We start from the raw sequence: 43,945 nt of genomic DNA, 5'->3' as shown, positions 1-43,945 counted from the left end.
ACGAGGGCGAGGGTAGAGACGGAAGATCCACTACTTCAACGAAACCAACGCACCCCGCGGTGGCCGATCGCACCGCCCAATCCGGAAGCCGGCGCGATCTCGCTGGTGAGGCTTGGTCAGTGGTCGAGACCGTCGCGGTGCGGTGAAGCAACCAACGCCGCGGCGGGGTTCTCGGGGGTCAGCTCTGCGGGTAGCCCTGCTGCTGTTGCTGCTGGTACTGCGGCTGGCCTTGGGGTTGCTGCTGCGGAGCGTGCTGGGCCTGCTGCTGGCCGGGCTGCTGCGGCGCGCCGTCGGGGACCACGTAGACGGCGGTGCCGTAGGCGGCGATCTCGCTGGCGGTCTGGGCGATCTCGTTGCAGTCGAAGCGCAGCGCGAGCACGGCGTTGGCCCCGTGCGCCATGGCTTCCTGCGAAAGGCGGCCCAGCGCCTCGTAGCGGGAGTCGGACAGCAGCTTGGACAGGCCCTTGAGCTCACCGCCCGCCATGGCCTTGAAGCCGGCACCGAGGTTGGAGAACATGTTGCGGCTGCGCACGGTGAGGCCGAAAACCTCGCCGAACACGCGAACGACGCGATAGCCGGGCAGATCGTTCATCGTGGACAGCATGATCGGGAACTGCATGGGGGGTGCGGGTTGGGTCATGCGCCGGATCGTAGCCACCGGCGGCGCCGCGCACTCGCGAATCAGCCTGTGATTCGCTCGTTCCAGTCGATGTGGTGGTGGTACAGCCAGCCGGGCTTCTCGCCGACGTCGTGACCCGCGCTCGTCGCCACCAGTTTCTCCACGCGGGTGCGCCGCAGCTTCTCGTAGGCGGCGAACGCGGACGGCGCGTCGGGCAGGTCGCGCAGGCACAGCGCGAGCACCACGCTGTCCTCCAGCGCCATCGACGCGCCCTGCCCGGCGGCCGGGGAAGCCGCGTGGGCCGCGTCGCCGACGAGCACCATCGTGCCGGTGGACCAGACACGGGTGGTGGGCACGTCGTAGGAGTGGCCGCCGAAGACGTCTTCGCCGGTCGCGGCCACGATGTCGGCGCACGGCAGCGGGTCGCCGTCGAAGGCCGCGTGCGCGAACTCGCGCCAGCCGGCCGGGGTCACCGCCGCGATCTCGTCGCGCGGGCGTTCGGTGTCGGGGATGCGGGCGAACCAGAAGGTGGCGCCGTCGGGCGCGGTGGTGAAGCCGAAGGCGGCACGGGTGCCGCGGATCATGCGGTAGACGCCGGGCGCGGCGGGCAGGCCCTCGGCGCGGGTGTAGCCGTAGACCACGGTGAGGCCGGTGAAGCGGGGGCGGTCGGCGTCCGGGTCGATGAGGGTGCGGACCTCGGAGCGCACGCCGTCGGCGCCCACGAGCACGTCGCCGGTCGCGGTGGAGCCGTCGGCGAAGGTGGCGACGACGCCTTGAGCAGTGGTTTCGGCGGAGACGAGGCGGCGGCCGTGCTCCACGGTGATCCCGCGGCGGCCGGCTTCCTCCTGCAGCGCGCGGTAGAGCGCGGCGCGGGTGAGCGTGCGCGGCCCGGCGAGCTCACCGGTGTCGAACTCGCGCGTGCCCATCGACGTGCCGTCCGGCCCGACCAGCTCGACACCGAGGGCGGCGAACGACACGTCGTTCACGGGGCCGTCGGCGTCGATCGCCTTCAGCGCGTCCATGCCGTTGTGCATCACCGTGAGGAACGCGCCGGCGTCGGCTCCTCCGGAGGGATAGGCCTCGAAGACCACGGGCTCGTGGCCGGCGCGCTGCAGCGCCATCGCCGTGACCGTGCCCGCGACGCCACCGCCGGCGATGAGAACGCGCATCGAAATCCCCCCAGTGCCCGAGTCCGTGCCACCGCCGACCGTACCGGGCGGCGGTGGCACAGAACGGCTCAGGCGGTCTGGGCGACGGCCAGGCGCAGGCAGACGACGAGCGCGCGCACGGCTTCCTCGACCTCTTCGAGAACCGGGAAGGTCGGCGCGATGCGGATGGTCGCGTCCTTCGGGTCGTCGCCGTACGGGTGCGTGGCCCCGGCCGGGGTCAGGGCGACGCCGGCCTCCTTGGCCAGGCGCACGATCTCCTTGGCGGTGCCCTCGGGCACGGTCAGCGAGATGAAGTACCCGCCGGTCGGCTTGGTCCAGGTGGCCAGGCCCGAGCCGCCCAGCTCCTCGGTGAGGATGCGGTCGACGGCCGCGAACTTCGGCGCGATGATCTCCGCGTGCTTGCGCATGTGGGCGCGCACGCCGTCGGCGTCCTTGAGGAACATCGCGTGCCGCAGCTGGTTGACCTTGTCCGGGCCGATCGTGCGCTTGGCCAGCACACCCGACCACCACGCGATGTTGGCCGCCGACGACCCGAAGAACCCGACGCCGGAGCCGGCGAGCGTGATCTTCGAGGTGGAGCCGAACACGAACGCGCGGTCGGCGTTGCCGGCCTCGGCGCACAGCGCCAGGATGTCGGCGACCTCGACCTCGGTGTCCGTGAGGTGGTGCACGGCGTAGGCGTTGTCCCAGAAGATGCGGAAGTCCGGCGCGGCCGTGGGCATCGCGGCCAGGCGGCGGGCGACCTCGTCGGAGAAGGTGACGCCGGTCGGGTTCGAGTACTTGGGCACGCACCAGATGCCCTTGATGCCGGCGTCCTCGGCCACGAGACGCTCGACCACGTCCATGTCCGGGCCCTCGTCGGTCATCGGGACCTGGATCAGCTCGATGCCGAAGCGCTCGGCGAGCGCGAAGTGGCGGTCGTAGCCCGGCACCGGGCACAGCATCGCGACGCGCGGCTCGTCTGCCCAGCGGCGCTCACCGCCCGGCAGGGTGCTCAGCAGCGCCTGCACCACGGCGTCGTGCATCAGCTCGAGGCTCGAGTTGCCGGCCGCGAGCAGCTGGTCGACGGGGACCTGCAGCGCGCCGGCGAAGATCCGGCGCAGCTCGGTCAGGCCCTTGAGGCCGCCGTAGTTGCGCGTGTCGGTGCCGTCTTCGGCCTTGTACTCGCCGTTCGGCAGCGTGAGCAGGTCCGCGGAGAGGTCGAGCTGCCGGGGGGACGGCTTGCCGCGGGTGATGTCCAGGGAGAGGCCGCGCTCGACGAGCGCCGCGTAGTCGCGACGGGCGGTGTCGACGTCGACGGGAGCAGTGGTCATGGGCTCAACGCTAAACCGCGCGTCGATACCATTTCGGGTGACCCCCTGTCCAGGGTCTACGGTGGGGTCTCGTGCGTCTCGTGATCCATGCCGATCAGCGTCAGTTCTCGTTGCGGGACAACACCGCCTGGGTCCCCGGCGACGGCGGGTGGTCCGACGAGGCGGTGACCTCGCACCGGATCGCGGTGGAGCCGTCGTCGCTCGCGGTCGCCACCGCGCGTTCCGATCTGGTCGAGGTCGACGTCGCCCTGCACGCCGCCGCGCCCGCCATTCCGGCCGACGCGGAGCACGCGGTCGAGGCCGACCTCGCCGTGCCGGGCGGGACGGTGACGCTCGCCGGTCCGGCCGACTACCCGGGCCAGGAACACGAGCTGGTGCTCGCTCCCGGCCGCTACCGCGTGCGTGTGTCCTATGTGGAGAGCGGGCCGCCGGCCGTGACGTGGAACGAGCACGAGTACGGCGAGCACTTCCGCTACGTCGTGGACCTGTGGCCGGTTGCCGAGCCGGCGCCCGTCGCCGTGGTGCGCCAGGGCGCCGCGGTCTGGGACGGCTGACCGGAAGCGGCCATCCGGGACCCCTCCCGCTCCTGCGCTCTTACCGTCTTCGCAGAGCAACGCGGAAAGCGGGGAGAGGCAGTGCGGGACAGCCAGAAAGCCGAGATCGTCCGGATCTCCGAGGCGGTGGCGCGGTCGATGTTCGGCCAGGCCGCGATGTACTGGGGCATCGACCGCGAGGTGCACGCGCGGCTGCCCGAGACGATCCGCCGCCACGCCGAGGGCCTGCTGCCGCCGCTCGCGCAGGCAGCCGTCGCGGACGCGACGCCGGACCTGGCCGAGGCGCAGGCGTCGGTGGAGCTCGCCCTGCGGGACACGCTGCGCGCGTCGGCAGCGGAAGCCGTGGAGTCCACCTCGGCGCGGCTGCTGCCGGACCTGGCCGAACGGGCGGTGCGGGCGGCGACGCCGGACGTCGAGTCCCTTCGCGCGAAGCTGGTGTCGGCGGCCACGCCGGAGGTGGCCGAGGCCGTGCGCGAGCAGACGGCCCAGACCGTGGCCGGAGCCGTGCAAGAGGCCACCGCCGAGGTGCGGTCCACGCTCGCCGAGCAGCTCCGGCGCACGGTGCTGCCGGATCTCGCCCGCGAGGCCGTCACGAAGGCGACGCCCGATCCCGAAGAGCTGCGCGAGCACCTGCTGCACGAAGCGACGGCCGCGTTGTCCGGCAAGATCGAGAAGGCCGTGGCCGAGGTGGCGCGGCAAGCCAAACCCGACCTGGTCGAGCGGGTGTCGGCCGTGGCGGTGGCGCGCGTCCGCTCTGCCGTGCAGGCGGCGGCGGAGAAGGAGCTCGCGAAGTATTCGCCGACCGTGGTGTCGGTGGTGCTGCCGCAGGGCAAGCCGATCGAGCTGGCCGAGGACACGCACGCCGTGCTGCCGGAGGTGCTGGTGGCCCTGCACGCGCGCTGCCACGTGCTGCTGGTCGGTCCCGCGGGCACGGGCAAGTCGATGCTGGCCAAGCACGCGGCGCAGGCGCTGGGGCTGCAGTTCCAGGCGTTGTCGCTGGGCCCGACCACGCCGATGAGCAAGGTGTTCGGCTACTACGACGCCAACGGCCACTACCACGACACCCCGTTCCGGCGGGCGTTCGAGCACGGCGGCGTGATGCTGCTCGACGAGCTTGACAACGGCCACCCCGGCCTGCTGGCCGAGCTCAACCAGGCGCTCGCGCTCGGCGTGTGCGCCTTCGCCGACCGCATGGTGACCGCGCACGCCGACTTCCGGCTCGTGGCCACCGGCAACACCTACGGCACCGGCGGCGACCGCCAGTACGTCGGCCGCCAGACGCTGGACTCGGCCACGCTGGACCGGTTCGTGGTGCTCGACGTGCCCATCGACGAGGGACTGGAGGAACGCGTCGCGCTGCGGCACGCGCCTTCGCACCCGGACGCGGTGGAGGAGCTGGTGGCGTCGATCCGGGAGCTGCGCGCGACGGCGCTGGCCAAGAAGCTCCCGGTGATCCTCTCGCCGCGCGCCAGCATCGACGGCGCGAAGCTGCTGGAAGCCGGCGCGACCGTGGAGCAGGTCATGCAGTGGCGCGTGATCCGCGGGCTGTCGGACGCCCACCGCGCGGCGCTCGGGCTGGACTGATGCTGCCCGTTCACCTGCCCCCGATGCTGTCGTGGCACGAGTTCGTGGAGAAGGCCACCGCGCCGCCGACCGTCGTCGGCGCGGAGAGCCGCCGGTCCAAGGGCGGCTGGCACGGCGCGACCTGGGAAGAGGCGCTCACGCTCGCCGTCGACGGGTGGCCGCTGGCGCTGGAGGAAGCCGACGTCACCGTGGCCGAGCTACGGGCGGGCGCCGGCCTCGACCAGGGGGCGACCGAGCTGGAACCCGCGTGGGACGTGACCGGCAGCGAGGTCGACATCGCCGCCTTCCTGGCCGGGGTGCCCGAATGCATGGTGGACGCGGTGCCGCGCCAGGTGTCGCGGCGCGGCAAGGTCGTCACGTTCCTCATCCCGGCCGGCTACTCGCACGCGATCGGGCACCAGGTGATCATCAACCGCGGCCTCGCGCTCGCGACACTCTGCACAGCCATCATCGACGTCGGCCACAGCGTCGAAATCTGGTCGGGGGACACGAGCACGCTGCGGACGCCGGAGGGAAAGCTGCGCTCCCGCGCGATGGCCCGGGTGATCACCGCGGGCGAGCCCTTCGACGTCGGCCGGCTGATCTTCGCCGTGGCCCACCCGGCCATGCTGCGCCGGCTCTGGTTCGGCGTGTGGGACGGCCAGCCGAAGGAAGTCGCGAAAGCCATGATGCTCGACAACTACGGCCTGCCCGCCCCGTGCCGGGCCGACGACCTGCCAGCCGACATCGCCGACCCGTACGTGTTCCCACACCTGGAGGAACACGACCGCCAGTGGGACGACCTGCCGTCCGCGCTGGCGTGGAGCAGGCGGATGTTCGGGGAGCTGGGGCTGATCCAGCACTGACACGGCGCTGCACCGCCGGCAGCAACCACGATCACGTGCGGCGCTGCTTCTCGGCGAGATCGGACAAAGCCGCTCGGAGATTCACGATCAGGCGTCCGCCGGTGTTGTCACGGCCGCCGAGGGCCAGGACAGCCGAGGGCCCGCCGCCAACGGCGAGGCCGATCACCTGATTGCCTCGGACGTCCGTCGTGAGCCCGACGGTGACCTCGATCCGCCTGCCCACAGTGGAGGTGATCACAAGGTCGGCTGCGTGCAGTGGGACGACCTGCCGTCCGCGCTGGCGTGGAGCAGGCGGATGTTCGGGAAGCTGGGGCTGATCCAGCACTGAAAACACCGTGCGCGGCCCGGCCGCGGCGGTCAGACTGGGGCGCGTGCACATGATCGACTTGCCCGACACCGTCCGCGGCGCCCTCGAACTCGAAACCACCGAACGCGGCCTGGTGCCGCACCGGCTGCCCGCGTGGGCTCGCGCTGGCCATGGTGGAGGCGCAACCCTCCGGGGTGCGGCTGGCGTTCCGGACCGCCGCGACCGTGGTGGAGCTGGACGCGCTGCGCACCAAGGTGTCCTACGTCGGCGCGGCGGCCCGGCCCGACGGGGTGTACGAGCTGTTCGTGGACGGCACGCCCGCCGGCGCCGGGACGGTGGGCGGCGGGGACGAGCTTGTTGTCGACATGACGACCGGCTCGACCGAGGTGCGCCGCGGCGAGCCGGGCACGGTGCGGTTCGCCGGCCTGCCCGCGCGGACCAAGGACGTCGAGATCTGGTTGCCGCACAACGAACTCACCACGCTCGTCGCGCTCCGAGCCGACGCGCCCGCCAGCGCGCCGACCTCGGCCGGCCGCCGGCGGTGGCTGCACCACGGCAGCTCCATCAGCCAGGGCTCGGGCGCGGCCAGCCCCACCACCACGTGGCCGGCCGTCGCCGCTCGGCACGCGGGCGTCGAGCTCACCAACCTGGGCTTCGGCGGCAGTGCGCTGCTGGACCCGTTCACGGCCCAGGTCATGCGCGACACGCCGGCCGACGTCGTGAGCGTGAAGCTCGGGATCAACCTCGTCAACGCCGACCTGATGCGCCTGCGCGCCTTCGGCCCCGCCGTGCACGGCTTCCTGGACACGATCCGCGCCGGCCACCCGACCGCTCCCCTGCTGGTCGTCTCGCCGCTGCTGTGCCCCATCCACGAGGACACCCCGGGCCCCGGCGCCCCGGTCTTCGAAGCCGACGGGGTGGTCCGCTTCCGCGCGACCGGCGAACCGGGCCCGGGCAAGCTGACGCTGCGGATCATCCGCGACGAACTGGCACGGATCGTCGCCCAGCGCTCCGACGACCCCAACCTGCATCTGCTCGACGGTCTGACTCTTTACGGCGAGCAGGACTTCGCGGAGCTGCCCCTACCCGACGCTCTGCACCCGGACGCCGAGACCCACCTGCGCGTGGGTGAGCGCTTCGCGCGCCTGGCGTTCGGTGCGGGCGGTGCGTTCGGGAACGGGTAGCCAGTCTGGCTCGGCACGGCGCACGCCGGCCGAACCAGACTCGCGCGAAGCGATCAGTAGCCGGAAACCCCTCCGGTGCCGTTCGCCGTGGTCGCCGGCGCGGACCCGCCCGGGGTGACGACCAGCGCGTGCCACGTGCCCAACACGCCGTCGCCCTTCGTCTGTCCGGGGGCGGTGTCCTGGGCGTAGGTGTAAACAGGCTTCCCGTTGAAGGTCTCCTGCTCGATCCCGTCGGAGCGGGTGAACGTGGCGAGCTGCCCGGGCAGGCTCACCCCGTTCGCGGGCTGTGCCGGGCCGGTGATCGGCGGCCAGAGCGACTTGCACCCGCTGTCGGTGCACGCCGACATGCCGGGCTTGTCCTCGTCGAACGTGTAGAGCGTGAAGCCCTTGGCGTTCACGAGAACTGTCCCGAGCGACGTGTTCGCCTCACCCACCGTCGTGAGCGCGGCTGCCGAGGAGGCGGGCGCCTGAGCGCCGGCCGGCGGGGGCGCCGAGGCGGCCATGCCGCCGCTCCCGCACGCCGCCAGCACGGCCATCGCCGCGGCCGCGCTGCCCGCCATCGCGAGAATCCTGAGGTTCTTCACGTTTCCACCCTTCTCCTTCGCGATTCCCCCACACCCGGAATCACGTAGGGTCCCGGTTCCGGGTTCGACCGAAACCCCTTGCCGCGACGCGGATCACACCGACCCGTCCACTGTGGACGTATGAGGGTGAACTGGGTCACCACGGTGAAAAGAAGAGGACGCCGGTTTCGGGTGACCGGCCGGAACGTTCCCGGCGAAAGCGATGTATTCGCCCGCGAAGGAAGGAATCTACAGCGGGTCGAGGCCCGTGATCTTCCACGAGCCGTCCACTCGGTGGGCGGTGACGGCCAGCTGTGCGACCGAGGACTGCGGGGCGCCGCCGCCCGGGAGGATTGTTTGCTGGTCGAGGAAGAGCAGCAGGGTGGCGTCGTCGCCGTGGAGGGTGCGGACGCCGGCGGAGCGGACGGTGGTGGTGCGGATCAGCTTGCCGGCGGTGGCGCGTTGGGTCGCGGCGGCGAACTGGGCGTCGTACTGGCCGACGGCGGGTCCGCTGAGCACCGAGGCGGCGGCGCGCGAGGTGCGGTCGAGGTTGGTGTAGTCGTAGGAAAACAGGGCCTTCACGGCGGCGCTCACCTGGTCGCGGACCTGGGTGGTGGTGGTCTGGTCGACCAGGGCGTCGTCGTCGCGGGGTTGCAGGGCCGAGGCCTGCACGGCGAACCACGCCGCGCAGGCTAGGGCGACCACCGTCACGGCGATCGGCCGGCGTTTCACGAGCCCACCGCCTGGACGCCGGCGACTTTCCACGTGTCGCCGTCGCGGGCGAAGTCGACGGTGAGGCGCGCCTGTTTCGGCACGGGGGCGCCGCCGGCGGTGCTCACGCGGACGTCGAGCACGGCGATGACGCGGGCCGTGCCGGCGGTCGGGTCGAGGTCGGTGACGGCGGCCTGCAGGAGTGCGGCCGTCGAGACGGTCTTGGTGCTCGTCGCGCGGTCGAGTTGCAGCTGGCGGTCGCCGGCGAGGGTGGCGCCGTACTGGCCGGTGGTGGCGGCGATCCAACGGTCCACGTCCGCGCCGCCGGTGTGGTAGTCGATCGTGTTGAGGGCGACCAGGTCCGTGGTCGCCGCGGCGAGCACGGCGTCGCGGGCGCGGCCGCGGGCCAGGTCGTCGTCGTGGGCCGCGTGCCACCAGGACCAGCCGAACCAGGCGGCCGCGAGGACGGCGAGCACCGGCACGACCAGCAGCGCCTTCATCACGAGCCGCCCAGCAACGCCCCGAGGCCGCCGGCCGGCGGCGTGAGCAGGCCGAGCAGACCCGGCAGCTGGTTCGCGTCCGGGGTGGTCGACGGCGCCGATTCCTTCGGTGCGGCCGGGATCGCGGGCGGCTTGCCCGCGTACGGCGCGTTCTGCGCCCCACGCACCTCGACGGGGCTGCCCGGCGGCTCGGCGCAGTAGGCGTTCACGTTCACCGGCGCTTCGGTGGTGTCGTTGGCCGGACGCTGCTTCGTGCCCTCGTAGCCCTTCGTGCACGACACCGGGTCGAAGAAGTTGAACACCACACCGAGGTGCCCGGTGCCGTCCGGCGAAGTCGACGGCGAGAACGCCGAGATCACCGGATAAGCGACCAGCAGCTCCTCGATCGCGTCGGTGCGCGCGGACGTGATCTGGGCCGTGGTCAGGGAGTTCGCGAAGATCACGCCCAGGTCGGAACCCGAGGTGGCGAGCACGTCGCTGATCTGGCGGCTCAGCTGCGGCGCCTGGTCGATCACCGTGCGCAGGTCCGGGTCCGACGACTTCAGCTGCGCCGCGATCGTCTTCAGCCCGCCCGCGAAGTCGGTGATGTTCTGCGCCTGCCGTTCCTGCGTGGCGAACACTGTGCGCGAGTTCGCCAGCAGCCCACGTGTCTGCGGGATGTACTGCGCGGCCTTAGCGGTGAGCGAACCCGTGCTGTCCAACAGCTTCTGCAGCTGCGGCCCGGTGCCGGCGAACGCGTCGTAGCTCTCGTCGACGACGGTCTTGAGCGAGTCCGGGTGCACGCTCGCCACGAGATCGTCCAAATGCGACAGCACGGAGTCCGGCGACGCGGGCAGCGACGTGCGGTCCTGCGTGATCACCGAACCGTCGTGCAGGTACGGGCCCGTCTCACGGTCGGGCAGCAGGTCCACGAACTGCTCGCCCACCGCCGAGCGGTTCGCCACCTGCGCGTGGAGGTCGTCGGGGATGTCCGGGCCGCCCGAGTCGAGGTCGAGGTGCACGTCGAGGCCGTGGCCGGTGAGCGTCATGGCCGACACGCGCCCGACGGTCACACCGCGGTAGGCGACCTCGGAGTTCACGAAGATGCCGCCGGAATCGGCCAGCTGCAAGGTGACCTGGTAGCCGCGCGAGCCGAAGAGCCGGTCGAGGCCCGCGTACTTGCCGCCCGCGTAGACCACCGACACCACGGCGATCACCACGAACGCGATGAGCTGGATCCGCGTCTTGCGCGAGGTCATCCCGCACCTCCCCCGAGCGGGCCGCCCAGCAGACCACCGAGCAGCCCGCCCGGCCCGGCCTGGTTCTTCGCCGGCGGAGCGGTCGTCGGCAATGGCAGGGGCAGCGCCGGCGTGGCCGCACCCGTACCCGGCGGCGAAGTCAGCCCGGAAATCTGGATCGGCGGCTGCGAGGAGTTGGTGAAGTTCTGCAGCAGCTTGTCGAGATCGAGGTTCACGGTCGCGTCGACGTTGGCGTAGTCACCCTTGATCGTGTTGCCCGCGTAGTCCGGGAACGGGTAGGTGAGCAGGATCTGCAACGCGTTCGGCAGGTCCTGGCCCGCCTCGCCGAGCTTCTGCAACGTCGGCTGCAGCGCCTTGAGGTTCGCCACGAGCTGGTCGCGGCTGCGGTTCACGGTGTCCACCGCGACGCCGGAAAGCTTGTTCAGCGCGTTCAGCATCCCCACGAGCTGGTCGCGCTGGTCGGCCACGATCTTCAGGCCCGGCGCCAGGTTGTCCAGCGCGGTCTTGATGTTCTGCTGCTGCCCGGCGAGCGTGTGCGAGAGCTTGTCCAGCCCGTCGATCGCGCGCAGGATCTCACCCTTGTGCCCGTCGAGCTGCGTGGCGAGATCGTCCACTCGCGACAGCAGCGCGCGCATCTCGGGTTCGTTGCCGGACAACGCGTCGTTGAGCTCGTGGCTGATGTCCTGCAGCTGGCCGAGACCGCCGCCGTTGAGGAGCAGCGAAAGCGCGCCGAGGACCTCTTCGACCTCGGGGTTGCGGTTGGTGCGCCCGAGCGGGATCTGCGCGCCGTCGGCGAGGTGACCGGCGGGCTTCTCGGCGGTCGGCTGCCCCAGCTCGACGAACTTCTCGCCCAGCAGGCTCGACTGGCGCAGCTCGGCGCGCGCGTTGGCGGGCAGCTGCACGTCACCGTTCACGGTCATGGCAACGAGCGCCGAGCGCGTGTCGGGCGTCAGCGTGATCTTGTCGACCCGGCCCACGGCCACGTCGTCGACCTTCACGCTCGCCTGCGGCACGAGGTCGAGCACGTCGGTGAACAGCGCCGTCACGTGGTACGGGTGGTCGCCGAGATCGGGCCCACCCGGCAGCGGCGTCGAGTACAGGCCGTTGAAGCCGCCGTCGCTGCACCCGGCGAGCACGAGCACGCCGGCGAGCACCCCGGCCAGGCGCCGCCGCTTCACTTGCCACCGCCGGAAAGCTGCGTCATCACGTCCACGAGCGGGAGCGGCAACGGGGGCAGCTGGCCGTTCTGCAGCGAGTTGAGCACCTGCGGCACGGTCGGCAGCTTCAGCGCTCCGTCGAGGACCGGTGCCAGCTGCTTGCAGATGTCGGTCAGCGTCGTGGGCACACCCTTCGGGGTGCCCGCAGCGAGGATCCGGCAGACGGTGAGGATCGGCGGGTTGGTGATCTCGTTGAGGTTGTCGCGCACGGCGATGGTGCCGGAGGCGGCATCGTAGGAGTTGATGAAGTTCGTGGCCCCGGTCGGCGCGATGTCGAGCACCTCGGCGAGCGCGGCCCGCTGGTCCACGAGCACGCCCGTGAGCGAGGCCAGCTTGTCCACATTGGACTCCAGTCCGGCCTTGTTGTCGGCCACGAACTGTTTCACGTCACCGAGCGAGGAGGCCAGGGAGCTCAGCGCGGCACCGACGTCGGCCGAGTCGTCGGCGAGGAACCCGCTGACGTCGGCGACGCGTTGGTAGAACTCGTTGAGCTGGCTGTCGCTCTGAGCGAGGGCGTCCGTGAAGGAGTTCAGGTTCTGGACGGTGGCGAACAGGTCGTCCTTGGAGTCGTCCAGCGTGCCCGCGAGGTCGGCGAGACGGCCGACGGTGGAGTTGAGGTCGGCGCCGTTGCCCTTGAGGTTGGCGGCCGCGGTGTCGAGGACGTCGGACAGGGCGCCGTTCTTGTTGGCACCGTTGGGACCCAGCGCGGTGGAGAGCTTGTCGAGGCTCGCGTAGAGGTCGTCGAGCTCCACCGGCGTGGCCGTCTTGTCGCGGGCGAGGACGGTGCCGCTGGCGAGCGTCGGGCCACTGTCGTAGGCCGGGGTCAGCTGCACGTAGCGGTCGCTGACCAGGCTCGGGGCGACCACCACGGCGCCGACATCGACGGGGATCGGCACGTCGTCGTTCACGCGCATGTCCACGCGCACGGCCTGCCCGTCCGGCGTCACGGCGGTGACCTCGCCGACCGGCACGCCGAGTACACGAACCGAAGATCCGGCGTAGAGGCCGACGGTCTTGCCGAAGTAGGCCGACAGCGTGGTGCCGCTGCTCGTGCGGAAGACCAGCCACAATCCGGCTGTCAGCAGTAGCGCCAAGACGCAGGCGAAACCCAGCCACGTCACCAGGCTCCGCTGAGTCTTCGTTTCGATCGTCACCGTCCACCCACCCCCTGGTTCGGCGCCGCGATGGGCGGGGTGCAGCCCTCGGGGTTGATCGACAGCCCACCCGCCGTGATCGTCGGCGGCAGCAGCCCGCACAGGTAGCCCTCGAACCAGCGCCCGTTGCCCGTCGCGTTGGCGCCGACGCGCGCGAACGGCGCCATCAGCGCCAGGCCGCGGTCGAGGTTGCCCTGGTTGCGCTGCAGCACGTCGGTCACCTTCCCCAGCGCGTCGAGCGTCGGCTTCAGCTGCGTGCGGTTGTCGGCGACGAGGCCGGACAGCTGCTGCGAGATCTGCTGTGTGCCCTTGAGCAACGCGCTGATCTGGTCCCGGCGGTTCTGCAGCTCGGTCAGCAGCAGGTTGCCGTCGCTGATCACCTGCTGCAGCTGCGTGTTGCGGTCCGAGAGCGTCTTGGAGATCGCGCTCGTGTTGGCCAGCAGCGTGTGCAGGTCGTCGTCGCGCGAGGACACCGTCTTCGACAGCGCGGACAGGCCCGAAAGCGTGTCCTTGAGGTACTGCGGGCTGTCCTTGAGCGAATCCGAGAGCGCGGTGAAGCTGTCGGCGAGCTGCTTCGTGTCGATGTCGCCGACGGTCGTGGACAACTCGTCGAACGCGTCCTGCAGCTGGAACGGCGTACGTGTGCGCTGCAGCGGGATCGTGTCACCCGGGCTCTGCGTGCCGGCGCCCTTCGGGTCGAGCGCGAGGTACTTCTCCCCCAGCAGCGTCTTGATCTCGATCGACGCGGTGGACGCGTCGCCCACGCGCACGCCCTTCACCCGGAACTTCACCAGCACCTGCTTGTGCGCCAGCTCCACCGAGGTCACCTGGCCCACCTTCACGCCGGCGACCTCCACCTCGTTGTCCGGCGCGAGCCCGGCGGCCTCGCCGAAGTACGCGGAGTACGTGGTGCCGTTGCCGAACATCGGGATGCTGTCGGAGAAGTAGGCCACGGCGGTCACGAGCAGGATCAGCACCAGCGTCACTCCACCGACCGCCGCCTGGTTGCGTTCCTTGAGCCGCTTCACGGGCCGCACCTCGCCGCGCGCTGGGTGGCCGGCAAGGGAACGATCGGCAGCGTCACGTCCAGCGACGAAATCCCGATCGTGCCTTCGATCCCGCACAGGTAGTAGTTGAACCAGCTGCCGTAGCTCAGCGTGCGCGTGAACTTCTCCAGGTTGCCCGGCAGCACCTGCAGCAGGTGGTCGAGCAGCTGGTCGGAGTCGGCGAGGTTGTTCGACAGCGCGCCGAGCTGCTTCACGTCGTCCTGCACGGCCGGGCGCGCGTCGGCGAGCAGACCCGAGGTCGTCTCGGTCAGCTCGCCCAGCGCGCCCACGGCGTCGCCGATCGGCTTGCGCTGCTCGGCCAGGCCGCTCACGAGCCGCTGCGTCTGGTCGATGAGATCACCCAGCTGCGGGCCACGCGAGTTCACCGTGGTCAGGACCTGGTTGAGGTTGTCGATGACCTGGCCGATCACCTGGTCCTTGCCGGCGATCGACGTCGTGATCGACGCGGTGTGGGCCAGCAGGCTCGTGATCGTGCCACCCTCGCCCTGGAAGACCTGGATGATCTCGGCCGAGAGCTGGTTGACCTCTTTCGGGTCCAGCGCCTGGAACAGCGGCTTGAACCCGTTGAACAGCACGGTGAGGTTCAGGGCGGGTTTGGTGCGCTCGGGCGGGATCGTCGCGCCGTCGGCCAGCGTGCCGCCGCCGGTGACGTCGGTGCCGAGCGCGAGGTAGCGCTGGCCGACGAGGTTGCGATACTTGATCGTCGCGGTCGTGAGCGCAGGCAGTTTGTATTGGGCGTCGACGGCGAAACGCACGTTGGCTAGATTCTGGGCTCCGTTCTGGTCGCCCTGCTGCACGTCGATCGAGTCGACCTGCCCCACCTTCACGCCGGAGATGCGCACGTCGTCGCCCGGCTGCAGGCCCGACGCGTCGGTGAACTTCGCGGCGAAGCCCGCCGTGGTGCCGAAGTTCGTGTTCGCGATGGTGGCCGCGAGGATGCCGGTGAGCAGCACGGTGACGGCGGCGAAGATCAGGATCTTCACCAGCGCGGGGACGAAGGACCTCACTTGAGCTCCACCTCCGCTCCGCGGTAGAGCGGCCCGACGAGCAGGCCGGCCCAGCCGGGCACCTGGTCCGGTGTGGTCTTCATCGCCGACGAGGCCAGCAGGTCGATCAGCTCCTGCTCGTCGGTGGACCCGAAGATCGAGGGCGCACCACCCGACTCGCCGCCGCCGCCGTTGCCCTTACCCGCGACGGTGTTCGACGTGATCGCGCCCGAGGTGATCTCGCCCGGCAGCGACTCGGCCGGGCTGTGCGGCGGCGCGGGTTTCGCGGAGCCGTCCTTGACCGCGCCGTCCGGCGGGTACTGCGGCCAGAACCCGGGTTTCGGGACCTGCGGGTAACAGCGGGGGCCGCGCTTGTCGTCGTACTTGGGCTCGTCGACGCCCGGCAGGTACTTGCCGCGGCTGGCGCTGAACTCGATCGTCACGCGGCTCACCTCGGGGTGGGCCGTGCCCTTGCCGAACGCCAGCTCCGCCTCCGGCACCGAAGCGGCGAGCTGCTTGAGCAGGCACGGGTACTCGGGCGCGTACTTCGCGAGCACGTCGAGCGTCGGCTGCACGGCCGTGGTGAGCCGGATCAGGTTGTCCTTGTTGACGTCCAGGAAGCTCGTGAGGTCGGCCGACGCCGCCGAGACCGAGGCGTACACATCGGACAGTCCCTGGCGTTTCTCCACAATGGTCCGAGTCGTCGTGGTGAGGTCGGCCAACGCGTCGAGCAGGTCGGGCGCGGCCTTGTCGTAGGTGCCCGAAACGTTGGCCAGGCCCGTGATGTCGGCCTTGAGGTCGGGCAGCGACGGGTTCAGCTGCCCGAGGTAGTCCGACAGGTTCACGAGCGTCTGGCCGAGCTGCTTGCCGCGGCCGTCGAGCGCGCTCGACACGGCGCTGAGCGTGCTGGAGAGCTTCTCCGGTTGCACCGCCTGCAGCAGCGGCATCACGTCGTCGAGCACCTGTTCCAGCTCGATCGCCGTGCTGCTGCGGTCCTGCGGGATCACGTCGCCGGCTTCGATGTGCGCGGCGGGCTTTTCGGGTAGCTGCAACGCGACGTAGCGCTCGCCGAAGAGCGTCTTGGGCAGCAGCCTCGCTGACACGTTGCTGGGGATCTCGTCGATCTTGTCCGGCTGCAGCGCGAGTTCCAGCTCCGCGTGGCCGCCCTTTGCCGTGACCGAACGGATTTCGCCCACGAGCAGGCCGCGCACCTTCACGTCGCCGCCCGTGCGCAGCTGGCTGCCGACGTGGTCGGTCTCCAGCTTCACGAGCGTGACGGGCGTGAAGACCTTCTTGTAGATCGCGATCGTCGTCGTGAAGAACAGCGCCGCGACGACGAGGAAGACCAGCCCCAGCACCTGGTACCGGAGCCGCTTCAGCGTTTCGCGCCGCGTGCTCATCCGGAGATCCGCACGGTGGTGTTGGCGCCCCAGATCGCGAGGCTGAGGAAGAAGTCGAGCACCGAGATCAGCACGATCGACGTGCGCACCGCGCGGCCCACCGCCACGCCGACGCCGGCCGGGCCACCGTCGGCGGCGTAGCCGTAGTAGCAATGGGACAGGATCACGATCACGCTGAACACGATCACCTTGGCGAACGACCACAACACGTCTTCAGGGGGCAGGAACAGCGTGAAGTAGTGGTCGTAGGTGCCGGCCGACTGGCCGTAGAGCCAGATCGTGATCTGCCGCGACGCGAGGTAGGACGACAGCAGGCCGATCGCGTACAGCGGGATCACCGCGGTGACGCCGGCGAGCACCCGCGTCGTCACGAGGTAGGGCATGCTCGGCACGGCCATCACCTCGAGTGCGTCGATCTCCTCCGAGATCCGCATCGCGCCCAGCTGCGCGGTGAAGCCGCAGCCGACCGTCGCCGACAGCGCGAGCCCGGCCGAGAGCGGCGCGACCTCCCGCGTGTTGAAGTAGGCGGAGATGAAGCCGGTGAGCGCGGCGGTGCCGAGCTGGTTGAGCGCGGAGTAGCCCTGCAGGCCCACGATGAGACCGGTGAACAGCGTCATGCCGATCATCACGCCGAGCGTCCCGCCGATCACCGCGAGCCCGCCCGTGCCGAAGCAGACTTCGGTGAGCAGCCGGCGGGTCTCGTGGCCGTAGCGGCGGATCGTGCGCGGCGACCAGGCGAGCGCGCGGCCGTAGAACGACAGCTGGCGCCCGAGGCCTTCCAGGCTCGCGCCCGGACGCGCGATGATCTCGAGTGTCCGGTCGGACAGCGCGGGGGCCTCGATCGGTTCGGCGGTCACGTCACAGCGCCTTCGGCGGCACGATCTTGAGGTAGATCGCGGTGAGCACGACGTTGATGAGGAACAGCAACAGGAACGTGATCACCACGGCCTGGTTCACCGCGTCGCCCACGCCCTTCGGCCCGCCCGCGGGGTTCAGGCCGCGGAAGGCCGCGACCACGCCGGCGACGAAGCCGTAGAGGAACGCCTTGATCTCGCTGATCCACAGGTCCGGCACCTGGGCCAGCGCGTTGAAGCTGGCCAGGTACGCACCGGGCGTGCCGCCCTGGAGCACGACGTTGAAGAAGTAGCCGCCGAGCACCCCGACCACGCTGACCAGGCCGTTGAGCAGCACGGACACCACGATCGCGGCGAGCACGCGCGGCACGACGATGCGCTGGATCGGGTTGACGCCGAGCACTTCCATGGCGTCGATCTCTTCCCGGATCTTGCGCGCGCCGATGTCGGCACAGACCGCACTGCCGCCCGCGCCGGCCACCAGCAGCGCCGTGATCAGGGGGGCGGCTTGCTGCACGATCGCGAGCGCGCTCGCGGCACCCGTGAACGACTGCGCGCCGATCTGCGTGGTCAGCGACCCCAGCTGGAGCGCGATCACGGCCCCGAACGGGATGGCGACCAGCGCCGTCGGCAGGATCGTGACACTCGCGAAGAACCAGCACTGCTGGATCCACTCGCGGAACTGGAACGGACGCCGGAAGATCGCCCGCAGCACCTCCCAGGACAGCGTGGCGAGCCGGCCGACCTGGGTCAGCGCCGCGGTGCCCGGGAGGGTGATCGAGCCGCTCTCGCTCACCACACCTCCCAGTAGTCACCCCCGAGTCTTGTCCATACCTCCCGCCCGATTTCCGTTAGCGGTGTTCACTGCTCGCTCTCAGTCGCGTGGATCACAGCTTCAACGCGTGAGTCGCCGTAGCTCCCCCATCCGCTACGAACTCGCTCCCGGTGCAGTACGAGCTCTCGTCGCTCGCGAGGAACACCAGCAGCGGCGCGATCTCGTCGGCCCGCCCCACCCGGCCGAGCGCCACCTTCTTGCCGACCCACGACACGTCGACGTCGGCGCCGGCGGCTTCGGAAACCATCTTCGTGTCGATCATGCCGGGATGGACGGAGTTCACCCGGATGCCGTGCGCGCCCAGCTCCAGCGCGGCGACCTTGGTCATCCCGCGGATCGCGAACTTGCTCGCGGTGTAGGCGACGAGGAACGGCATGCCGGCAAGTCCCTCCACAGAGGACACGTTGACGATGGAGCCGCCACCGGCCCCGGTCATCGGTTCAACGACCGACCGCATCCCGAGAAACGCCCCGGTCTGGTTCACACGCACCACGCGTTCGTAGTCGGCCAGTGTGGTGCTCTTCAGCTCGGCGAAATGCAGGACGCCGGCGTTGTTCACGAGCACCGTCGGCGGCCCGAACTCGGCGACGGTCCGCTCGATCGCGGCCGTCCAGCCGTCCTCGTCGCCCACGTCGAGGTGCTGGAACACCGCGGCGTCGCCGAGGTCGGCGGCGAGCTGCTTGCCCTCGGCGTCGAGCACGTCGGCGATGACCACGCGGGCGCCCTCGGCCACGAACGCGCGCGCGGCCGCCGCGCCCTGGCCGCGGGCGGCGCCGGTGACGAGGGCGACGCGGCCGTCGAGCCGGCCCACTACATCAGCTCCTCGCCGAGCGGCATGAGCACGGTCTTGAGCTCGGTGTAGGCCTCGAACGCCGACAGCCCGCCCTCGCGCCCGAGACCCGACTGCTTGAACCCGCCGAAGGGCAGGTGCGGCTCGACCTGGAAGCCGTTGACGCCGATGGTGCCGGCGCGCAACCGCCGGGCCACGCGGAACGCGCGGGCGGAGTCGGCGGTGAAGAGGCCGGCGCCGAGGCCGTACTCGGTGTCGTTGGCGAGCGCGATCGCCTCCTCTTCCGAGCCGAAGGGGACGACGGCCAGGACGGGGCCGAAGATCTCTTCCTGCGCGATCGTGGCGTGGTTGTCCACGTCGGCGAAGATCGTCGGGGCCACGAAGTTGCCGCCCGCGTAGTCGCCGTCGAGCCGTTCGCCGCCGGTGACGAGCCGGCCTTCCGCCTTGCCCTTCTCGATGTAGCCGAGGACGCGTTCGAGCTGGCGGCCGTTCACGAGCGGGCACGAGATCACCGCCGGGTCGAACGGGTCGCCGTAGGTCACGGCCGCGGCCATGCCCTGCGCGGCGGCGAGGAACTCGTCGTAGACGCCGCGGTGCACCAGCGCGCGGGTGTTGGCCACGCACGCCTGGCCGGACAGGCCCATGGTGACCGCGCCCATCGTCGTCATCGCGGCGAGGCCGACGTTGGGCGCGTCGGGGAACACGATGGCAGGGCTCTTGCCGCCGAGCTCCAGCGACACGCGCTTGAGCGTGCCCGCCGACGCCTCGACGATGCGTTTGCCCACCGCGCGGCTGCCGGTGAAACTCACTTTGTCGACATCCGGGTGCGTGATGAGCCGCTCGCCCGTCGGGTCGCCGGGGCCGGTCACGAGGTTGAGCACGCCCGCGGGCAGGCCGGCCTCGGCGAGCAGCTCGACCATGCGGATCACGGCGAACGACGCGTACTCCGAAGCCTTGAGCACCACTGTGCAGCCCGCGCCGAGCGCCGGGGCCACCTTCTGCGCGAAGAGCAGGAAGGGCGCGTTCCACGGCAGGATCGCCCCGACCACGCCGATCGGCTCGCGGAAGGTCATCGCCAGGTGGTCGCCGCCCTGGTACGGCGGCAGCGTCTGGCCGCCCGCCTTGTCGACCCAGCCGGCGTGGTGGGTGAACACGTCGGCCGCGGCGGCCACCGACGTCGCGTAGATCGCGCCGAAGGACAGCGGCACGCTGTTGTCCAGGGCCTGCAGCGCGCGCAGCTCGTCGGCGTGGGCGCGCAGCAGCTCGGCGTACTTGAGCAGCACGGCGATGCGGGTGCTCGCGCGCGAGGTGCCCCACGTCGCGAACGCCGCGCGGGCGGCGGCCACGGCGTCGTCGACGTCGGCGGGACCGGCCACGGCGAACTCGCCGATCTCCTCACTCGTGGCGGGATGCAGGTGGGTCCACGTCGCGCCGTCGCGCGCGGGCGTCCACTCGCCGCCGATGAACAGCTGTCCGGCCTTGAGCCCGGCTTCGTCGCAGTGGGGTAACACGGTGAGCGTCATGAGGTCTCCCGGGAGGTCAGGGCAGGGTGAGCAGCTCGGTGGCGGCGAACATCCGCTCCGGGTCGCGGCCGGCGAAGTGCGCGCCGACCGTCTCCGCCAGCTCGGCGGGGGTCCACGTGCCGTTCGCGGTGTCGAAGCGCTGCTCGACCGACGATGGACGGAGCAGCGCGACCATTCCGCCGTGGACCACGAAAACCTGGCCGTTGACGTGCTCGGCGGCGGGCGAGGCGAGGAAGGCTACGAACGGGGCGACGTGTTCGACCGACAGCGGATCGAGGCCGGTTTCGGGCGCGTCGCCGAAAACATCGGCCGTCATCGCCGTGCGGGCGCGGGGGCAGATCGTGTTGGCGCGCACGCCGTACTTCGCGAGCCCGCGCGCGGCGGACACGGTGAGCGCGGCGATGCCGGCTTTCGCCGCGGAGTAGTTGGGCTGGCCGGGTGAGCCGACGAGGAAGGCCTCGGACGCGGTGTTGACCAGCCGTCCGTAGACCGGCTTTCCGTCCACTTTCGAGTGTTCCCGCCAATGCCGTGCGGCGGCGCGGGAGAGCAGGAAGTGGCCGCGCAGGTGGACGGCGATGACCTGGTCCCATTCGGCGTCGGTCATCGAGAACAGCATGCGGTCGCGCAGCACGCCGGCGTTGTTGACCACGATGTCGAGGCCACCGAAGTGGTCCACGGCGGCGGTGAGCAGCTCCTGCGCGGTCGCGGTTTCGGAAACGTCACCCGCCACCGCGAGCGCTTTGCCGCCGCCCGCCTCGATTTCCTCGACGGTCGCGCGGGCTTCGGTGACGTCGTTGACCACCACCGCCGCGCCTTCCCGGGCCAGCGCGAGCGCCTCGGCCCGGCCGAGCCCGGCGGCGGCCCCGGTGACGATGGCGACCTTGGCGTCGAGGCTCACGCCAGCGTCACCACCTGGCGGATCACGTCGGTGCTGCCTTCGCGCAGCAGGCCGAGGCCGTCGTTGAGATCGGCGAAGGTGAGGCGACGCGAGATCATGCCGTCGAGGTCGAGCAGGCCCGCGCGCCAGAACCTCAGCATGGTGGCGGTGTCGCGGTGCACGTGCGAAGAACCGTAGAACGAACCGAGGATCTTCTTGTCGTGCAAGAAGAGTTCCTGCGCACTGAACGACACCATCGCGTCGCCCCGCCCGGCGCCGACGACCACCACTGCACCCCCGCGGCGGGCGGCGTCCCAGCCGGCGCGGATGGTGGCGGGCGCACCGACCACGTCGAACGCGTAGTCGAACCCCTCGCCGCCGGTCAGCTCGCCCTTCAGCTGGTCGAGGTTCTCCGGCGTCACGGCGTGGGTGGCACCGAAGCGTCGGGCGACGGAATGCTTGCCCTCCACCGGATCCACGGCGACGATCGTGGCCGCGCCGGCGATGCGCGCGCCCTGGATCACGGAGATCCCGACGCCGCCGCAGCCGAAGACGACCACTGTGGAGCCCGGCTCCACCTTCGCGGTGTTGAGCACCGAGCCCACTCCGGTGAGCACACCGCACGCGATGAGTGCGGCCGTCTCGAACGGCACGTCGGCGTCGACCTTGATCGCACCCGACGAGGGCACCACGACCTCGTCGGCGAACGTGCCGAGCCCCGCGTAGCCGAACAACGGCGTGTCGCCCAGACGGAACCGCGGCGTGGTGAACGCGGCGATCGCGTGCACGGCGCAGAGGTTCGGCTGACCGCGCAGGCAGTTGGCGCACGAACCGCACGGCGGCACGAACGACACGGTGACGTGGTCACCCGGCTGCAAGCGTGTGACCGCGGAGCCGACTTCGAGGACTTCGCCCGAACCCTCGTGGCCGACGACGCCGGGCGCGAGCGCCGGCAGCGTGCCGTCCATCGCGGAGAGGTCGCTGTGGCAGATTCCCGACGCCCGCACCCGGATCCGGACCTCGTCCGGCCCCGGATCGACGGTGGTGACGTCGTCCCGCAGCTCCAGCTTGTCGTCGCCGATCGCGTTCAGTACGGCTGCTCTCACCGCGAGCCTCCTCGTCGAAGCCTGCCTTGGTGCCCCAGACTAGAATCTGTTCTCGTTTCAGGCAAGGCTCGCGACGCCTTCCTTCTTGCTGGTCCGACTGCTACAAATAGAACAAGTTCTATACAACCGGCGGCGAGGTGAGCGGTGCGGATCGACGACACGGACGCCCAGCGTGAGCTGGCGGCCCAGCTCCGGGAGTACTTCGCCGAGCTGATGACGCCGGCCCGCCGGGAGAGCCTCGCCGCGGGCGGCGGCGAGTACGGCGATGGGTTGGCATACAAGGAGATCGTGCGCCGGCTGGGCAAGGACGGGTGGCTCGCGCTGGGCTGGCCGCGGGAGTACGGCGGACAGGCGCGCTCGATGCTCGACCAGCTCGTGTTCACCGACGAGGCGGCGGCCGCGGGCGTGCCCGTGCCGTTCCTGACGGTGAACACGATCGGGCCCACCATCATGCGCTACGGCACCGAAGACCAGAAGGCGTTCTACCTGCCGCGCATCGCCGCCGGCGAGCTGCACTTCTCCATCGGCTACTCCGAACCGGGCGCGGGTACGGACCTCGCGTCGCTGCGCACGCGCGCGGTGCGCGACGGCGACGAGTACGTGATCACCGGCCAGAAGATGTGGACCAGCCTCATCGAGTACGCCGACTACGTGTGGCTCGCCGCGCGCACCGACCCGGAGGCGCCCAAGCACAAGGGCCTGTCGATGCTCGTCGTGCCGACGTCGGCGCCCGGCTTCTCCTGGACGAAGGTCCACACGGTCGCGGGCCCCGGCACCAGCGCCACCTACTACGACGGGGTGCGCGTGCCCGTGACCGCGCGCGTCGCCGACGAGAACGCGGGCTGGCCGCTGATCACCAACCAGCTCAACCACGAGCGTGTCGCACTGACCTCGGCCGCGCCGATGCGCACGGCCCTGCGCGACGTCATCGAGTGGGCGCGCACCGCCGTCACCCCCGAGGGCACGCCGCTGCTCGACGCCGAGTGGGTGCGGCTGAACCTCGCCCGCGTGCACACCCGCGCGGAGTACCTGAAGCTGCGCAACTGGCAGATCGCGTGCGCCGCGGCGCAACGCGAGCTCGGGCCGGCCGAGGCGTCGGCGACGAAGGTGTTCGGCACGGAGTCCGCGATCGAGGCCTACCGGCTGCTGATGGAGGTGCTCGGCGCGGCCGCCGTCGTCCGCAAGGGCTCGCCGGGCGCGGTGCTGGCCGGCCGCATCGAACGGCTGCACCGCTCCGCCCTCATCCTCACCTTCGGCGGCGGGACGAACGAGGTGCAGCGCGACATCGTCGCCGCGGCCGCGCTCGGCCAGCCCGTGACGCGTTAGGAGCACCGCCGTGGACTTCTCCCCCACCGAGGCGCAGCAGGACCTGGCCGCGCTGACCCGCCGCCTCCTCGCCGACCACGTGACACCGGAAACGCTGGGACCGCACGGTTCCGGGGGCTTCGACGCGCCACTGTGGACGCGGTTGGCGCAGTCGGGTGTGCTCGACGCGGCCCTGCCCGCGGCCGTCGGTGGTGGCGGGTTCGGGTTGCTGGAACAGTGCTCGGTGCTGATCGAGGTCGGCCGGGCCGTGGCGCCGCTGCCGTATCTCTCCTCCGTGGTGCAGGCGGGCTCGGTGCTGGCCGAGCTGGGCCGGCCGGAGCTGGTGGAGCGCTGGCTCCTGCCGGTGTCACGCGGTTCCGCGGTGCTGGCGGTCGCGGGCGGTTTCACCGAGACCGGCGGACGGCTCAGTGGTACGCAGACCGCGGTGCCGTTCGCGGCGTTCGCCGACGCGGTGCTGGCCGAGACTCCCGGCGGGGTTTTCCTGGTGGAACGCGACGCCCCCGGCGTCTCCATCGCCGCGCAGCAGACGATCGACCACGCCGACGCGGGCCTGGTCCGGCTCGACGACGCCCCCGGCACGCCCCTCGGCGACGTCGGCCGAGCGTTGCGGCAACGCGGCGCGGTGGGGTTGTGCGCGCAGCAGCTGGGTGTCGTCGAGCGCGCCCTGGAGCTGACGGCGGCCCACACGCGTGAACGCGAGCAGTTCGGCCACGTCCTCGGCGGTTTCCAGGCCGTACGCCAGCGGCTCGCCGACGCGTACCTCGACGTCGAAGCCGTGCGGCTCACGCTGTGGCAGGCCGCGTGGCGCCTGTCCGAAGGCCTGCCCGCCGACGCCGAGATCGCCACCGCGAAGTACTGGGCCGCCGAAGCCGGCCACCGCGTCGCCCACACCGCGGTGCACCTGCACGGCGGCGTCGGCATCGACGTCTCCCACCCGCTGCACCGCTACTTCGCGGCGGCCAAACGCCTCGAGTTCACCGGCGGCGGCGCCACCGCGCAGCTGCTCACTCTGGGCGGGCTGCTGACAGCTTCGCCGGATCGGTGACCACGGTCAGCTCCGTGATCCGCCCGTCGACGACCGTGAACGCCAGCAGCGCCACCACCGTGCCGTCCTCGTCGAGGGACACGACACCGGGGCGCCCGGCCACGAGCACGTCCCGGCCCGTGGCGGCCAGGCCGCCGGACAACCGAGCGCCGCTCGCGACCTTGGTGGCGCCGAGGACCACGACCACGCCGTCCGGGGTTTCGGAGGTGAGCCGCACGTCGGGGTCGAGCACCCGCAGCAGCCCGGTGAAGTCGCCGTCGCGAGCCGCCGCCAGGAAGGCCCGGACCACCTCGCGCTGCTCTCGTCCGGCTGAGGGCCGCTCGGATTCCCGCACCTTCCGCCGCGCGCGGCTGGCGAGCATCTTCGCCGCGGCGGTCGACTTGCCGAGGATCTGGCCGATTTCCTCGAACGGAACCGCGAACAGGTCGTGCAGCACGAACGCCAGCCGCTCCCCCGGCCCGAGCGCGTCGAGCACCACCAGCAGCGCGAGCCCGACCGAATCGGCGAGCGCGACGTCGTCCTCGGGGCTGTCGAGCGCCACCACCCCCTCCGGCAGCCGGTCGTCACCCGGCGCCTGCGGCCGGCTCTGCCGCGCGCGCAGCACGTCGAGGCTCAGGCGGCCGACGACGGTGGTGAGCCAGCCCCCGAGGTTGTCGATGGCCTCGGCGTCCTGGCGCGACAGGCGCAGCCATGCCTCCTGCACCACGTCGTCGGCGTCGGCGTGCGAACCGAGCACGCGGTAGGCCACGGCGCGCAGCCGTTCGCGCTGGGCTTCGAACGCTTCCGCGATCGGGTCGGTCATGGTCGTTACCTTCCTCGTCACTGCTCCGTCATGCGAGATGACGGGCCCGACCGGGCCGAGGTAACCGCAGAAGGAGCACGGACATGACCACCACGACGAAATCCGCGGCGAGCACCGAGGTGATGACCGCGATCGGGCACCTGAACCGCGCGATCCACGCCGGCGGGGTCGACCCGCGGCTGCTGGGGCTGGTCCACCTGCGCGTGAGCCAGATCAACAGCTGCAGCCCCTGCGTGTACGCCGGGGTCGCGGCGGCGAAGAAGCACGGGGAGACCGACGAGCGGCTGCACAACGTCGCCGCCTGGCGCGACACGCCCTTCTTCAGCGACACGGAACGCGCGGCGCTCGCGCTGGCGGAGGCCGCGACCCGCCTGCAGGACGGCGCGGCGGGCGTCACGCCCGAGATCCGCGAAGCCGCGGCCGCCCACTTCACCGCGGAGCAGCTGTCGGCGCTCACGCTGGAGATCGCGCTGACCAACTTCTTCAACCGCATCAACCGGACGAACGGGGAGCAAGCCGGCAAGACCTGGTGAGCCGTCAGTCCGACGGCGTGATGTGGCGCAACCGCCGCGGCCCGGTGTCCGGCCGGGTCGGCGGCGGGCCCAGCACCATGCGCGCGTTGGCCACGAAGGCGCCGTCGGGCGAGGCGAGGATCGGGTCGAGCGCCAGGGACCGGACCTCCGGGTTGTCCTCGGCCAGCGCGGCCACGCGCAGCACCATGTCCTGCAACGCCGCGAGGTCGGCGGGCTCGTCGCCGCGGTAGCCGGTGAGCAGGGGCGACGTGCGGGGCTCGCGGATGAGCGTGGCGGCGTCGACGTCGGTGACCGGCACCGCGCGGTAGGCGCGGTCGCCGAGCAGCGTGCTGACCAGACCCGAAAGGCCGAACGACACGAGCGTGCCGAACGACGGGTCGTCCTGCAGGCCGATCACGCACGAGATTCCCTTGGCGGCCATGCGTTGCACGTAGAGCTCGTTGTCGCCGGAGACCTCGCACAGGTCGCGGTAGGCCACGCGCACGGAGTCCTCCGAGGTGAGGTCCAGCCGCACGCCCGCCAGGTCGGGCCGGCCGCGCAGCCGCTCGTCCACGGCCTTGAGCGTGACGGGATAACCCAGCTCCGCGGCGGCCGCGACCGCACCGTCCACATCGGACACCACGCGGAACGGCACCACGTCGACGCCGTAGCAGCCGAGCAGCCGCACCACGTCGTCGTCGGACAGCATCGTTGAGTGGCCGTCGGCTTCGGCGAGCAGCTCGCGCACGATCGACTGTGCCTGCTCGACGTGCAGCCCGCCCGGGCGCACCAGTGTCCCCTGTGGACGCTGGCGCCACGCCGAATACCGCACCACGCGGGACAACGCGGTCACCGCGCGTTCCGGGCTCGGGTACGACGGGATCGAACCCCGGGTGGGCACACCGTCTTCGCTGAGCACGGCCAGCTCGTCGGGCACGCCCTCGGCCGCGAGGAACGTGGACACCACGGGTTTCGTGCGCTCGTGCTCCAGCACGGCTTCCTTCAGCGCCCGCGCGTACGCGGTGCCGGGAATGGCGACGGGCGGGGCGAACACGGCGATGAGCGCGTCGGTCTCCGGCGAATCAAGGGCTTCGCGCACGGCCGCGGCGAACGCGTCGGGCCCGGCCTGCGGGCCGATGTCCACCGGGTCGGCCGCGAGGTGCAGCCCCTGGGCCCGCGCGGTGTCGGCGGCGAGCAGCCCGATCGCGCTCGAGTTGCCGACGATCGCGATCCGCGGCCCGGCCGGCAGCGGCTGGTGCGCGAACACGAGCGCGGTGTCGAAGAGCTGCGCGAGCGACTCCACCCGCACCACGCCGGCCTGTTCGAACAGCGCCTGCACGCTCGCCTCGTCGACCTCCGCCGACGTCGCGGCCAGCTGCGGGCGCACGGCGTGGCGGCCCGACTTCACCGCGACGATCGGCTTGTTCCGCGCGAGCCGCCGCGCCAGCCGCGCGAACTTGCGCGGGTTGCCGAAGGACTCGAGGTAGAGCAGCACGAGGTCGGTCTCGGGGTCGGTTTCCCAGTACTGCAACAGATCGTTGCCCGAGACGTCCGCGCGGTTGCCGGCGGAGACGAAGGTGGACAGACCGAGGCCGCGCGAACCGGCGTCGGCCAGGATCGCCGTGCCGAGCGCGCCGGACTGGCAGAAGAACCCGGTGCGCCCACGGCGCGGCAGCTGCGGGGCGAGGGTGGCGTTGAGCCGCACGCCGGGCGCGGTGTTGAGCACGCCGAGCGCGTTCGGGCCCACCACGCGCATGCCGTGGGCGCGGGCCTCGCCGACGAGCCGCAGCTCGGCGTGCAGGCCGAGCGGGCCGGACTCGGCGAAGCCGCCGGAAACGATCACCAGCGTCTTCACGCCCTTGACGAGGCAGGCGTCGAGCACGGACTCGACGAGCTCGGCCGGAACCGCGACCAGCGCGAGGTCGACCGGGTCCGGAATGTCGAGCACCGACGCGTACGCGCGCACGCCGCGCACCGAGCGGTGCTCGGGGTTGACCGGGAAGACGGTGCCGGTGAAGTCGGCGGCGAGCAGGTTGCGGAAGGCGACGTGGCCGACCTTCGTGTGGTCGGCCGACGCGCCGATCACCGCGACCGACCGCGGGTGCAGCAGGTTGTGCACGCTGCGCGCCTCGGCCGCCTGCTCGCGCGAGCGCGCGACGGCCAGCGACTCCTCCGTCGGGTCGATGCTGAACTCCAGGTGCAGCACGCCTTCCTCGATGGCGCGGCTGACCTGGTAGCCGGCGTCGCGGAACACCCGCACCATCGGCGCGTTCTCGGCGAGGACCTCGGCGACGAACCGGCGCAGCCCGCACTCCGACGCGGCAGCGGCGAGGTGCTCCAGCAGGATCGAGCCGAGCCCGCGGCCCTGGTGCTTGTCGTCGACGACGAACGCGACCTCGGCCGAGGGGCCGCCGTCGAGCCGTTCGTAGCGCCCGACGGCCACGATGTCGTCGCCGAGCAGCGCGACGAACGCGACCCGGTCGTGGTGGTCCACAGTGGAGAACCGCTGCAGGTCGCGCGGCGGGATCCGCGGGTAGGCGCCGAAGTACCGCAGGTAGCGCGTGCGCTCGGAAAGCCTGCTGTGGAAGGCGACGAGACCGTCGGCGTCCGTGGGCACCACGGGCCGCAGGTGCACGGTGCCGCCGTCGGACAGGACGACGTCGGCCTCCCAGTCGCGGGGGTAGTCGTACGGGTCGCGCAGGCCGTTTCCGAGCGCCGGGTCTTCGGACATGGTCAGTCCCTGGGATCGTCCGGGTCGAGGCCGTGCAGCGGGAACACCGCGCGGCGGGTGTCGCGGATCGCGATGTCGACCGGGTCGTCGGCGGCGTCGCCCCACGGCTTGAACGCGGTGTCCTCGTCGTCGGTCATCGCGGGCGGGATCTCGGCGGTGGGCGCGGCCTTCGTGATCGCGGAGACCCAGCCGGGCGGCAGGGCCGTGTCCGGTGCGACGTCGCGGTCGAGCACCGTGGCGATCAGGTGCGTCCACGAGCGCGGGACCACGCGGATCAGCTGGTACCCGCCGCCGCCGACGGCGAGCCAGCGCCCGCCGCTGTAGGTCTCGGCGAGGTCGCGCATCGTCGAGTAGATCGTGCGGTGGCCGTCGACCGAGAGCGACAGGTCGGCCAGCGGATCTTCCTCGTGCGAGTCGACGCCGCACTGCGTCACGAGGATCTGCGGCTCGAACTCGGCCAGCAGCGAGGGGACGACCGCGTTGAACGCCCGCAGCCAGCCGGGGTCCTTCGTCTGCGGCGGCAGCGGGATGTTGACCGACGTGCCGGCGGCCTTGCCGTTGCCGATCTCGGCGGCGTAGCCGGTGCCGGGCCAGAGCGTGAACGGGTGCTGGTGCACGGAAACGGTGAGCACGCGCGGGTCGTCGTAGAAGGCGGTCTGGACGCCGTCGCCGTGGTGCACGTCGGTGTCGAGGTAGGCGATGCGGTCGAAACCGTGGTCGAGCAGCCAGGAGATGGCGATGGCGCAGTCGTTGTACACGCAGAAGCCGGACGCGTAGTCGCGCATCGCGTGGTGCAGCCCGCCCGCGATGTTGACCGCGCGCTTCACCTCACCGTCGGCGATCTTGCGCGCCGCGAGCAGCGTCGAGCCGACCACCAGCGCCGACGCGTCGTGCATCCCGCTGAACACCGGGTTGTCCGACGTGCCCAGCCCGTGGCCGACGTCCCAGCCGACGAGCGGCGCCTCCCGCACGGCCGCCAGGTACTCGGGCGCGTGGATGCGCAGCAGCTCCTCGTCGCCGGCCGCGGTGGGCACGAGCAGCTCGACGTCGTTCAGGACGCCGAGCTCCGTGGCCAGCCGGATCGTGAGCTCCAGGCGGACGGGGTTGAACGGATGCTCCCCGCCCAGGTCGTATCCCAGCAGCGCGGCATCCCAGACGACAGCAGGCGAGGACATGTACCGCACTGTACTGGGCTCGGCGCGCCCGAGCCGGGTTCGGCTGCGGCGCCTTGTTGTTCGGTCGCGCGGTGGTTGGGGCGCGCGGTGGTTCGGGGCTCGCGGTGGTTCAGCCGCGTTCGGGGCCGGTGGCGGCGGGGCGTTCGGGGTCGCGTGACCAGTGCGACCAGGAACCGGTGTACAGCGCCGCCGGCTCGGGGTGTCCCGCGACCTCCAGGGCGAGCACGACCGACGACGCCGTGACGCCGGAGCCGCAGTAGGCGCCGACGGGGGTGCCTTCGGTCAGGCCCAGGCCGGCGAAGCGCGCGGCCAGGTCGGCGGGCGAGCGCCAGCGGCCGTCTTCGCCCACGTGCTCGCCCGACGGCGCGCTGATCGCCCCGGGGATGTGGCCGGCGCGCGGGTCGACCGGCTCGGTCTCGCCGGTGTAGCGCGCGTGGGCGCGGGCGTCGAACAGCACGCCTTCACGGGCGCGGGCGGCGGCTTCGTCGGCCGTGAGCACCGGCATACCGCCTGGGCGCACCTCGAAGTCGCCGGGTTCGGGGGCGGGCGCGTCGGTGGTCGTCTCGCGGCCTTCCGCGAGCCACGCTGCGTAACCGCCGTCGAGCACCGCCACGTCGGTGTGCCCGGCCCACCGCAGCAGCCACCAGGCCCGCGCGGCGACGGAGCCGTCGGCGTCGTCGTACACGATCACCGGGCGCCCGGCGCTCACGCCGGCTTCGCGCAGGTCACGCTGCAGATCGGCGGGGTCGGGCAGGGGGTGGCGGCCGCCTTCGCCGGGCGGCGCGGCGAGCGCGGTGTCGAGGTCGACGAACACCGCCCCGGGCACGTGGCCCTCGCGGTAGGACTCGGCGGCGGGCGGCCCGGCCAGGCGCCAGCGGACGTCCAGCACCACGGGGCGCCGCGCCTCGGACTGGGCGGCGAGCTCGGCGGGGGTGATCAACGGTCCCATGCGTCCCATCCTGCAGGTCCGGGCGCCTCGCGCGCACCCGGGCCGGACTTTTCAGCTTGCCTGGCTTGTTATGTCGGCGCGTGCCGTCACTGTCGGGGCCAACGACTACGATGAGCTACGCGGACGAAGGGGACAGCGTGAACGATCTCATCGACACCACCGAGATGTACTTGCGTACCATCTACGAGCTCGAAGAAGAGGGTGTCGTCCCGCTGCGGGCACGGATCGCGGAACGCCTGCAGCAGAGCGGGCCGACCGTGAGCCAGACCGTGGCCAGGATGGAACGCGACGGGCTGGTGGTCGTGGCCGACGACCGGCACCTGCAGCTGACCGACCACGGTCGTGAGCTGGCCATCGCCGTCATGCGCAAGCACCGTCTCGCCGAGCGCCTCCTCGTCGACGTCATCGGGCTCGAGTGGGAGCACGTGCACACCGAGGCGTGCCGCTGGGAACACGTGATGAGCGAGGCCGTCGAGCGCAAGCTGGTCAAGCTGCTCGACCACCCGACCACCTCGCCCTACGGCAACCCGATCCCGGGCCTCGACAAGCTGGGCGATGGCGACCCCGCCCCGCCCGCCGAATCCGACCTCGTGCGCCTTGACGAGTTCGCCCGCACCGGCGGCGGCGACGTCGTGGTGCGGCGCATCGCCGAGCACGTGCAGCTCGACGAGTCGCTGCTCACCGAGCTCAAGTCCGTCGGCATCGTTCCCGGCGGCCGCGTCACGGTCGGCAAGGCCAACGGCGGCACCGTGACCATCGAGGTCACCGGCAGCGACTCCTCGGCCCAGGTCTCCACCTCGGCGCTGCACGCCGTGCTGGCGCAGGCCAGGTGAGCCCCGCCGAAGACGCCGCCGCCGCGTTCCACCGGATCCACGGCCGCGCCCCGGCCGGGGTCTGGTCCGCTCCCGGCCGGGTGAACCTGATCGGTGAGCACACCGATTACAACGACGGCTTCGTGCTGCCCTTCGCCCTCCCCCACCGTCTCGCCGTGGCGGCCACGCCGCGTGACGACGGCAAACTCAACGTCGCCACCCTCGGCGACGACGGCCAGCTCCAGTACTCCGACCTCCTCGACATCGCTTCCCTCGAACCGGGTTCGGTCGAGGGCTGGGCCGCCTACCCCGCGGGCGTCGCCTGGGTGCTGCGCGACCACGGCCACGCCGCGGGCGCCGACCTGGTCATCGCCGGCGACGTCCCCTCCGGCGCCGGCCTGTCCTCGTCCCACGCCCTCGAGTGCGCCGTCACGCTCGCGCTGCTCGGCCTCGCCGGCGTCGAGCTCGACGCCGAGCTGCCCGGCACCCCGACCCGCCCCGAGATCGCCCGCTGGGTGCAGCGCTCCGAGAACGACTTCGTCGGCGCCCCCACCGGCCTGCTGGACCAGACGGCGTCCTTGTGCTGCCAGGACTCCTGCGTGCTGTTCCTCGACGTCCGCTCGGGCGAGATGGAGCAGGTGCCCTTCCCGCTCGCCGAGGCCGGCGTCCGCGTGCTGATCATCGACACACGCACCAAGCACTCCCACGCCGAAGGCGGCTACGGCGAACGCCGCCGCGGCACCGAGCGCGCCGCCGAGCTGCTGGGCGTCAAGGCCCTGCGCGACGTCACCCTGTCCGGGCTCGACGCCGCCCTGGCCCAGCTGCCCGCCGACCTCGCGCCGCTCGTGCGCCACGTGGTCACCGAGAACCAGCGCGTGCTCGACGTCGTGGCCCTGCTCCACCAGGGCCGCCTCACCGACATCGGCCCGCACCTGGACGCCTCCCACGCCAGCATGCGCGACGACTACCGCATCTCCACCTCCGAACTCGACCTCGCCGTCGACTCCGCCCGCTCCGCCGGCGCCCTCGGCGCCCGCATGACCGGCGGCGGCTTCGGCGGCTCCGCCATCGCCCTGGTCCGCGACGCCGACCTGGAACACGTCCGCGCGGCCGTCGAGCGGGCCTTCGAAGCCGCCGGCCTTCGCCGCCCGCGCACCTTCACCGCGGTCCCTTCCCGCGGCGCTGGTCGCGACACCGTCTGACGCGGTCTCGGGTTCGGGGGCTTTCGGATTCGGGCGCCGTCGGCTTCGGGCGCCGTCGGCTTCGGGCGCTGTCGGCTGCCGTGCTGTCGGCTGCCGTGCGATTGGCTGCGGTGCTCTTTGACTGCGGCGCGATTGGCTGCGGCATTTTGGCTGTGGCACTGCCCTCGGGACTCCGGTCGCGGGGGCAGCGTCGTGTCCGGGGCCCGCGCGTTCGCCATCCGGCCGGACCGGCCGCGGCAACCCCCGGGCGGCCGGGCGCGGCGCGGTGAGGGGAGACTGTGGCGCACAGTCACCGCCCACACCAGAAAGGCCACACCGTGACGGACCCGCAGAGCCCCCTGAAACTGATCGTCACGGGTGGCGCCGGTTATGTGGGCAGCGTGTGCGCCGCGCGGCTCATCGAGGCCGGTCACCAGGTCACGGTCGTGGACGACCTGTCCACCGGGCACGCTGACGCCGTGCACCCCGACGCGCGCTTCATCGAGGGCGACGCCGCCGCCGTGGCCGCCGACGTCCTCGGCGAGGGCTTCGACGGCGTGCTGCACTTCGCCGCGAAGTCGCTCGTCGGCGAGTCGATGACGGACCCGGCGAAGTACTGGGAAGGCAACGTCGTCACCTCCCTGCGCCTGCTGGAGGCCATGAAGGCCCACGGCACGCCGCGCCTGGTGTTCTCCTCCACCGCGGCCACCTACGGCGAGCCCGAGTCGTCGCCGATCCCGGAGACCGCGCCGACGCAGCCGACCAATACCTACGGCGCGTCCAAGCTCGCGATCGACCACGCCATCACGAGTTTCGCCCGCGCCCACGGCATCGCCGCGGTGAGCCTGCGCTACTTCAACGTCGCCGGCGCCTACCACGCCTTCGGCGAGCGCCACACCACCGAAACCCACCTCATCCCCCTCGTGCTCCAGGTCGCCACCGGCGACCGCGCCCACATCTCCATCTACGGCGACGACTACCCGACGCCCGACCACACGGCTGTCCGCGACTACATCCACGTCGTCGACCTCGCCGACGCCCACCAGCTCGCACTGCGCCACGCGACGCCCGGCGAGCACCGCATCTACAACCTCGGCAGCGGCACCGGGTTCTCCGTGCTGGAGGTCGTCGAGTCCTGCCGCCGCGTGACCGGCCACCCGATCCCGGCGGAGGTCGCCCCCCGCCGCGCCGGCGACCCGTCGGTTCTCGTGGCCTCCAGCGAAAAGGCCGGCCGCGAACTCGGCTGGAAACCCGAACGCACCGACCTCGACGGCATCGTCTCCGACGCCTGGGCGTTCACGCAGTCGCGCCGCTCCTGACCGATCTCCCTTCCGGCGGGTCCGGGCTCCTGGCGAGCCTGGGCCCGCCGGACGCGTTTTCCCTGCCGGGTCACCACGTTCGCGAGTCCATACCGAGCTCCGGCACGAACATGCCCGGCGAGCTTCCGCTCCTGGTCGCCGCGACCGCCGCTCGCGGCTCCGCCTGCCGAGAGCGACGCCCATCTACCCGCCAGCGGCCCTGGTCGCGGCAGCGGGCTGCGGCAGCGGGCTGCGGCAGCAGGCCGCGGGATGCGGCCCGCCAAGCTTCGGCCCTGGTCGCAACGACCGCCGCCCACGGCTCCCCCGCCCGCGAGCAACGCCGTCGAACCATCAGTCGCCCGAGCCGCCGCTGACCGACCCGCGAGAGCGAGCCGCGGGCCGCAGGCCGCGGGCCGCGGGCCGCCAAGCTTCGGCCCTGGTCGCAACGACCACCGCCCACGGCTCCACCGCCCGCGAGCAACGCCGTCGAACCATCAGTCGCCCGAGCCGCCGCTGACCGACCCGCGAGAGCGAGCCGCAGGCCGCAGGCCGCGGGCCGCAGGCCGCGGGCCGCCACCGCCCACGGCTCCACCGCCCGCGAGCAACGCCGTCGAACCATCAGTCGCCCGAGCCGCCGCTGACCGAGCCGCGAGAGCGGGCCGCGGGCCGACCGCATCCGAGCCGCCGAGGGAGGCCGAATCCGTGGGGAACGTGGCGGCCTCACTGTCACGGCCCGAGGTCGGGCGGCGGATCGTCCACACTCAACTCCGGCAACGACAGCCCCAGGTCCACGGCGTTCGGCAGCGAAGCCAGCCCGGCGAGCCTCGCCGGGTCCGTACCGATGTTCCAGGCCGCGTGCAGGAGCTGGGCCAGGACGTGGTCGGGGCAGGCGTCCAGGGCGTTGGCCAGGGCCATACCCGCGAGAGCGCCCTCGCTTCGCATGAGGGCGGCGTAGGCGACGAGGGAGGCGGCGTCCGCGCGGTGGGGCGCGGGCAGTTCGCGCACGAGCTCCAGCCACAGGCTCATCGCGGCCACGGCGACGGGCGACTCCGGCGGGACCGCCGTGGCCAGGCAGGCGTCGCGGACCTTCGGGACGCGCAGGGCGTGGGCGAGGCGCACCGCCTGGTCGTCCGACGGCGGGCCTTCCGCCCGGCGGTGGCGGAAGAACGCCGCGCGCACCTCGGCGGCCGCCGCGAGCACGTCGTCGGGATCCCCCGGTGGGGCGGCACGGGAGAGCAGGGCACGCCGCCGCACCAAAGCCGTGGGAGACCGGGGCTCCATCAGCGCCAAGACGTCGTCGCGGCTGGGGAAGGAGACGAAGCCGGCGTTGGTGAGAGTGGCGGCCACCACCGTGTCGCGAGGATCCGGCAAGAGGCCGCCGCAGGTGGGTTCGCGGTAGCACGCCCACGGTGCCCCGGCGGCGATCTCCGGTGTCCACAGTGGATGCAGCACGGGCAGCTCGTACTCCTTGAGCGCCCGCACGAGTTCCCCGGCGAACTCGGCGTGGGGCGGCTCGCCGTCGGGACCGGCCCGGCCGCCGACGATCACCACGGTGACGCCCGTGTGATCGTCCACGCGGAACCGCGGCGCGAGCGCATCCGCTTGCTCCGCAATGAGATCACGCGGCGGCAGGTCCGCGCGCAGGATCAGGCCGATCCGCGTGCCGGGCGGGCGGTGCCCGAGCAACACGACGGATTCGGCCGGTTTGAAGCCGAGCAGGTACGGGAGCGCCGCGATGAGCTGCGCCGGGTCGGTGAGCAGGACCCGGGCCGTGCCGGGTGGGGTCGAGGTGGTCACGCACTCCACTGTGCGGCGGAAAACCGGCTGCGGAAGGTCGTCACCGAAAACTGTGGACAGCTGCAGGCGGTTGTGGAAAACCCGGCCCAGCCGCGCGGGCCGGACCGGGTTCGTGTCGGTGCCGTGTGCTAGGCGCTCAGCCGCAGTGCTCGAACGCGCTCGTGTAGGTGTCCGAACCCACCGAACCGCCCCACTTCACGCAGGTGGCGCCCGCGGTCTTCTTCACCGGCCCCGCGTAGTAGGTGAAGTTGCCGGAGTCGGTCGTGCGCGCCTGGCCCTGCACTTCGAGGAACGCCGACGTCGGGCTCGCGGTCCCCAGCGAAACCGCCTTGAGCGTCGTCACGCAGTTGGCCTTCGTCGACGCGTTGTACAGCAGGTACGCGGTGCCGGACGAGCCCAGCCCCTGCTGGTCGATCACCGAGAACCCGGACCCGCACACCTCCGTGGCGGAGTAGGGGTTGCCGCCGCAGTTGTTCTTGCTCGTGAAGTCCTTCTTGCCGTAGTAGACGGCCGCGACACCGTTGAGCACGGCCTTTTGCGTTACGCCGTTGAGGTTCTCCTCGAAGTGCAGGTGCGGTCCCGTCACGCCGCCGGTCGCGCCCGCCTTGCCGATTTCGGCGCCCCCGCTCACCTTCTGGCCCACTGAGACCTCTTGCGCGGACAGGTGTGCGTAGCGGGTCCGCCAGCCGCCGCCGTGGTCGAGCTCGATCCAGCGGCCGTAGCTGGTGCTGCCCTCGTTCTCGACGCGCGTGACCGTGCCGGCCACCGACGCGACCACGGGCATCCCGGTGATGCCCGACTTCTGGAAGTCGACTGAGTTGGCGGGGTTGTGCCCGCTGAACGTCGCGGCCGTCACGGTGACCCCGCACTTGAACGGCACCTGGAAGTTCGGCGCGGCGGACGCGGGCGCCTGGGCGGCGAACGTGAGACCGAGCGCGGGCAACACCGCGGCAGCGGCGAACACGGCGAGCCGTCGCAACCTGGACATGGTGCGTACCTCCTGTTTCGCGTGGATGACGGGAACCAGGAAAGCGGCGCGAAGTACATTTTGCGTACATGCCGGGCAAACCACCTGGTAGCACCCGGTGTCCCGACGGCGAACAGCGCCACGGCAGCGGCATTGTCATGATCAGACAATGCGGTCATCGGCGCCGTAACGGAACATCCGCGCCCGCAGACTTCCGTCGATGAATGAACCACCATTCCCGAGCCGGAAAAGAGCGAGCTCACGAAGGCAGCGACGAGAATCGCCCTCGCTTTCTTCTGCGTCGCCCTGGCGACGGCAGGCTGCGGCGCCGGCCCGGCCGGGGCCTGGTGGAGCCCGGCGCTCGGCGGCACCGTGAGCGCCGACTCCGATCACGTCACGATCTCCGGCGCCATGGACGTGACCTGCACCAGCGGGTACGGCTGCGGTGGCTACTCCGACGTCTCGGACGGCACCCAGTCCACTCTCGTCGACGAGTCCGGCAAGACCGTTGCCGTCACGAACCTCCACCAGGCGAGCCCGGGCTCCACGACGTTCACGCGGTCCTACGTGTTCACCTTCGTCGACGTGCCGAAAGCCCAGCGCTACGGCTTCCACGCCGGAAATCTCAACCGAGGCGTCATCTGGGCCTCGCTGAACGACGCACGGAACAACGGTTTCCACCTCAGCCTCGGCAGCTGAAGGCCTTCGCGTCCGCCCGCCGGAGCCGGTGGTCCTCCCGTACATTCTCCCTACAAGCATCGGGGAGGGACATGGCCACCACGACCACCGGGAACCGCTGGCGGGTCGGCGCGCCCGATTGGGTGCGGTGGGGGTTCGTGGCGTTTCCGTTGATCATCTCGATCCCGTATCTCGCGGGGTGGTGGGCGTGGGTCCTGTTCGGGGTGACGCTGGTGGCGTCGGCGCCGTTGCTGCCGGTGGCGGTGGAGTCGAGGCCGGCGTGGGTGTTGCCGGCGGCGATGCCGGTGGTGGTCGCGGCGTCGGGGGCGCTGTGGGTGCTCGATCCCAACAGCTGGATGTCCGTGGCGATGTTCAGCACGACGTTCTACACGCTGCGGGCGTTCGGCCGGGCGCTGGGCGCGGTGGTGCTGGTGTCGAGCGCCGGCGCGATCGTCGCGTGGGCCGTGGTGCACCGGCTCGACTGGCTGAACGCGCTGGCGCTGTTCGCGATCCTGGTCGTGATGATGCTGCTCGCCGCGAGCCGGCGCGACCGGGCGGCGCGGCTGGAGCAGACGGAGCTCGCGCTGGCCCGCGCGCAGACCGCCACCGAGGAGCACGCTCGCGCCGCGGCGCTGGCCGAACGCGCGCGCATCGCCCGTGAGGTCCACGACGTCCTCGCCCACTCCCTGGCCGGCCTCGCGCTCAACCTGCAGGGCGCCCGGCTGATGCTCGTGCGCGACGGCGCCAGCCCCGAAGCCGTCGCCCAGATCGAACGCGCCCAGAAGCTGGCCTCCGACGGGCTGTCCGAGGCCCGCAAGGCGGTCGCCGCGTTGCGGGAGGACGCGGTGCCCGCGCAGCGCGCCGTGGCCGACCTGCTCGCCGGCTACCGCCTGGACACGGGCGCGCGGGCCGACCTCGTCGTGGAGGGCGAGCCGCGCGACCTCGACGCCAGCGTGACCACCGCGCTCGTCCGCGCCGTGCAGGAGGCGCTGTCGAACACGCGCAAGCACGCGCCGGGAGCCGAGGTGGACGTCACGCTCGCCTTCGCGGAGTCGCACGTCGAGCTGACGGTGCTCGACCGCCAGGGCCGCCGTCCGCCGGACGCGCCCGCGGCGGGATACGGTTTGCGCGGCATGGCCGAGCGGGTCGCGCTGCTCGAAGGAAAGCTGGACAGCGGGCCGGGAGAGGACGGATGGCGGATTCACCTGACGGTGCCGGCGTGAACCTGCGCGTGGTGCTGGCCGACGACCAGGCCGTGGTGCGCGAGGGCCTCGTGACGCTGCTGGGACTGCTGCCCGGCGTCGAGGTGGTCGGCGCGGCCGCCGACGGCGACGCCGCGCTGGAGCTCGTCGCCGAGCACCACCCGGACGTGCTGCTCGTCGACCTGCGCATGCCCCGCCGCGACGGCGTCTCCACGACCGAGGCCGTCCGCGAGCGCTACCCCGCCACGGAGGTCGTGGTCCTCACCACCTACACCGACGACGAGTCCCTGCTCGGCGCCCTGCGCGCCGGCGCCCGCGGCTTCCTCACGAAAGACGCCGACGCCGAGGCCATCGCGCGGGCGCTGCGATCCGCCGCGGCCGGCCAGTCCACAGTGGACGGCGAGCTGCAGCGCCGCCTCGTCGACGCCGCCACGCGCCGGGCCCCCGTGCGCGTGGCCGAGGTCGAGGGCTTGACCGCGCGTGAGATCGAGGTGCTGCGCCTCATCGCGGCGGGCCTGTCGAACACGGAGATCGCGCGGGAGCTGGTGGTCAGCGAGGCCACGGTCAAGACGCACGTGAACCACCTGTTCTCGAAGGCGGGCCTGCGGGACCGGGCGCAGGCCGTCGCGTTCGCCTATCGAGCGGGGATCGCGGACTAGCGCGAGGCCTCGACGTACCGGAGGCAGCGGTGGCCGCTCTCCACCGTTCGAACAACCGCGGCCCGCCAAACGTGCCGCCGCACCTTCCTCACCAGCGCGTGCGCGGTCGTGACCATCCAGTGCCGTCTATCAGGTTCACACGCTTCATCCGAAGACTTTTTTTGTCTTGACAACTCAAACCGTCGGTCGACAGGATGGACGCACCACCACAGGAGAGGAACCGACACTCATGGACCACGTCACCTCAGCCGACGGCACCCGCATCGCCTACGACAAGCAGGGGCAAGGGCCCGCAGTCGTGCTCGTGGCGGGCGCGTTCAGCTACCGCCGCTTCCCCGGGCTGCTCGAACTCTCCACACTGCTGTCCGAGCACTTCACGGTCTACAACTACGACCGCCGCGGCCGCGGGGACAGCGACGACAAACAGCCGCACACCACCGGAAGAGAGGTCGAGGACCTCGCGGCGATCGTCCAGGCCGCCGGCGGTGAGGCGACCGCGTGGGGCCTGTCCTCGGGCGCCGTCCTCGCACTCCACGCGGCCAGGGCCGGCGTCGGTTTGACCAGGCTCGCGCTCTACGAACCGCCGTTCGTGACCACCGAGGCCGGCCACCCGCCGCACGACTTCGCCGAGCACCTCACATCCCTGATCTCCCAAGGAAAACGCGGCGAAGCCGTCAAGTACTTCATGACCCGGGGCATGGGCGCCCCCGGCTTCGTGATCCCGATGATGCGGATCATGCCCGGCGTCTGGAAGCGCCTCACGTCGGTCGCCCACACGCTGCCGTACGACGCGGCCCTCCTCGAAGGCCACCTGAACGGCGAAGCGCTGGCCGACTTCAGCACCGTCGGCCTGCCCACGCTCGTCCTCAGCGGCGGCAAGAGCGCGAAAAGCCTGCAGCAGGCGGCGAAAGACCTCGCCGACGCACTCCCCCAGGCCCGGCACCGCACGCTGGACGGCCAGAACCACAACGTCTCGATGAAGGTCCTGGCTCCCGTCGTCGCGGAGTTCCTCAGAAGCCCAGCGCCGGCTTCCCGCCGGTGACCGGCAGGGTCAGCGACGTGCGGGTGAGGTCCAGGGACAGCCCCGCTCCGGGGCGCGGCCGCAGGGTGTAGTCGTGGTCGCTGGAGGCCACCAGGAGCTCCAGGCGGTGGCCGGTGGCCAGCACGTAGTCCTTCGGCATCAGGGAAACCCCGATGCGGTACGAAGTCCCGGGCACGATCGGCGAGGTCACCGCGGGCGAAACCCGGTTCTGCGGATCGGTCCAGCCACGCGTGATCACGAAGGACTTGCCGTCCGGGGAGCGGTCCAGCAATGCCACCGTCACGTTGGCGGCGGGCCGGTCGAACGACAGCTGCAGGTCGGCTCGCGCGGTGCCCGACAGGCGCAGCGGCGACTTCACCGCGGGAGTCCCGTACAGCAGGCGGTTGCCCGACGAAGTGGCGTCGGCGAGTTGCTGCACGGTCTTCGACGCGTCGTCGGCCAGGACCTCCACCGTGGGGCGGCCGGGCACGGCGACCGCGGAGAGCGTGCCCTTCGAGCGGCCGCCCGGCCACGGGTGGACCCGCACGTCGCGAGTGCCGGGCGCCGGCCAGTCGGCCTCGTCGACCCACGACTTGTCCTCGCGCTGGATCGTCGCCTTCGGTTCGCGCTCGATGCCGTTGTCGAGACCGTAGAGGTAGTGCGACAGCCACTTGTTCAACGTCGTCAGCCACACGTCGCGGCGCAGCGAGATCGGGTCCGCGTGGCCCGACTGGTGCAGCCAGATCTTGTGCTCGACCCCGTGCGCCTTCAGGGCTTCGTACCACGAAGCGACCTGGTCGGTCTTCACGTTCCAGTCGTTCAGACCGTGCACCGCGAGCACGGACGCGTGCACCTTGCCGACGTCGTTGCGGTAGTTGCGCACGTCCCAGAACGGGCCGTAGTCCCCCGTCACCCGGTCCTGGTCGGCGGTGAGGCCGTCGATCACCGGACGGCAGATCTGCCGGTCGGCGCGGGTGTAGACGTACTCGGCCAGCACGTCGGTGTCCTCGCCCTGGAAACCGCCGGCGGCGACGACCGCGCCGTCGTTGCGGTAGTACTCGTACCAGTTCGAGATCGCGGCGATCGGCACGATCGTCTCGAGGCCCTCGACGCCGGTGCTCGCGACGGCGTTGGGCAGGGTTCCGTTGTAGGACACGCCCATCATGCCCGTGTGCCCGGTGCTCCAGCTCGCGCTCACGGGCGCGCCGGCCTCGTCGCGGGCCGGGGCGCGGCCGTTGAGCCAGTCGACCACCGAGCGCGCGCCGACGGTCTCGTTCACGTCCCCGGTCGTCGGGCAGCCCGTGGACAGGCCGGTGCCCAGGGACTCCCCGTACACCACGGCGAACCCGCGCGCGGTGAAGTAGTCCTGGTAGCTCCAGCGGATCGGCGGCGCCGCGTGCGGGCCGACCCCGGCGGCCGCGACACGCGAGGAGTCCGGCACCGACAGCTCCACGTCCACGTTGTGGTTCGCGACGTCGTTGCCACCCGCGAAGTACGGGCTCGCCTCGTACACCACCGGCACCTTCATCCCGGCGTCCGTCGCGCGGGGCCGCACCACCTGGGCGTGGACGAGGTCGTCCTGCCCGTCGTGGTCGCTGTCCACCGGTGCGGTGACCCAGACGTCCTCGCGCACCACGTCGGCCGGGTCGAACACCGGCTGCGCCTGCCCGTCGGAGAACACCGGCGCGGGTGGCGGATCCGCCTGCGCCTCCCCCGTTCCGAGCGGAAGCACGAGCACAGCGGCGAGCACGGACGCGATCCGAGCAGCTCCCACCAGAACCCCCAAGCCGGACGAAGCGGGCGATCACCCCCGACACTTCCGGCAACCGCGGCCGCCGTCAACCGACTAACGTCGGGGTCATGGATGCTCCGATCGTCGCCGTGACCGTCTACCCGCAGCACGCGCGGATCACCCGCCGCGGCCGGGCGAACCTGGCCGAGGGCACCCGCGTGCAGATCACCGGCCTGCCGCTGGCGCTCGACGCGGAATCGGTGCGCGTCACGGGAACCGGCGCCGCGCTGATCACCGGCGTCGACGTCGGTTACGAGCAGCACGCCGGCCCCGCCGACCCCGCGCTCAGCGCGCTCGTCGAGCAGCGCCGCACCGACCAGGCCGCGATCGACGCCGTGGCCGACGACGAAGCGGCCGAAGCGGCGAAGGTGGAGTTGCTGAGCGGCGTGGCGAAGCGCAGCGGGGCGAGCTTCGCGAAGGCACTGGCGTCGGGCGTCGCGGGCCCGACGCGCGTCGAGGAGGTCACCGAAGCTCTGGGCGGCCAGCTCGCCGACGCGTTGCGCACCCGCCGGGCGCTCACCGAACGCCTCGAGCGGATGCGCGAGGACCTCGCGGCGTTGGAGCGCCGGATCGCGACCCACAGTGCGCAGTCCGAACAGGACAGTGCCAGCGTCACCGTCGATCTCGAACCGCAGGAAGACGCGCGAGAGGTCGAAGTCGAACTGTCCTATGTGGTCCCCGGCGCCAGCTGGGAGCCCGGTTACGACGTGCGTGTGCGCGACACCGACGTCACCGTGACGTCCTTCGGCCTGGTCAGCCAGCACACCGGCGAGGACTGGCCGGAGTGCGAGCTCGCCCTGTCGACCGCGCGCCTCGCGAGCACCGTCGTGGTGCCCGAGCTCGACCCGTGGTTCCTCGACCGCGTGCAGCCCGCCCCACCGGCGCGGCCGATGGCCGCGTTCGCCGCGGCCGCACCCGGCAGCGCCGCCGTGCGGGACAAGGCGGTTTCCTTGCGCCGCATGGCCCCCGTGTTCGCCGAGGCCGAGCAGGGCACCACCGCGGTCACCTACCGGCCGTCGCGCCCGGTCGCCATCCCGTCGGGCTCGCAGGGCCACCGGACCACGCTGGCGCAGCTCGACCTCACGGCCGAGCTGGGCTACGTGACCGCGCCCGTGCAGGCGACGGAGGCCTACCTGCGCGCGACCGTCGTGAACACCGGTGAGCACACGCTGCGCGCCGGACGCGCGTCCGTCTTCCACGACACCGAGTTCGTCGGCACGACCCGGCTCGACCTGTGGGCCCCGGGCGAAGAGATCGAGCTGGCCCTCGGTGTGGACGACCGCATCCGCGTGGAACGCGACCTCGTGCGGCGCACGGCGAGCAAGGCCACGCTGTCGGGCCAACGCCGCCGGGAAGCGGAATACCGCACCACGGTGACCAACCACAGCCCGCGCGAAGCCGTGGTCACGGTGCTCGACCAGGCGCCCGTCTCCCGCGACGAAGCCATCACGGTGCGGGACGTGCGCGCGACTCCCGACCCGGTGGAGACCACCGACCTCGGCGAGTTCACGTGGCGGCTCACGCTCGCGCCCGGTGCGACCGGGACGGTCACGCTCGCCTACCGCGTGGACGTCGCCAAGGGGGTGGAGCTCAGCGGCTGGC

Annotated in this window: 40 protein-coding genes and 1 pseudogene (1 of these 41 only partly in view); 15 read left to right on the top strand and 26 right to left on the bottom strand. The window is 71.7% G+C overall.

The features are described from left to right. Positions 1-178: 178 nt before the first annotated feature. From AB0878_RS31400 to AB0878_RS31390, 3 genes are all read right to left on the bottom strand, one after another. On the bottom strand, positions 179-640 hold the full coding sequence (locus tag AB0878_RS31400; RefSeq protein WP_366583827.1) for a YbjQ family protein: 462 nt from the start codon (positions 638-640) through the stop codon (positions 179-181). 41 nt (positions 641-681) lie between these two features. Next, positions 682-1,788 (bottom strand): FAD-dependent monooxygenase, encoded by a 1,107-nt coding sequence (locus tag AB0878_RS31395; RefSeq protein WP_366583826.1) that lies wholly within the window; start codon positions 1,786-1,788, stop codon positions 682-684. 68 nt (positions 1,789-1,856) lie between these two features. Continuing rightward, the gene (locus AB0878_RS31390; protein WP_366583825.1) at positions 1,857-3,101 is read right to left on the bottom strand and encodes an aminotransferase class I/II-fold pyridoxal phosphate-dependent enzyme; all 1,245 of its coding nucleotides are present in this window, start codon (positions 3,099-3,101) and stop codon (positions 1,857-1,859) included. 71 nt (positions 3,102-3,172) lie between these two features. On the opposite strand from AB0878_RS31390, the gene AB0878_RS31385 reads away from it, so the two are divergent. The 3 genes from AB0878_RS31385 (at position 3,173) to AB0878_RS31375 (ending at position 6,084) form a co-directional block, all read left to right on the top strand. Continuing rightward, on the top strand, positions 3,173-3,655 hold the full coding sequence (locus AB0878_RS31385) for a hypothetical protein (RefSeq protein WP_366583824.1): 483 nt from the start codon (positions 3,173-3,175) through the stop codon (positions 3,653-3,655). Positions 3,656-3,736: 81 nt separating this feature from the next. Next, positions 3,737-5,239 carry an AAA family ATPase gene (locus AB0878_RS31380; RefSeq protein WP_366583823.1) on the top strand — a complete coding sequence of 501 codons (1,503 nt, stop codon included), beginning with the start codon at positions 3,737-3,739 and terminating at the stop codon, positions 5,237-5,239. After that, entirely contained in the window at positions 5,239-6,084 is an 846-nt protein-coding gene (locus AB0878_RS31375; RefSeq protein ID WP_366583822.1) for a hypothetical protein, read from the top strand. The genes AB0878_RS31380 and AB0878_RS31375 overlap by 1 nt, the downstream gene beginning before the upstream one ends. A 31-nt stretch (positions 6,085-6,115) precedes the next feature. On the opposite strand, the gene AB0878_RS31370 is transcribed toward AB0878_RS31375, so the two are convergent. Continuing rightward, entirely contained in the window at positions 6,116-6,481 is a 366-nt protein-coding gene (locus AB0878_RS31370) for a hypothetical protein (protein WP_366583835.1), read from the bottom strand. On the opposite strand from AB0878_RS31370, the pseudogene AB0878_RS31365 reads away from it, so the two are divergent. Then, a pseudogene (locus AB0878_RS31365) lies at positions 6,462-7,575 on the top strand (GDSL-type esterase/lipase family protein). The gene AB0878_RS31370 and the pseudogene AB0878_RS31365 sit on opposite strands and share 20 nt — an antisense overlap. Positions 7,576-7,628: 53 nt before the next feature. Here the strand turns inward: AB0878_RS31365 and AB0878_RS31360 are convergent. The 15 genes from AB0878_RS31360 to AB0878_RS31290 all read right to left on the bottom strand — a co-directional run bounded on the left by AB0878_RS31360 (position 7,629) and on the right by AB0878_RS31290 (position 22,396). Next, entirely contained in the window at positions 7,629-8,159 is a 531-nt protein-coding gene (locus AB0878_RS31360; RefSeq protein WP_366583821.1) for a hypothetical protein, read from the bottom strand. A gap of 228 nt (positions 8,160-8,387) precedes the next feature. Continuing rightward, positions 8,388-8,870, bottom strand: coding sequence for a hypothetical protein (locus tag AB0878_RS31355; RefSeq protein ID WP_366583820.1), 483 nt, complete (start codon positions 8,868-8,870; stop codon positions 8,388-8,390). Beyond that, positions 8,867-9,349 (bottom strand): hypothetical protein, encoded by a 483-nt coding sequence (locus AB0878_RS31350; RefSeq protein ID WP_366583819.1) that lies wholly within the window; start codon positions 9,347-9,349, stop codon positions 8,867-8,869. Before AB0878_RS31350 ends, AB0878_RS31355 begins: the two co-directional genes overlap by 4 nt. Beyond that, positions 9,349-10,587 (bottom strand): MCE family protein, encoded by a 1,239-nt coding sequence (locus AB0878_RS31345; protein WP_366583818.1) that lies wholly within the window; start codon positions 10,585-10,587, stop codon positions 9,349-9,351. The genes AB0878_RS31350 and AB0878_RS31345 overlap by 1 nt, the downstream gene beginning before the upstream one ends. Beyond that, on the bottom strand, positions 10,584-11,765 hold the full coding sequence (locus tag AB0878_RS31340) for an MCE family protein (protein WP_366583817.1): 1,182 nt from the start codon (positions 11,763-11,765) through the stop codon (positions 10,584-10,586). The genes AB0878_RS31345 and AB0878_RS31340 overlap by 4 nt, the downstream gene beginning before the upstream one ends. Beyond that, positions 11,762-12,958 carry an MCE family protein gene (locus AB0878_RS31335; RefSeq protein WP_366583816.1) on the bottom strand — a complete coding sequence of 399 codons (1,197 nt, stop codon included), beginning with the start codon at positions 12,956-12,958 and terminating at the stop codon, positions 11,762-11,764. The genes AB0878_RS31340 and AB0878_RS31335 overlap by 4 nt, the downstream gene beginning before the upstream one ends. Continuing rightward, a complete protein-coding gene (locus AB0878_RS31330) occupies positions 12,955-13,986 on the bottom strand; it encodes an MCE family protein (RefSeq protein WP_366583815.1) in 1,032 nt (343 codons plus the stop codon). Before AB0878_RS31330 ends, AB0878_RS31335 begins: the two co-directional genes overlap by 4 nt. Then, complete coding sequence (locus AB0878_RS31325; protein ID WP_366583814.1) at positions 13,983-15,032, bottom strand: MlaD family protein; 1,050 nt, start codon at positions 15,030-15,032, stop codon at positions 13,983-13,985. The genes AB0878_RS31330 and AB0878_RS31325 overlap by 4 nt, the downstream gene beginning before the upstream one ends. Further along, on the bottom strand, positions 15,029-16,411 hold the full coding sequence (locus AB0878_RS31320; protein ID WP_366583813.1) for an MCE family protein: 1,383 nt from the start codon (positions 16,409-16,411) through the stop codon (positions 15,029-15,031). Before AB0878_RS31320 ends, AB0878_RS31325 begins: the two co-directional genes overlap by 4 nt. Continuing rightward, positions 16,408-17,268, bottom strand: coding sequence for an ABC transporter permease (locus AB0878_RS31315; protein WP_366583812.1), 861 nt, complete (start codon positions 17,266-17,268; stop codon positions 16,408-16,410). Before AB0878_RS31315 ends, AB0878_RS31320 begins: the two co-directional genes overlap by 4 nt. Before the next feature lies 1 nt (position 17,269). After that, on the bottom strand, positions 17,270-18,064 hold the full coding sequence (locus AB0878_RS31310) for an ABC transporter permease (RefSeq protein WP_366583811.1): 795 nt from the start codon (positions 18,062-18,064) through the stop codon (positions 17,270-17,272). An 88-nt stretch (positions 18,065-18,152) separates the two neighbouring features. Continuing rightward, positions 18,153-18,911: a glucose 1-dehydrogenase gene (locus AB0878_RS31305; protein WP_366583810.1), complete on the bottom strand. Its 759-nt coding sequence runs from the start codon at positions 18,909-18,911 to the stop codon at positions 18,153-18,155. Next, positions 18,911-20,413, bottom strand: a complete 1,503-nt coding sequence (locus AB0878_RS31300; protein WP_366583809.1) for an aldehyde dehydrogenase family protein — start codon at positions 20,411-20,413, stop codon at positions 18,911-18,913. The genes AB0878_RS31305 and AB0878_RS31300 overlap by 1 nt, the downstream gene beginning before the upstream one ends. Before the next feature lie 16 nt (positions 20,414-20,429). Then, positions 20,430-21,311, bottom strand: coding sequence for a 3-oxoacyl-ACP reductase (locus AB0878_RS31295; RefSeq protein ID WP_366583808.1), 882 nt, complete (start codon positions 21,309-21,311; stop codon positions 20,430-20,432). Further along, positions 21,308-22,396: a zinc-binding dehydrogenase gene (locus AB0878_RS31290; protein WP_366583807.1), complete on the bottom strand. Its 1,089-nt coding sequence runs from the start codon at positions 22,394-22,396 to the stop codon at positions 21,308-21,310. Before AB0878_RS31290 ends, AB0878_RS31295 begins: the two co-directional genes overlap by 4 nt. A 144-nt stretch (positions 22,397-22,540) precedes the next feature. Here AB0878_RS31290 and AB0878_RS31285 point away from each other — a divergent pair, with 144 nt between their 5' ends. Beyond that, positions 22,541-23,722 (top strand): acyl-CoA dehydrogenase family protein, encoded by a 1,182-nt coding sequence (locus AB0878_RS31285; protein WP_366583806.1) that lies wholly within the window; start codon positions 22,541-22,543, stop codon positions 23,720-23,722. A gap of 10 nt (positions 23,723-23,732) precedes the next feature. Beyond that, complete coding sequence (locus AB0878_RS31280) at positions 23,733-24,767, top strand: acyl-CoA dehydrogenase family protein (RefSeq protein ID WP_366583805.1); 1,035 nt, start codon at positions 23,733-23,735, stop codon at positions 24,765-24,767. On the opposite strand, the gene AB0878_RS31275 is transcribed toward AB0878_RS31280, so the two are convergent. Further along, on the bottom strand, positions 24,727-25,569 hold the full coding sequence (locus AB0878_RS31275; protein ID WP_366583804.1) for a sigma-70 family RNA polymerase sigma factor: 843 nt from the start codon (positions 25,567-25,569) through the stop codon (positions 24,727-24,729). The genes AB0878_RS31280 and AB0878_RS31275 overlap by 41 nt on opposite strands. Positions 25,570-25,652: 83 nt before the next feature. Here AB0878_RS31275 and AB0878_RS31270 point away from each other — a divergent pair, with 83 nt between their 5' ends. Beyond that, positions 25,653-26,102 carry a carboxymuconolactone decarboxylase family protein gene (locus AB0878_RS31270; protein WP_366583803.1) on the top strand — a complete coding sequence of 150 codons (450 nt, stop codon included), beginning with the start codon at positions 25,653-25,655 and terminating at the stop codon, positions 26,100-26,102. A 4-nt stretch (positions 26,103-26,106) separates the two neighbouring features. On the opposite strand, the gene AB0878_RS31265 is transcribed toward AB0878_RS31270, so the two are convergent. From AB0878_RS31265 to AB0878_RS31255, 3 genes are all read right to left on the bottom strand, one after another. Further along, the gene (locus AB0878_RS31265; RefSeq protein ID WP_366583802.1) at positions 26,107-28,812 is read right to left on the bottom strand and encodes a GNAT family N-acetyltransferase; all 2,706 of its coding nucleotides are present in this window, start codon (positions 28,810-28,812) and stop codon (positions 26,107-26,109) included. A gap of 2 nt (positions 28,813-28,814) precedes the next feature. After that, a complete protein-coding gene (locus AB0878_RS31260) occupies positions 28,815-29,987 on the bottom strand; it encodes an acetoin utilization protein AcuC (protein ID WP_366583801.1) in 1,173 nt (390 codons plus the stop codon). Positions 29,988-30,096: 109 nt separating this feature from the next. Next, positions 30,097-30,936 (bottom strand): sulfurtransferase, encoded by an 840-nt coding sequence (locus tag AB0878_RS31255; protein WP_366583800.1) that lies wholly within the window; start codon positions 30,934-30,936, stop codon positions 30,097-30,099. 110 nt (positions 30,937-31,046) lie between these two features. Here AB0878_RS31255 and AB0878_RS31250 point away from each other — a divergent pair, with 110 nt between their 5' ends. The 3 genes from AB0878_RS31250 to galE all read left to right on the top strand — a co-directional run bounded on the left by AB0878_RS31250 (position 31,047) and on the right by galE (position 34,248). Continuing rightward, on the top strand, positions 31,047-31,769 hold the full coding sequence (locus AB0878_RS31250; protein WP_304504291.1) for a metal-dependent transcriptional regulator: 723 nt from the start codon (positions 31,047-31,049) through the stop codon (positions 31,767-31,769). Then, positions 31,766-32,950, top strand: a complete 1,185-nt coding sequence (gene galK / locus AB0878_RS31245) for a galactokinase (protein WP_366583799.1) — start codon at positions 31,766-31,768, stop codon at positions 32,948-32,950. The genes AB0878_RS31250 and galK overlap by 4 nt, the downstream gene beginning before the upstream one ends. A 317-nt stretch (positions 32,951-33,267) precedes the next feature. Then, positions 33,268-34,248, top strand: coding sequence for a UDP-glucose 4-epimerase GalE (galE, locus tag AB0878_RS31240; protein ID WP_366583798.1), 981 nt, complete (start codon positions 33,268-33,270; stop codon positions 34,246-34,248). A gap of 705 nt (positions 34,249-34,953) precedes the next feature. Here galE and AB0878_RS31235 read toward each other — a convergent pair. Continuing rightward, entirely contained in the window at positions 34,954-36,024 is a 1,071-nt protein-coding gene (locus AB0878_RS31235) for a DUF4192 domain-containing protein (RefSeq protein ID WP_366583797.1), read from the bottom strand. A gap of 136 nt (positions 36,025-36,160) precedes the next feature. Then, positions 36,161-37,012: a M23 family metallopeptidase gene (locus AB0878_RS31230; RefSeq protein WP_366583796.1), complete on the bottom strand. Its 852-nt coding sequence runs from the start codon at positions 37,010-37,012 to the stop codon at positions 36,161-36,163. A gap of 351 nt (positions 37,013-37,363) precedes the next feature. On the opposite strand from AB0878_RS31230, the gene AB0878_RS31225 reads away from it, so the two are divergent. The 4 genes from AB0878_RS31225 (at position 37,364) to AB0878_RS31210 (ending at position 40,572) form a co-directional block, all read left to right on the top strand. Next, positions 37,364-37,690: a hypothetical protein gene (locus tag AB0878_RS31225; protein WP_366583795.1), complete on the top strand. Its 327-nt coding sequence runs from the start codon at positions 37,364-37,366 to the stop codon at positions 37,688-37,690. Between the two features lie 71 nt (positions 37,691-37,761). Continuing rightward, a complete protein-coding gene (locus tag AB0878_RS31220; protein WP_366583794.1) occupies positions 37,762-38,892 on the top strand; it encodes a histidine kinase in 1,131 nt (376 codons plus the stop codon). Then, positions 38,889-39,530 (top strand): response regulator transcription factor, encoded by a 642-nt coding sequence (locus AB0878_RS31215; RefSeq protein WP_366583834.1) that lies wholly within the window; start codon positions 38,889-38,891, stop codon positions 39,528-39,530. Before AB0878_RS31220 ends, AB0878_RS31215 begins: the two co-directional genes overlap by 4 nt. A gap of 229 nt (positions 39,531-39,759) precedes the next feature. Then, positions 39,760-40,572 carry an alpha/beta hydrolase gene (locus AB0878_RS31210; RefSeq protein WP_366583793.1) on the top strand — a complete coding sequence of 271 codons (813 nt, stop codon included), beginning with the start codon at positions 39,760-39,762 and terminating at the stop codon, positions 40,570-40,572. Here the strand turns inward: AB0878_RS31210 and AB0878_RS31205 are convergent. Beyond that, positions 40,541-42,325 carry a Xaa-Pro dipeptidyl-peptidase gene (locus AB0878_RS31205; RefSeq protein WP_366583792.1) on the bottom strand — a complete coding sequence of 595 codons (1,785 nt, stop codon included), beginning with the start codon at positions 42,323-42,325 and terminating at the stop codon, positions 40,541-40,543. The two genes, AB0878_RS31210 and AB0878_RS31205, sit on opposite strands and share 32 nt — an antisense overlap. A gap of 86 nt (positions 42,326-42,411) precedes the next feature. Between AB0878_RS31205 and AB0878_RS31200 the strand changes: the two genes are divergently transcribed. Next, positions 42,412-43,945, top strand: partial view of a DUF4139 domain-containing protein gene (locus AB0878_RS31200; protein WP_366583791.1) — the 5' portion only. The gene runs 8 nt beyond the window's last position; only the first 1,534 of its 1,542 coding nucleotides appear in the window; the start codon lies at positions 42,412-42,414; the stop codon falls past the right edge of the window.

It is taken from the genome of Amycolatopsis sp. NPDC047767 (assembly GCF_040704195.1).
In the GTDB taxonomy this organism is placed as follows: Bacteria; Actinomycetota; Actinomycetes; order Mycobacteriales; family Pseudonocardiaceae; genus Amycolatopsis.
Note: the sequence above shows the minus strand (reverse complement) of the source record. Positions and strands in the feature narration are given on the sequence as shown.

Bases quoted from the DNA above. Each gene is read 5' to 3' on its own strand.
- AB0878_RS31400 (WP_366583827.1), bottom strand. From the start codon at position 640: ATGACCCAACCCGCACCCCCCATGCAGTTCCCGATCATGCTGTCCACG.
- AB0878_RS31395 (WP_366583826.1), bottom strand. From the start codon at position 1,788: ATGCGCGTTCTCATCGCCGGCGGTGGCGTCGCGGGCACGGTCACGGCG.
- AB0878_RS31390 (WP_366583825.1), bottom strand. From the start codon at position 3,101: ATGACCACTGCTCCCGTCGACGTCGACACCGCCCGTCGCGACTACGCG.
- AB0878_RS31375 (WP_366583822.1), top strand. From the start codon at position 5,239: ATGCTGCCCGTTCACCTGCCCCCGATGCTGTCGTGGCACGAGTTCGTG.
- AB0878_RS31350 (WP_366583819.1), bottom strand. From the start codon at position 9,349: ATGAAGGCGCTGCTGGTCGTGCCGGTGCTCGCCGTCCTCGCGGCCGCC.
- AB0878_RS31345 (WP_366583818.1), bottom strand. From the start codon at position 10,587: ATGACCTCGCGCAAGACGCGGATCCAGCTCATCGCGTTCGTGGTGATC.
- AB0878_RS31320 (WP_366583813.1), bottom strand. From the start codon at position 16,411: ATGAGCACGCGGCGCGAAACGCTGAAGCGGCTCCGGTACCAGGTGCTG.
- AB0878_RS31300 (WP_366583809.1), bottom strand. From the start codon at position 20,413: ATGACGCTCACCGTGTTACCCCACTGCGACGAAGCCGGGCTCAAGGCC.
- AB0878_RS31275 (WP_366583804.1), bottom strand. From the start codon at position 25,569: ATGACCGACCCGATCGCGGAAGCGTTCGAAGCCCAGCGCGAACGGCTG.
- AB0878_RS31270 (WP_366583803.1), top strand. From the start codon at position 25,653: ATGACCACCACGACGAAATCCGCGGCGAGCACCGAGGTGATGACCGCG.
- AB0878_RS31265 (WP_366583802.1), bottom strand. From the start codon at position 28,812: ATGTCCGAAGACCCGGCGCTCGGAAACGGCCTGCGCGACCCGTACGAC.
- AB0878_RS31260 (WP_366583801.1), bottom strand. From the start codon at position 29,987: ATGTCCTCGCCTGCTGTCGTCTGGGATGCCGCGCTGCTGGGATACGAC.
- AB0878_RS31255 (WP_366583800.1), bottom strand. From the start codon at position 30,936: ATGGGACCGTTGATCACCCCCGCCGAGCTCGCCGCCCAGTCCGAGGCG.
- AB0878_RS31250 (WP_304504291.1), top strand. From the start codon at position 31,047: ATGAGCTACGCGGACGAAGGGGACAGCGTGAACGATCTCATCGACACC.
- AB0878_RS31230 (WP_366583796.1), bottom strand. From the start codon at position 37,012: ATGTCCAGGTTGCGACGGCTCGCCGTGTTCGCCGCTGCCGCGGTGTTG.
- AB0878_RS31220 (WP_366583794.1), top strand. From the start codon at position 37,762: ATGGCCACCACGACCACCGGGAACCGCTGGCGGGTCGGCGCGCCCGAT.
- AB0878_RS31210 (WP_366583793.1), top strand. From the start codon at position 39,760: ATGGACCACGTCACCTCAGCCGACGGCACCCGCATCGCCTACGACAAG.